Origin of the sequence: Streptomyces sp. NPDC051822 (assembly GCF_044452745.1) — a bacterium.
In the GTDB taxonomy this organism is placed as follows: Bacteria; Actinomycetota; Actinomycetes; order Streptomycetales; family Streptomycetaceae; genus Streptomyces.
This window is the reverse complement of record NZ_JBITBZ010000010.1, coordinates 281304-337638: the sequence shown is the minus strand read 5'-3', so window position 1 is coordinate 337638 and position 56335 is coordinate 281304. Positions and strand designations below refer to the sequence as shown.

Annotated in this window: 51 protein-coding genes and 8 pseudogenes (2 of these 59 only partly in view); 26 read left to right on the top strand and 33 right to left on the bottom strand. The window is 70.6% G+C overall.

All coding sequences use genetic code 11. The annotated features are described in order from the left end of the window. The 7 genes from ACIA8N_RS28295 to ACIA8N_RS28265 form a co-directional block, all read right to left on the bottom strand. Positions 1-20, bottom strand: the beginning of a protein-coding gene (locus ACIA8N_RS28295; RefSeq protein ID WP_365787372.1) for a hypothetical protein. The gene continues 229 nt to the left of window position 1, outside the view; only the first 20 of its 249 coding nucleotides appear in the window; its start codon is at positions 18-20; its stop codon lies off the left edge, out of view. A gap of 147 nt (positions 21-167) precedes the next feature. Next, on the bottom strand, positions 168-836 hold the full coding sequence (locus ACIA8N_RS28290) for a hypothetical protein (protein WP_365787370.1): 669 nt from the start codon (positions 834-836) through the stop codon (positions 168-170). Positions 837-950: 114 nt separating this feature from the next. Beyond that, positions 951-1214 carry a metal-sensitive transcriptional regulator gene (locus tag ACIA8N_RS28285; RefSeq protein WP_365787368.1) on the bottom strand — a complete coding sequence of 88 codons (264 nt, stop codon included), beginning with the start codon at positions 1212-1214 and terminating at the stop codon, positions 951-953. A 46-nt stretch (positions 1215-1260) separates the two neighbouring features. Next, entirely contained in the window at positions 1261-2187 is a 927-nt protein-coding gene (locus ACIA8N_RS28280; protein WP_365787366.1) for a sulfite exporter TauE/SafE family protein, read from the bottom strand. Then, on the bottom strand, positions 2184-2765 hold the full coding sequence (locus ACIA8N_RS28275) for a rhodanese-like domain-containing protein (RefSeq protein WP_365787364.1): 582 nt from the start codon (positions 2763-2765) through the stop codon (positions 2184-2186). The genes ACIA8N_RS28280 and ACIA8N_RS28275 overlap by 4 nt, the downstream gene beginning before the upstream one ends. A gap of 205 nt (positions 2766-2970) precedes the next feature. Then, the gene (locus ACIA8N_RS28270) at positions 2971-4359 is read right to left on the bottom strand and encodes an MBL fold metallo-hydrolase (protein ID WP_365787362.1); all 1389 of its coding nucleotides are present in this window, start codon (positions 4357-4359) and stop codon (positions 2971-2973) included. Between the two features lie 74 nt (positions 4360-4433). Then, the gene (locus ACIA8N_RS28265) at positions 4434-4757 is read right to left on the bottom strand and encodes a rhodanese-like domain-containing protein (RefSeq protein WP_365787360.1); all 324 of its coding nucleotides are present in this window, start codon (positions 4755-4757) and stop codon (positions 4434-4436) included. A 188-nt stretch (positions 4758-4945) separates the two neighbouring features. On the opposite strand from ACIA8N_RS28265, the gene ACIA8N_RS28260 reads away from it, so the two are divergent. Further along, the gene (locus ACIA8N_RS28260; protein WP_365787358.1) at positions 4946-6217 is read left to right on the top strand and encodes an MFS transporter; all 1272 of its coding nucleotides are present in this window, start codon (positions 4946-4948) and stop codon (positions 6215-6217) included. 127 nt (positions 6218-6344) lie between these two features. Then, positions 6345-6631, top strand: a pseudogene (locus ACIA8N_RS28255) (transposase); the annotation flags it as partial. Positions 6632-6683: 52 nt separating this feature from the next. Here ACIA8N_RS28255 and ACIA8N_RS28250 read toward each other — a convergent pair. Continuing rightward, positions 6684-7193 (bottom strand): amidohydrolase family protein, encoded by a 510-nt coding sequence (locus ACIA8N_RS28250; protein WP_365787400.1) that lies wholly within the window; start codon positions 7191-7193, stop codon positions 6684-6686. An 848-nt stretch (positions 7194-8041) separates the two neighbouring features. Here ACIA8N_RS28250 and ACIA8N_RS28245 point away from each other — a divergent pair. From ACIA8N_RS28245 to ACIA8N_RS28230, 4 genes are all read left to right on the top strand, one after another. Continuing rightward, positions 8042-9139 carry a UDP-glucuronic acid decarboxylase family protein gene (locus ACIA8N_RS28245; RefSeq protein ID WP_365787398.1) on the top strand — a complete coding sequence of 366 codons (1098 nt, stop codon included), beginning with the start codon at positions 8042-8044 and terminating at the stop codon, positions 9137-9139. Between the two features lie 236 nt (positions 9140-9375). Next, positions 9376-11130 (top strand): glycosyltransferase, encoded by a 1755-nt coding sequence (locus ACIA8N_RS28240; protein ID WP_365787356.1) that lies wholly within the window; start codon positions 9376-9378, stop codon positions 11128-11130. A gap of 33 nt (positions 11131-11163) precedes the next feature. Beyond that, complete coding sequence (gene galE, locus ACIA8N_RS28235) at positions 11164-12186, top strand: UDP-glucose 4-epimerase GalE (RefSeq protein ID WP_365787354.1); 1023 nt, start codon at positions 11164-11166, stop codon at positions 12184-12186. 58 nt (positions 12187-12244) lie between these two features. Continuing rightward, positions 12245-13681, top strand: a complete 1437-nt coding sequence (locus ACIA8N_RS28230) for a UDP-glucose/GDP-mannose dehydrogenase family protein (protein ID WP_365787352.1) — start codon at positions 12245-12247, stop codon at positions 13679-13681. 220 nt (positions 13682-13901) lie between these two features. Here ACIA8N_RS28230 and ACIA8N_RS28225 read toward each other — a convergent pair whose 3' ends face one another. Continuing rightward, complete coding sequence (locus ACIA8N_RS28225; RefSeq protein ID WP_365787350.1) at positions 13902-15392, bottom strand: right-handed parallel beta-helix repeat-containing protein; 1491 nt, start codon at positions 15390-15392, stop codon at positions 13902-13904. Between the two features lie 476 nt (positions 15393-15868). Continuing rightward, positions 15869-15955: pseudogene (locus ACIA8N_RS28220) on the bottom strand (PadR family transcriptional regulator); the annotation flags it as partial. A gap of 47 nt (positions 15956-16002) precedes the next feature. Here ACIA8N_RS28220 and ACIA8N_RS28215 point away from each other — a divergent pair. Then, positions 16003-16725, top strand: coding sequence for a VOC family protein (locus tag ACIA8N_RS28215; RefSeq protein ID WP_365787348.1), 723 nt, complete (start codon positions 16003-16005; stop codon positions 16723-16725). A 253-nt stretch (positions 16726-16978) separates the two neighbouring features. Here ACIA8N_RS28215 and ACIA8N_RS28210 read toward each other — a convergent pair whose 3' ends face one another. The 4 genes and pseudogenes from ACIA8N_RS28210 to ACIA8N_RS28195 all read right to left on the bottom strand — a co-directional run. Then, positions 16979-17368, bottom strand: coding sequence for a VOC family protein (locus ACIA8N_RS28210; protein ID WP_365787346.1), 390 nt, complete (start codon positions 17366-17368; stop codon positions 16979-16981). A 507-nt stretch (positions 17369-17875) separates the two neighbouring features. Then, positions 17876-18046, bottom strand: coding sequence for a hypothetical protein (locus ACIA8N_RS28205; RefSeq protein WP_365787344.1), 171 nt, complete (start codon positions 18044-18046; stop codon positions 17876-17878). A 339-nt stretch (positions 18047-18385) separates the two neighbouring features. Further along, complete coding sequence (locus ACIA8N_RS28200; protein WP_365787341.1) at positions 18386-19618, bottom strand: PP2C family protein-serine/threonine phosphatase; 1233 nt, start codon at positions 19616-19618, stop codon at positions 18386-18388. Between the two features lie 212 nt (positions 19619-19830). Next, positions 19831-20031 (bottom strand): annotated as a pseudogene (locus tag ACIA8N_RS28195) (cold-shock protein); the annotation flags it as partial. A gap of 284 nt (positions 20032-20315) precedes the next feature. On the opposite strand from ACIA8N_RS28195, the gene ACIA8N_RS28190 reads away from it, so the two are divergent. Continuing rightward, positions 20316-20501, top strand: a complete 186-nt coding sequence (locus ACIA8N_RS28190; RefSeq protein WP_365787339.1) for a CsbD family protein — start codon at positions 20316-20318, stop codon at positions 20499-20501. 746 nt (positions 20502-21247) lie between these two features. Here the strand turns inward: ACIA8N_RS28190 and ACIA8N_RS28185 are convergent. After that, a complete protein-coding gene (locus tag ACIA8N_RS28185; protein WP_365787337.1) occupies positions 21248-21793 on the bottom strand; it encodes a hypothetical protein in 546 nt (181 codons plus the stop codon). Between the two features lie 524 nt (positions 21794-22317). Here ACIA8N_RS28185 and ACIA8N_RS28180 point away from each other — a divergent pair. Further along, entirely contained in the window at positions 22318-22569 is a 252-nt protein-coding gene (locus tag ACIA8N_RS28180) for a hypothetical protein (protein WP_365787335.1), read from the top strand. Between the two features lie 380 nt (positions 22570-22949). Here the strand turns inward: ACIA8N_RS28180 and ACIA8N_RS28175 are convergent, their stop codons facing one another. Together ACIA8N_RS28175 and sigK are read right to left on the bottom strand one after the other, a co-directional pair. Then, entirely contained in the window at positions 22950-23702 is a 753-nt protein-coding gene (locus ACIA8N_RS28175; protein ID WP_365787333.1) for an anti-sigma factor, read from the bottom strand. Continuing rightward, positions 23699-24286 (bottom strand): ECF RNA polymerase sigma factor SigK, encoded by a 588-nt coding sequence (sigK, locus tag ACIA8N_RS28170; RefSeq protein ID WP_399416812.1) that lies wholly within the window; start codon positions 24284-24286, stop codon positions 23699-23701. The genes ACIA8N_RS28175 and sigK overlap by 4 nt, the downstream gene beginning before the upstream one ends. A gap of 367 nt (positions 24287-24653) precedes the next feature. Between sigK and ACIA8N_RS28165 the strand changes: the two genes are divergently transcribed. The 4 genes from ACIA8N_RS28165 (at position 24654) to ACIA8N_RS28150 (ending at position 29749) form a co-directional block, all read left to right on the top strand. Next, entirely contained in the window at positions 24654-24893 is a 240-nt protein-coding gene (locus ACIA8N_RS28165; protein WP_365787329.1) for a chaplin, read from the top strand. A 347-nt stretch (positions 24894-25240) separates the two neighbouring features. Next, entirely contained in the window at positions 25241-27346 is a 2106-nt protein-coding gene (locus tag ACIA8N_RS28160) for an MMPL family transporter (protein WP_365785532.1), read from the top strand. Between the two features lie 66 nt (positions 27347-27412). Then, positions 27413-29014, top strand: a complete 1602-nt coding sequence (locus tag ACIA8N_RS28155; protein ID WP_365785533.1) for a molybdopterin-dependent oxidoreductase — start codon at positions 27413-27415, stop codon at positions 29012-29014. Between the two features lie 84 nt (positions 29015-29098). Beyond that, positions 29099-29749, top strand: a complete 651-nt coding sequence (locus ACIA8N_RS28150; protein WP_365785535.1) for a fasciclin domain-containing protein — start codon at positions 29099-29101, stop codon at positions 29747-29749. 88 nt (positions 29750-29837) lie between these two features. On the opposite strand, the pseudogene ACIA8N_RS28145 reads toward ACIA8N_RS28150, so the two are convergent. From ACIA8N_RS28145 to ACIA8N_RS28120, 6 genes and pseudogenes are all read right to left on the bottom strand, one after another. Beyond that, a pseudogene (locus ACIA8N_RS28145) lies at positions 29838-30320 on the bottom strand (DUF4394 domain-containing protein); the annotation flags it as partial. Between the two features lie 187 nt (positions 30321-30507). Next, positions 30508-31176 (bottom strand): annotated as a pseudogene (locus ACIA8N_RS28140) (hypothetical protein); the annotation flags it as partial. Positions 31177-32326: 1150 nt separating this feature from the next. Beyond that, positions 32327-33364: a DUF5914 domain-containing protein gene (locus ACIA8N_RS28135; RefSeq protein WP_365785537.1), complete on the bottom strand. Its 1038-nt coding sequence runs from the start codon at positions 33362-33364 to the stop codon at positions 32327-32329. After that, a complete protein-coding gene (locus ACIA8N_RS28130) occupies positions 33361-34455 on the bottom strand; it encodes a phytoene/squalene synthase family protein (RefSeq protein ID WP_365785539.1) in 1095 nt (364 codons plus the stop codon). Before ACIA8N_RS28130 ends, ACIA8N_RS28135 begins: the two co-directional genes overlap by 4 nt. Beyond that, positions 34452-35972: a phytoene desaturase family protein gene (gene crtI, locus ACIA8N_RS28125; RefSeq protein ID WP_365785541.1), complete on the bottom strand. Its 1521-nt coding sequence runs from the start codon at positions 35970-35972 to the stop codon at positions 34452-34454. Before crtI ends, ACIA8N_RS28130 begins: the two co-directional genes overlap by 4 nt. Beyond that, positions 35969-37489, bottom strand: a complete 1521-nt coding sequence (locus ACIA8N_RS28120) for a polyprenyl synthetase family protein (protein WP_365785543.1) — start codon at positions 37487-37489, stop codon at positions 35969-35971. The genes crtI and ACIA8N_RS28120 overlap by 4 nt, the downstream gene beginning before the upstream one ends. Positions 37490-37708: 219 nt before the next feature. On the opposite strand from ACIA8N_RS28120, the gene ACIA8N_RS28115 reads away from it, so the two are divergent. The 8 genes from ACIA8N_RS28115 to ACIA8N_RS28080 all read left to right on the top strand — a co-directional run bounded on the left by ACIA8N_RS28115 (position 37709) and on the right by ACIA8N_RS28080 (position 45274). Then, positions 37709-38896 (top strand): lycopene cyclase family protein, encoded by a 1188-nt coding sequence (locus ACIA8N_RS28115; RefSeq protein ID WP_365785545.1) that lies wholly within the window; start codon positions 37709-37711, stop codon positions 38894-38896. Positions 38897-39026: 130 nt separating this feature from the next. After that, a complete protein-coding gene (locus ACIA8N_RS28110) occupies positions 39027-39746 on the top strand; it encodes a class I SAM-dependent methyltransferase (RefSeq protein ID WP_365785547.1) in 720 nt (239 codons plus the stop codon). After that, positions 39743-41299, top strand: a complete 1557-nt coding sequence (locus ACIA8N_RS28105; RefSeq protein ID WP_365785549.1) for an FAD-dependent oxidoreductase — start codon at positions 39743-39745, stop codon at positions 41297-41299. The genes ACIA8N_RS28110 and ACIA8N_RS28105 overlap by 4 nt, the downstream gene beginning before the upstream one ends. A gap of 525 nt (positions 41300-41824) precedes the next feature. After that, positions 41825-42016, top strand: a complete 192-nt coding sequence (locus ACIA8N_RS28100) for a hypothetical protein (RefSeq protein ID WP_365785551.1) — start codon at positions 41825-41827, stop codon at positions 42014-42016. A 574-nt stretch (positions 42017-42590) separates the two neighbouring features. Then, a complete protein-coding gene (locus ACIA8N_RS28095) occupies positions 42591-43943 on the top strand; it encodes a hypothetical protein (protein ID WP_365785553.1) in 1353 nt (450 codons plus the stop codon). Between the two features lie 18 nt (positions 43944-43961). After that, on the top strand, positions 43962-44333 hold the full coding sequence (locus ACIA8N_RS28090; RefSeq protein WP_365785618.1) for a GNAT family N-acetyltransferase: 372 nt from the start codon (positions 43962-43964) through the stop codon (positions 44331-44333). Between the two features lie 49 nt (positions 44334-44382). Then, positions 44383-44610 carry a hypothetical protein gene (locus ACIA8N_RS28085; protein ID WP_365785555.1) on the top strand — a complete coding sequence of 76 codons (228 nt, stop codon included), beginning with the start codon at positions 44383-44385 and terminating at the stop codon, positions 44608-44610. Between the two features lie 40 nt (positions 44611-44650). After that, positions 44651-45274 carry a DUF6000 family protein gene (locus tag ACIA8N_RS28080; protein WP_365785557.1) on the top strand — a complete coding sequence of 208 codons (624 nt, stop codon included), beginning with the start codon at positions 44651-44653 and terminating at the stop codon, positions 45272-45274. A gap of 938 nt (positions 45275-46212) precedes the next feature. Here the strand turns inward: ACIA8N_RS28080 and ACIA8N_RS28075 are convergent. Further along, positions 46213-46524 (bottom strand): hypothetical protein, encoded by a 312-nt coding sequence (locus ACIA8N_RS28075; RefSeq protein WP_365785559.1) that lies wholly within the window; start codon positions 46522-46524, stop codon positions 46213-46215. A 264-nt stretch (positions 46525-46788) separates the two neighbouring features. On the opposite strand from ACIA8N_RS28075, the gene ACIA8N_RS28070 reads away from it, so the two are divergent. Further along, positions 46789-47070: a DUF427 domain-containing protein gene (locus ACIA8N_RS28070; RefSeq protein ID WP_365785561.1), complete on the top strand. Its 282-nt coding sequence runs from the start codon at positions 46789-46791 to the stop codon at positions 47068-47070. Positions 47071-47174: 104 nt separating this feature from the next. On the opposite strand, the pseudogene ACIA8N_RS28065 reads toward ACIA8N_RS28070, so the two are convergent. Then, positions 47175-47487: pseudogene (locus ACIA8N_RS28065) on the bottom strand (glycosyl transferase); the annotation flags it as partial. A 76-nt stretch (positions 47488-47563) separates the two neighbouring features. Further along, positions 47564-48217 (bottom strand): CatB-related O-acetyltransferase, encoded by a 654-nt coding sequence (locus tag ACIA8N_RS28060; RefSeq protein ID WP_365785563.1) that lies wholly within the window; start codon positions 48215-48217, stop codon positions 47564-47566. A gap of 98 nt (positions 48218-48315) precedes the next feature. On the opposite strand from ACIA8N_RS28060, the gene ACIA8N_RS28055 reads away from it, so the two are divergent. Then, entirely contained in the window at positions 48316-48942 is a 627-nt protein-coding gene (locus ACIA8N_RS28055; protein WP_365785565.1) for a TetR/AcrR family transcriptional regulator, read from the top strand. A 278-nt stretch (positions 48943-49220) separates the two neighbouring features. Beyond that, positions 49221-49475 (top strand): hypothetical protein, encoded by a 255-nt coding sequence (locus ACIA8N_RS28050; protein WP_365785567.1) that lies wholly within the window; start codon positions 49221-49223, stop codon positions 49473-49475. Between the two features lie 854 nt (positions 49476-50329). On the opposite strand, the gene ACIA8N_RS28045 is transcribed toward ACIA8N_RS28050, so the two are convergent. Then, entirely contained in the window at positions 50330-50677 is a 348-nt protein-coding gene (locus tag ACIA8N_RS28045; RefSeq protein ID WP_365785569.1) for a VOC family protein, read from the bottom strand. 1175 nt (positions 50678-51852) lie between these two features. Here ACIA8N_RS28045 and ACIA8N_RS28040 point away from each other — a divergent pair. Further along, entirely contained in the window at positions 51853-53004 is a 1152-nt protein-coding gene (locus ACIA8N_RS28040; RefSeq protein WP_365785571.1) for a hypothetical protein, read from the top strand. Positions 53005-53127: 123 nt separating this feature from the next. Here the strand turns inward: ACIA8N_RS28040 and ACIA8N_RS28035 are convergent. From ACIA8N_RS28035 to ACIA8N_RS28010, 6 genes and pseudogenes are all read right to left on the bottom strand, one after another. After that, a pseudogene (locus tag ACIA8N_RS28035) lies at positions 53128-53292 on the bottom strand (MFS transporter); the annotation flags it as partial. A 159-nt stretch (positions 53293-53451) separates the two neighbouring features. Beyond that, positions 53452-54243 (bottom strand): ABC transporter permease, encoded by a 792-nt coding sequence (locus ACIA8N_RS28030; RefSeq protein ID WP_365785573.1) that lies wholly within the window; start codon positions 54241-54243, stop codon positions 53452-53454. After that, positions 54240-54431 (bottom strand): annotated as a pseudogene (locus tag ACIA8N_RS28025) (ABC transporter); the annotation flags it as partial. The gene ACIA8N_RS28030 and the pseudogene ACIA8N_RS28025, both read right to left, overlap by 4 nt. Positions 54432-54750: 319 nt before the next feature. Further along, positions 54751-55080: a DUF1048 domain-containing protein gene (locus ACIA8N_RS28020; protein WP_365785575.1), complete on the bottom strand. Its 330-nt coding sequence runs from the start codon at positions 55078-55080 to the stop codon at positions 54751-54753. 1 nt (position 55081) lies between these two features. After that, positions 55082-55438, bottom strand: coding sequence for a DUF1048 domain-containing protein (locus ACIA8N_RS28015; RefSeq protein ID WP_365785577.1), 357 nt, complete (start codon positions 55436-55438; stop codon positions 55082-55084). Continuing rightward, positions 55435-55761, bottom strand: coding sequence for a PadR family transcriptional regulator (locus ACIA8N_RS28010; RefSeq protein ID WP_365785579.1), 327 nt, complete (start codon positions 55759-55761; stop codon positions 55435-55437). Before ACIA8N_RS28010 ends, ACIA8N_RS28015 begins: the two co-directional genes overlap by 4 nt. Before the next feature lie 563 nt (positions 55762-56324). On the opposite strand from ACIA8N_RS28010, the gene ACIA8N_RS28005 reads away from it, so the two are divergent. Next, positions 56325-56335, top strand: the beginning of a protein-coding gene (locus tag ACIA8N_RS28005; RefSeq protein WP_365785581.1) for a hypothetical protein. The gene runs 499 nt beyond the window's last position; 11 of the gene's 510 nt are visible here — the first part of the coding sequence; the start codon lies at positions 56325-56327; the stop codon falls past the right edge of the window.

Below are 56335 nucleotides of genomic sequence, written 5' to 3'. Positions count from 1 at the left end.
CCGAAGAAAAGCAACGCCATGATCGCCTCCGAAGCGAGCCGGTTGCGGACAGTTGCGCACCGACCGTCCCGCGCCCTGATGCCGCCGGCAAGAGGCCCCGGCCGGCCGGCAGGACGCCGGAGGAAGGCGGGGGGGCACGATGTACGCACCACAGTGCGGGGGCGTTCTCAGGAGCGTCCGACCCATGCTTGGTGGTGGGACGCGACGTTCAGTCCCTCGCGTAGGCGACCGCGCAGGACACCGACGCATGTCCGGCCCTCCACGACCTGCAGGCCACTGTCGGACGGGGCCAGGAGGCACCGGTCGATCAGAACGGGCGGGCGCAGCCACGTCCCGTGCTCTTCCCAGTACCGCCCGACCTCTGAGGGACGGACCGTGACCCAGTACACCGGGTTCTTGGCAAACTCCTCGATGCAGCCGGCGTCGAACGCTCCCGTCGGTATCCCGTGAAAGTCCGCAGCCGGGATCATCTCGAGCCGCCACCTGATCTCCCGCAGGTCGATGCTGCCGTAGTCGTCCACGAAGGCGGGGTTGTCGCCGAAGTCGTAGAGGAACTGTTCGAGAACGTCGTCCGGCCACTGAAGCGGGGCCACCGCCGGGTCGGCACGGAAGCGGTCGTAGCCGTAGCTGAGGCCGCCGGCTCGGCGGCGGGCCATCAGCGGGCTGAGGTCTTCCAGCTTCATGCCGCCAGGTGTACCGCAGATTTCCGGCAGTGGTCCCACATGCATGCCCATCGCCTTCCCCGCCGTGATCACGGCACGTTCGCCGCCCAGATCGCCGGCTTCGCGGCCTCGGCGGCACCTAGTACCGCGAGCAGGCCGGCCGTTGCTGCTCATCGGCATCGGCCTGCTCAAGGTGTGCTGGTGCCCGACCTCCTGGCCGCACCCGTGGTCACCGGCAAGGCCGCGGGCGACGGGTGACGGCGATCCAGCCGTTGTCGATGTCGGGGGTCAGGCGAGGGCGAGGAAGAGTTTTTCCAGCTCTTCCTGCGTCATGGGAGGGGCGTCGGTGCCTTCGGCGAGGCACTGACGCATTCCGCTCGCCACGATCTTGAACCCGGCCCGGTCCAGGGCCCGGGACACAGCGGCCAGCTGGGTCACGACGTCCTTGCAGTCGCGGCCGGACTCGACCATCGTGATCACTGCGGCCAGCTGTCCCTGCGCCCGCCGCAGCCGGTTCAGGACGGGCCGTACCGATTCTTCGTCTACCTGCACGAGATCCTCCTTCACCCCCTGACAAGAATACCCCAAGGGGTATGAATCACGACTTTGCTGTGATGTGTCGCTCGTGTCCCTCCACCGATGTGGGTGGCCGGATACCGGAGGCGGCGGCATGCCGGCGTGGCGGGCGTTGGGCCCGCCACAGCCGGGCGGCGATCGCGGCGGCCAGTGCGACGGTGAGCCCTGCCCAGGTGGCCGGGTGGGTCCACAGGGCGGTGTCGAGTTGCTGCACGAGGACGAAGACGCCCATGACGACGACGAACCAGCCGAACGCCGTGCGCAGCGCGTCCGGGGGAATGCGGCCCGCGACCCGTCCGCCGACCAGGCTGCCGACCACCGCGGCGACCGTCACGGTCAGGGCGAGCCGCCAGTCGATCTCGACGCCCGACAGGTGCCCGGCGAGGCCGGCGAAGGACTTCATCGCGATGACGAGGAGCGACGTGCCGACCGCGATGCCCATAGGCAGGCCGCCGAGGAGGGCGAGGGCGGGGACGACGAGGAACCCGCCGCCGGAACCGACCAGGCCGGTCACGGCGCCGACGACCAGGCCCTCGACCGCGATGTGCTTCACCGGCAGGTCACGGTGGGCGGAGCGGGCCTTCTTCGCCCCGCCGCGCGGCTTGCGAAGCATCGCCGCGGCGGTGGCGAGCATCATCAGCGCGAACGCGACCAGCAGGATGGTGCCGGGGATGTACTCGGCGAGCCGGCCGCCGCCGTAGGCGCCGACCATGCTGAAGGCTCCGAAGAGCAGGCCGGTCCGCCAGCGCACCCGCCGGGCCCGCGCGTGCGGGATCAGGGCGGCGAGGCTGGTGACGCCGACCACGAACAGCGAGGTGGCGATGGCCTCCTTGGTGCCCTGCCCGGCGAGGTAGACCAGGATCGGGACGGTCAGGATCGAGCCGCCGCCGCCGAGGATGCCGAGGCTGACGCCGACGAGCAGGGAGGCCGCGACGACCAGGGCGGTCACGACGCGCTCCGCAGCTCCGTGATCACCGTGCGGATGTCGGTGCGCGGCCCGCGGTTGTACGGCAGCTTCGACAGCAGGACGCCCATGGCGCAGGAGTTGCTGAGCGCGGCGTAGGTCAGGCCGGCGCCGACGGCGGTGCCGATGAGGTGGGCACCGGGGATCAGGATGCCGGCCAGGCCGGTGGCCAGGACGATGGAGCCCGCCACCAGACGGACCTGGCGCTCCATGTCCCACCGCTCGGGGCCGCGCTTCACGGGCGCGCCGGCCGCCTCCCAGGCGACCATGCCGCCGTCCAGGACGCGGAGGTTGGGCAGTCCGGCCTGGGCGAGGGCCTGCTCCGCCTCGCGGGCGCGCTGGCCGGAGCGGCAGACGAGCACGACCTCCTCGTCCAGGTGCGAGAGCAGTTCCGCGCGGTGCTCGCGCAGGGTGTTCAGGGGGACGTTGTACGAGCCCGGGATGTGCGTCGTGCGGAACTCGCCGGGTGTGCGGACATCGAGCAGGCGGGGGGCGCGGCCCTCCTGGACGAGGCGGTGCAGGACGGCGGGGGTGATCGACTGGACGGTGCGCTCGGCGCTCATGCAAAACTCCGGAAGGTATATGCGGGGTGGTGGGTCATGACAGAGACCCAGGCGTCAGAGAAGGAGGGGGCTGTCGCGGGCGGGGCAGTGCGGCCCTGCCCGCGACAGGGGAGGGGTGGGGGCAGTGCGGCCCCCGGCTCCTCCACGGCCGGCGGTGCACGACGGGCAGAGCCCGGACCCGTGCCCGGCCGGCGATCCGGGGGGATCAGGCTCGGGCGGGTTCGGCCGCGAGGGCCCAGGCCGCGTAGCCGCCGAGGATGTCGGAGACGTCGCCGAAGTCGCGGTGGCGCAGCAGGCTGGCGGCGATGGAGGACCGGTGGCCGCCCGCGCAGTGCAGGACGAGGGGCCGGTCGGCAGGCAGTTCGCCGGTGCGGGCGGGCAGCTCGCTGAGCGGGATGTGCAGGGCCTCGGGGATGAAGCCGTTGGCCTCGCGCTCGCCGCAGGTGCGCACGTCCACCACGAGCGGGGGGTTCTCCCCGGCCAGCGCGGCCTTGAGGTGCGCGGCGGTGAGGCGGCTGGCGAAGGCGACCTCGTCGGCCAGCACCCGCAGCGCGTCCTCGGGGTTGCGGACGTAGCCCACGACCCGGTCGAAGCCGATGCGGGCGAGCCGGGTGACGACCTCCTCCTCGCGGTTCTGCGGGGCCATGACGACCAGCTCGTCGGTCGGGTCGAGGACAGTGCCCGCCTGTTCGGCGAAGCGCCCGTCGGCGGGCACGTTCACCGCGCCGGCCAGGTGCCCGGCCGCGAACTCCTGCGGGTCGCGGGCGTCGACGACGACCGCTCCGCCTGCGCGGAGGGCGGTGAACTCGCCGAGCGCGAGCGGCCGGGCCGCGGCGGTCGCGTCGTACAGGGTGCGGTCCTTGCGGTTGAGGTCGGCGTCGTAGGCGAAGTAGCCGGGCGCCGCCGACTGGCCGGCGGTGACCAGCGCCACGAAGTCCTCGCGGCCCATGGGCGCGCAGGCGTAGTTGGTGACGCGCTGCTCGCCGATCGTGGAGGACTTCTCCGTGGACAGGTTCTTGCCGCAGGCGGAGCCCGCTCCGTGGGCGGGGAAGACCCGGACCTCGTCGGGCAGGCCCATCAGCTTGTTCTGCACGCTGTCGTGCAGCATCGCGCCCAGCTCCTCGGCGGTCACGCCGACGGAGGCGAGCAGGTCGGGACGGCCGACGTCGCCGATGAAGAGGGCGTCGCCGGTCAGGACGCCGTACGGGACGGCGTCGCCCGCGTGCTCGTACACCAGGACGCTGATCGACTCCGGGGTGTGCCCGGGGGTCTCCATGACCTCCAGGACCACGTCGCCCAGGACGATCCGCTCACCCTCGGCGAGGTGACGGATCGGGTACTCGGTCTCGGCGCGCATGCCGTAGCCGATCCACGCGCCTGTCTCGTCGGCCATCTCCAGGTGCCCGGCGACGAAGTCCGCGTGGAAGTGGGTGTTGATCACGCCGACGACGGTGAAACCGTGCGCCCGGGCGTCGGCGAGGTACTCGGAGACGTCCCGGCGCGGGTCGACGACCACGGCCTGCCCGGTCTGCTCGTCGGCGATCATGTACGACGCCTGGGACAGGCAGTCGAGGTAGTACTGGGCGAAGAACACGGCGAACCTTTCGACGGAGAGAGCGAGCGCGGAGCGGAGCCCCGCGGAAGTGCGGCGGGAGAGCGGCCGGCCGTTCAGGCGACCCGGGCGTCCGTGCCGCGTACGACGGGGCGGCCGGCGCGGGCCCAGCCTGAGGTGCCGCCCGCGACCGAGACCGCCTGGAAGCCGGCGGCCTCCAGGTGCTCGGCGGCCCAGGCGCTGCGGTTGCCGCTCGCGCAGATGACGTAGACGGGCTGGTCTGCGGGCAGCGCGGCGAGGTGGACGCCGAGCTCGGAGAGAGGCGCGGTGCGGGCGCCCGGCACATGACCCGTCGCGTATTCGTCCGGCTCGCGGACGTCGATGGTGAAGGCGCCCTGAGCCAGCTCGGCCGCGAAGACGTCCAGATCCACTTCACGCATGGAAGATCACCCTTTCGAATACCCCCCGGGGTACTTACGCCATCGACTGTAGGCAGGGCCGCGAAGAGAAGTCAAATACCCCCTCGGGTATCCAACGCCACAGGGAGGAGCTTCGCGAGGGAGAAGGATCTAATACCCCCAGGGGTATGGTGGTCTGCGGATACGGGAACGGACGGAATGGTGAAGAGATGACACGAGCGAACACGAAGCCGCGGCCCGCGCCCGCCCCCGTGCGGCTGGGGCTCCGGGAGAACCGGGCGCAGTTCGTCCTGCTCGTCGTCGTCACGGCGGCGGTCGGCGCGCTCGTCGGCCTGGAGCGGACCACGGTCCCCCTGATCGGCACCGAGGTGTTCGGACTCGCGGGGAACCTGGCCGTCTTCTCGTTCATCATCGCCTTCGGCCTCGCCAAGGCCTTCACCAACCTCGCCGCCGGCGCGCTCACGGCCCGCTTCCGCCGCAGACAACTGCTCCTGGCGGGCTGGCTGATCGGCGCACCCGTGCCGTTCGTGCTCGCCTGGGCGCCGTCGTGGTGGTGGATCGTGGCCGCGAACGTCCTGCTCGGCGTCAACCAGGGGCTGACCTGGTCGATGACCGTCAACATGAAGATCGACCTCGTAGGCCCGGCCCGGCGGGGTCTGGCCACCGGCCTCAACGAGGCCGCCGGTTACGTCGCGGTCGGCGCCACGGCCCTGCTCACCGGCTACCTCGCCACCCAGTACGGACTGCGCCCCGCCCCCGAGCTCATCGGAGTGGTCTTCCTCGCCGCCGGCCTCGGCCTGTCCCTCCGGGCCAAGGACACCGCCGCCCACCTGGCCCTCGAACTGGCCCGCCACCCCGCACCCGAAGGCGGTCCGGCGGGCAGGCCGTCTTTCCGGGAGACCTTCGCCCGCACCTCATGGCTCGACCGCTCTCTGCGCGGCGCATCCCAAGCCGGCCTGGTCAACAACCTCAACGACGGCCTGACCTGGGGAGTCTTCCCCCTCCTCTTCGCCGACCACGGCCTCGGCATCGCCGCCATCGGCCTGATCAAGGGGCTCTACCCTCTGCTGTGGGGCATCGGCCAGATCCCGGCCGGGCACCTCGCCGACCGGATCGGCCGCAAACCGCTCGTCGTGTCCGGCATGCTCCTCCAGGCCGCGGCGCTCCTGTCGGCCCTCGCGCTGCTCGACCGCCCGCTCCTCGCCGGCGTCGTCTCCGCCGTCGGCCTGGGCCTCGGCACCGCGCTGGTCTACCCCGCCCTCATCGCCTCTGTCTCCGACCACACCCACCCGGCCTGGCGCGCCCACGCCCTCGGCGCGTACCGGTTCTGGCGGGACATCGGCTACGCGGCCGGCGCGCTGGTGGCGGGCGTCCTCGCCGACGCGCTGGGCCTGGACACCACCGTCCTCGCCGCCGCCGCCCTCACCGCCGCCTCGGGCATCCTCGCCGCCCGCTGGATGACCGACCGTCCCCGAACTTGACCGCGCCGCCGCCAGAGCCCCGTCGGGGCATCCCTGGCCGATGGCTGTAGATCGTTTAGTGCAACTCCCGATCAAGGAAGATGCACCGATGACCAGTGAGAACGTGGCTGAGGCCGTCGAGCTCTGAGAGAACGCGTGGGAGGAGTTCACTCCGTTCCTGCGGTTCGACACCGAGATCCGCCGCATCATCTGCACCACGAACGCGATCGAGTCCGTGAACGCAGGATCCGGCGGGCGGTCAAGGCCCGTGGGCATTTCCCGAACGAGCAGGCCGCGTCGAAGCGCGTCTACATGGCGATCATGTCCCTCGACCCGACCGGCAAGAGTCAGGCCCGCTGGACCCTACGCTGGAAGACCGCTCTGAACGCCTTCGACATCACCTTCGACGGCCGCCTCTCCGCAGCCCGTCAGTAACCTTGAACACCCCGGTTACACCGTTCGATTGACAGACCCTGCCCTGTCGGCTTTACCGGCGACGCCTGCCGGTGGTGTCACCCACGCCGCACAGATCGGCGGCTTCGGAGGTGGCCGCTCGGATGGCCTGGAGCGGCGTCATGCCGCCGATGCGGACGAGGAGTCCGAGTTCCTTGAGGTTCTGGCCGTGGGGGGCGATCAGGCCCGCGTCGGTTCCCATCCCGACACGGATTCCGGCTGTTACGGAACGGGCCACGGACTCCTGGGCGACCCGGTGCCAGTGCACGGCCTTCGCGTGTACGGCCGCCGGCACCGCGGAAGGGTCGGGGTCGGCCATGGTCTCCAGGAGGGTGGGCACGAGGAACTGGCCGCGCGCAACCATCTCCGCACGCAGCCCCAGCCATTCGGGCTGGTCGTGCGGGGAGGTGACCCCTCCGCTGGCTGCGAGCTTGACGCAGTCGGCGGCGGCGGCGAAAGGCTCGCGTACGCGAGTAGCGACGGCGCCGGCGTCGATACCGCTCGGAAGGCGGAAGTCGGCGTGCCCGGCGGTCTGGCTCAGCATGCTCACCGCGACAAGGAGCCGTGGCCCCGCGATGCGGCGCTCGGCAACCGCCCGCCGGAACCCGCGTCGAGACCGATGAGGTCGCGTGCTGTGGTAACCCCGTCAACCAGGACGCACCAGTGGCCTGCCCGAGGCGGGACCTTCGCTTTACGCCGTCCGCCCGCGCGTAGACGAGGTCGCGATCCGACAGTTCGCGGTCCTGGAAGCCGGCGCGTTCGTCGCTCTACTGCCACGGTCGCGGCCGACACGCCGACCGTGCCGCTGAGGAGCTGTTCCTGCGCTGGGACGAAGTCGCCGGACGACAGGCCGTGCAGGTAGAGCAGCGGCATCACCTTCGCGGTCTTCGGGGACTTGCGGCACCACTGCGGTGGACCTTCGAGGAGAACGGGCATCTCGCCGAGCGGGGCTACTCGGTCCGAGTCGCATTTCTGCATACGCCCCAGCGACACCTCAACCCTTGCCTGCCCACCAGCCGCACCCTGTCCGGACCGACATCGGACGGGCTCTTCGCGGCATGACGCTTGTGTGATTACCAGACGACTAGTCAGGCATACCGGCAGGCGTACTCGGCCCGGCCCGACCTCACACATGCGTGTGACACCGGCGATTACGCCGTTCGAAAGTGGGCTCAACCCCGGACCGGGTCGTACCTCTGCGTGCCCCCCTCGCATGACACCCCCGAACAGCCCAGCCGTCGCACCGCCTCCGCGAAAACACCTACATATGCCCATACCCTCGCCCTACGCATTCCCAGCGCCTTACTTGTCCGCTTGTACGGTCAGCTGCCCCGCGCCTGCCTGTGTGAGCGGAACGCGAGGCCAATTCGCTCCCCTTTACTGGAGAAAATCATGCGCGTTGCCGTAACCGGTGGCGGTGGTTTCCTTGGGTCACATCTGTGCGAGACGCTTCTGCGGCGCGGTGACTCAGTGGTGTGCCTGGACAATTTCTCGACAGGCGATGCTGCGAACATCGCACATCTCCTGTCCGACCCGGCGTTCGAGTTGCAGCACGCCGATGTGAGCGCGTCCGTGGAGGTCGTCGGCCGCGTGGACGCCGTTGCCCATCTGGCGTCACCCGCCTCCCCGCCCGACTACCTGCGGCAGCCGCTGGAAACGCTCGCGGTCGGCAGCCGCGGCACCGAGAACGCACTGCGTCTGGCTCTCCGCCATGACGCCCGCTTCATCCTCGCGTCGACGAGCGAGGTCTACGGCGACCCCCTGGTTCACCCGCAGGAGGAAACGTATTGGGGGAACGTCAACTCCATCGGTCCGCGTAGCGTCTACGACGAGGCGAAACGGTACGCCGAGGCTCTCTCCGCCGCGTACCGCCGCACGCACGGCCTTAATGTCGGCATCGCCCGGATCTTCAACACCTACGGGCCGCGGATGCGCCCGCACGACGGCCGTGTGGTGTCCAGCTTCATCACTCAGGCCCTGACCGGTGAGCCGCTCACCATCTACGGCGACGGCAAGCAGACGCGCAGCTTCTGTTACGTGGACGACCTCGTCCGCGGTCTCGTCGCACTCCTCGGCTCCTCCGCAATGGGACCGTTCAACCTCGGCAACCCGGTCGAGCGCACAGTCTCGGAGCTCGCGGAGACCGTGCTGACGATGACCGGTTCGCAGTCCGAGGTGAAGTACCACCCGCTGCCGGTCGACGACCCGGTCCGCCGCCGTCCCGTCATCGCCCTCGCCCGCGAGGTACTGGGGTGGGAGCCGGAGATCGACATCACCGAAGGCCTGCGCCGGACCGTGGCGTACTTCGCCTCCCGGCCGGACCAGCTCGCCGTGTCGGCCGCAGCGATCCGCGGCGGCCAGAGCGAGACCGTCCCGCCGACCGCCGTGCCGGTCGCGGCCACCCCGTCGCAGATGATCCCCGGTCCGGAGGCCGCGTCCCTCAGCGTGGGCGCTGCCACCATGGCCGAGCCGTCCGCCTCGAACGGCTGATCCCCGCGGCATCGCCGTACGGCGCCCTGCCGCGCCACGCCCCCGGCCCCTTCCCCCACTCCCCACGGCCCGCTGTCGCACCACCTGGAGAACTTGCCGCCATGACCTCGTTGGAGCAAGGTCCTGCCTTCGGGACCGGCACCGTCCAGGATCCCCCGGCGCCATCCCCGCCCCTCGGATCACCCGAGGAATGGGATGCGCTGGGGACGGAGATCCGAGCCCTGTCGAAAGGTGAGGTGGCCTCCATCGGTCCGGACGGCCCGGTGCTCGCCCGGCCGGCGCGTCGGCTCACCGCCCTCCCCTCCAGCTTCGTGCGGGCCTTTTCCCCCTCCGACCGCGTCCTTGTCGTGCTGCTGTCCCTGGGCTGGGCGGCCTGCCTGGTCTGGTTCTGGGTCTGGTGGCTCCAGCCGTCCCACCGCATCGGCTGGACGGGCCTGATCGTCAACAGCGCTCTCCTGCTGTACCTGACCTATCTGCCGGTGCACTTCCTCATCGCACTGCTCCGCATGCGGCGCTTCGACCCGGCTGTCGAGGTGCCGGAGCTGCGTACCGCCTTCGTTGTCACCCGCGCCCCGTCCGAGAGCTGGGACATCGTCCGCTCCACTCTGGAGGCGATGCTCGGTCAGCACTACCCGTACGCCTACGACGTGTGGCTGTGTGACGAGGACCCCACCGAGGAGATCATCGACTGGTGCCGGGTCCACGGCGTCGGCGTCTCCTGCCGGCGCGACCGTCCCGACTACCACAGGGCTGACTGGCCACGCCGCACCCGGTGCAAGGAGGGCAACCTCGCCTTCTTCTACGACCACTGGGGCTACGCCCACTACGACGTGGTGGCCCAGCTCGATTGCGACCACGTTCCGGGCCCTCGGTATCTCGCCGAGGTTGTCCGTCCCTTCGTCGACCCCGCGATCGGCTATGTCGCGGCGCCCAGCGTCTGCGATGCCAACGCCGGCGAGTCCTGGGCGGCCCGGGGCCGACTGCAGCGCGAGGCGATGTTCCACGGGCCCGTGCAGCTGGGTCACTCCGCCGGTCTCGCCCCGGTGTGCATCGGCTCGCACTACGCCGTCCGCACGCAGGCACTGCGGGACATCGGCGGTCTCGGCCCCGAGCTCGCCGAGGACTTCTCGACCACCTTCCTGCTCACCTCGGCGGGCTGGCAGGGTGCGTTCGCGATCGACGCGGAAGCGCGCGGCGAAGGCCCCCTCACCTTCGGCGCGATGATCACCCAGGAGTTCCAGTGGTCTCGCAGCCTGGCCGTGATGCTGCTGGGAATGCTGCCGCGCCACCTGAGCCGGATGCCTCTCAAGCTGAGGATCCGGTTCGGGGCGGCGCTGATGTACTACCCGCTTCTCGCGGCGGCCACCGTCACGGGCATCCTGCTGCCGCCGATCGCAGCGATCACTGGTGCCCCCTGGATCGATGTCAACTACTTCGGGTTCCTCGCGCACTTCTGGAGCATGTCCGTCTGGCTGATCCTGCTGACGCTCCTCTGCCGCCGCCGCGGTCTGCTGCGCCCCAAGGACTCCCCTGTCTTCAGCTGGGAGATCTGGCTCTTCGGACTGTCCCGCTGGCCGTACGTCGCCTGGGGCGTGCTGGCCGCGGTGACACAGAAGCTGCGGCCCCGTCAGATCACCTTCAAGGTGACCCCGAAGAAGCGCGACGGCCTGGAGCGGCTCCCGCTGCGCACCGTCGCCCCGTACCTGCTGATCACGACGTTCTTGTCCGGATCGGCCCTGGTCGGCCAGTTCACCGGCCCCGCCGTCGGCTACGTCTTCCTCTGCATCCTGGGTTCCGCCTCGTACACCGCCGTGACGCTCGCGATCAGCGGGCTGCACGTCAAGGAGACGGCTCGCGCGACCGGGACCCCCGCCTTCCGTGCCCTGCGCACAGCTGCGGTCCCCCTCGTCGCGGGCCTGCTGTCCCTGCTTCCACTGACACTCGCCGTCGCCGTCTTCCCCACCTACCTCACCGGCTTCTACGCCTGGTGACGGCCGTACGGCCGTGAGAGAAAGAAGGTTCCCGTGTCCCAGACGGTCCTGGTCACCGGCGGCGCCGGTTTCATCGGCAGCCACACCTGCGTCGAGCTCCTCCGCGCCGGCCACGAGGTGGTCGTGCTCGACGACCACTCCAACAGCTGCCCCGAATCCCTCGACCGCGTCGCGAAGATCGCGGGCCGCCCGATCGCCGCGGCCCATGTCGGAGACGTGCGTGACCGGCGGTCACTGGACACCGCCTTCACCAGCCACCCGATCGACGCGGTGATCCACTTCGCCGCGAAGAAGGCCGTCGGCGAATCGGTGCGGATCCCCCTCACGTACTACGACATCAACGTCGGCGGCACCACGGCCCTCGTCGCAGCGATGCACGACCACGGCGTCCACCGGCTGGTGTTCTCGTCGTCCTGCTCGGTCTACGGGGACGCGACGACCGTCCCCCTGACCGAAGATTCCCAGGTCGCGCCGACCAACCCGTACGCCACCACCAAGTGGACCTGCGAGCAGATCCTCGCGGACCTGTGCCGGCACGTTCCCGAACTGCGCGTACTGGCGCTGCGGTACTTCAACCCGGCCGGCGCCCACCCCACCGGACTGCTCGGCGAGGACCCGCGCGGCGTGCCGAACAACATCATGCCGCTCCTCAGCCAGATCGCCGTGGGCCGACGTGACGAGCTCAGCGTCTTCGGCGCCGACTACCCCACGCCCGACGGCACCGGGGTACGGGACTACATCCACGTCGTCGACGTGGCCGAGGGGCACCGCGTCGCCCTCGACCACATCGACGACGAGCCCGGCATGCGGGTCTTCAACCTCGGTACCGGACGCGGCGCGTCCGTCCTGGAGCTCGTGCGCGCCTTCGAAGAGGCCTCCGGCAGGCCGATTCCGTACCGCGTCACCGAGCGCAGGCCCGGCGACGTCGCACGACTCGTCGCCGATCCGGCGAAGGTCTCCGCGGCCTGGGGCTGGAACGCCCGACGCGACGTGGCCTCGATGTGCCGCGACGCGTGGAACTTCCAGCAGCAAAACCCGCGTGGCTACACCTCCTGAGACGCCGGTCCCGCAGAACCCGTCTCCTCGCCTCCCTCCCCCGACAGGAGAACACCACATGCGGTTGACCGTCATCGGTACGGGATACCTCGGAGCCGTGCACGCCGCGTGCATGGCCGGCATCGGACACGACGTCCTCGGTGTAGACGTCGACACCGAGAAGATCAAGGCCCTCTCTGAAGGGCGGACACCTTTCTACGAGCCAGGTCTCGACGACGTACTGACCTCGGCACTCGCCTCCGGACGCCTGCGCTTCACCACCAGCCTGCGCGAGGCCGCGGCGCACGGCGAGGTCCACTTCATCTGTGTGGGCACCCCCCAGCAGCCCGGCTCCCAGGCCGCCGACCTGCGGTACGTGGACGCCGTCGTCGACGGGCTCGTCCCATACCTGCCCGTGTCGTGTCTGATCGTCGGCAAGTCCACCGTCCCGGTGGGCACGACCGCGCGCCTGACCGCCCGCATCGAGCGACTTGCGCCGGAGGGGGTACGGGCGGAAGTGGCCTGGAACCCCGAGTTCCTCCGCGAGGGCTTCGCGGTCGAGGACACCCTGCGCCCCGACCGGCTCGTCGCAGGCGTGACCAGCCGGGAGGCCGACGAGACACTGCGCCAGGTGTACGCCGTGATGCTGGAAGCGGGAGTCCCCTACATCAGCACCGATCCGAACACGGCCGAGCTGGTGAAGGTCGCGGCCAACTCCTTCCTGGCCACGAAGATCTCCTTCATCAACGCGATGGCCGAGGTCTGCGACGCCGCCGGCGCGGACGTGGCCACCCTCGCCGACGCACTCGGCCACGACACACGGATCGGCCGGCGGTTTCTGAACGCCGGTCTCGGCTTCGGCGGCGGCTGTCTGCCCAAAGACATCCGGGCGTTCGTCGCTCGCGCACAGGAACTCGGCGTCGGCCCGGCGGTGAACTTCCTCGACGAGGTCGACGAGATCAACCAGCACCAGCGGACGCGGACCGTCGCACTCGCCCGGCATCTGGTCGGCGGTGACCTGACCGGCCGCCGGGTAACCGTCCTGGGCGCCACATTCAAGCCGAACAGTGACGACGTGCGCGACTCGCCGGCCCTGGCCGTCGCGGCGGCACTGCACAGGCAGGGAGCCGACATCCGGGTGCACGACCCGGAGGGCGCCGCGAACGCGCGGCGCGCCCACCCGGAGCTGCGCTGCGGCTCGGACCTGCTGGAGGCCTGCCAAGGCGCTGAGATCGTCCTCCACCTCACCGAGTGGGGCGAGTACCGGGAGGTGGACCCGGTCAAGCTGGCCCGCGTGGTCCGCGAGCCGGTCCTCATCGACGGACGCAACGCGCTCCCGCACGACGAGTGGCGGGCCGCCGGATGGACCGTCAAGGCGCTGGGCCGCCCCGCGCACTCAGACCGTCCGTCGGATGCCCGGACCAAAAATCCTCTACAGGCCACGATCGCGTCTCCGGCCGCCGAGCCGATCCGTGCCCTGGCCATGCCCACGGCGCTGCCGACCGGCAGGCCGTAGTCCCCCACCCGCACTCACCGGATCCGCCCTTCGTCCATGGCCCTCGGCCGGGGCGGAGGGCGGAGCCAGTCCGCGTCACGTACCTCAGCCGGTCCCGCACGGCGAACCCGCTCGTCGACGGTTGCCGCAACACCTCTCGTGCGCCCACGGCCGTCGACGCATCGGCGGGCAGGTGCTCGGAGCGCGGTGCGCCCCGAGCACCTGCCCGCGTCCTGTGCTCTCAGCGTCCGGTTCGGCCCGGGGGGCGCGTCTGCGCGGCGCCGGCCTTCAGCGCCTGAGGGACGCGGCTGCCGAAGTAGTCGACAGGACCCACGTCGACACCCATCGCCTGCGGCCCAAGGCCCATAGGACCTTCGCCCTGGCAATGCGGCGCCAGATTCTGGGCCCCGGCCCCGTCCGTGGTCGGGGCGATCAGACCGGGCAGGCACGGGTCCTCGCTGAGGCCGGTCGGCTCGTCCCCGAGCATTTCCTGACGGGACGCGGCTCGCCAGTCGTCCAGCGCCGTGAAACGCCGACTGCCCCATCCCAGGGACCAGGCGCCCTTGCTGTAGTAGACGTTGCCCTGAACCTTGAGCGTGCTGGGGCCGTACGCCGACTGGGCCTCGATCAGAGGACCGCCGTCGGTGGCGAGAATGTTGTTGTGGACACGCACGCCCCGCATGCCGTCGCGCAGCCTCAAAGCCGGGGGCCGGGCCTCTGCGGCTTCGACCGAGGCCAGCCCTTCGGTCCTCATCACAACCGTGTTGTGGTAGATATCCAGGTTCTTCAGGCGGGAACCGTACGCGACGATGCCCCCGTACTCGGGCAGCTTCCGCGCGTCGTCCCAGCTCATGTTGAAGCGGACGATGTTGTTCTTGTGGGCTCCGGTCGCCTGGCCGGAGTAGATGAGGAACCCCGGACCGTCGTTGTCGTACGCGAGGTTGTACTGCATGACGGAGGCGGACACGTTGTTGTCGAGGCCGAATCCGCCACCGTCGACCCGCGAGCCGGTGCGATTGCGGTACGCCGTGTTGTTCTCAAGGATCACCTGGGTGGAGTCGTACACCCAGATGCCCTCGGGACCCTCGTCCGCGGCGGCCGAGGACCTCGCACCGTTGTCGTGGGCCACCGAGCGCATGACCTTCGCATCCCGGACGCTGCCGAGCGTGATGCCGCTGCCGGTGTTGCGTTCGTCGTTCTCCGGGTCGCCACTGTTCGCGTATGCCTTGACCCGCTCGATCCGTAGCCCCGCGTGCGCGTAGACCGGGCGGTCGACATCGAACTCGGGTCCGTAGAAGACGAGTCCGCCTTCGAGGTTGTGGTGCACGGAGACGTTGGCGATCCGCACGTCGCCGAAGCCCGCTACGGCACCCTTCTCCGCACCGAGGCTGATCCCGTTCTGGAAGCCGCTCGCCTCCACGTCCGTGATGCGGACGTGATCGAGGCGACGGCCGCCCAGGCTGTTACGGAAGGCAATCCCCACCCCTTCTCTCAGCGCCTTTCGATCGCCGACCAGCGAGACGTTCCTGATCTCGACGCCGGAGGTGTTGCGCACGGTGATGCCGGACGTACCCCGTGGCGCGATCGTGGCCCGGCCGACGCCGTACGACTCGATCACGACGGGCTTCGTCCGGCTGCCCGCCTCGTCCTTGTCCAGGGTCACGCTGCCACGGAACCGCTCACCACCCTTGAGCCGCAGCCGGTCGCCGGGCTGGAAGCGCACGTTGCTCACGTGGCCGAGAGTCCGCCAGGGCTTCGCTGGGGACAGACCATCGTTCTCGTCATCACCGTCGGGGCTCACATAGAAGGTGTAAGGACCACCGGTGGCAGGACGGGCCGGCCGGTAGACCCCCGGCACGTCGCATCCTGTCAACAGCAGCAGTACCGCGACCGAGACTCCAGCGGCTGCCTTCGCCGCACGGCTTCGCTTCACCGTGTTCAAGCACTCCCCTTGGGACGTTCCCGTGCCACATCAGGCGTATAACGCAACACACTGCCAGAAACAGTGCACACGAAACGCCGACAAGAAGGTGGCATCCGAGTCACACGCACTTCTCCACCCATGCCGGTAAGCCACTGGCGACCTCAAGGTAGCGGGTGAGCATCCGTCGTCGGCGAGGTGTGTGGCCTTCCCCTCACTGCCGGGTGGAGGCTCCGGCAGGTGTTGCCCGTCTTACCTTCTTCGTGGGCTCGAACCGGTCATTCGCAGTACTCCAGGTCGTTGCGCACCTGGTAGCCGTGCGCGCGGCCACGCTGGCGGACAGAACTTAGGACGAGGAGACGGATCGCGGGCATGCAAAGAACCCTTCCCCTTCTAATCAAGTTTGACTAGCGTAGCGGGTATGGCCGAAAAGACGATCCCCTTGCTCCCGTGTCAGACCATCCAGCCTGTCATCGACTTCTACACGGCTCTCGGTTTCGAGGTGACCTTCCTGCAGAAGAGCCCCAATCCGTTCGCGGTTGTCGAGCGAGGCGATATCGGGCTGCAGTTCTTCGGCATGATGAAGTACGAGCCCAGCGAGTCGTACAGCACGTGCTATGTCCTCACCGATGACGTGGACGGGCTGTACGAGGCGTTCCGGGCCGGGCTCAAGGCCGCGTATGGGAAGATCCCGAGCCGGGGCATTCCGCGGATCGGGCCGCTCAAGGACATGTCCTACGGGGTGCGGCAGTTCCTGATGACCGACCCCGGGGGCAACTGCATCCGGGTCGGGCAGCCCACCAGCGAGGACCTGCACCACCGGCCTGCCCCCAAGGAGACCTTCGCGCGAGCGCTGCACAACGCCACGCTCTTCGCCGACTCCAAAGAGGACCCAGCAGGGGCGGCGAAGATCATCGACCGGGTGCTCGGTCTCGAGGGCGAGCGGCCGACACCCGCGCAACTCGTACGCCTCCTCGTCCTGCGCGGCGACGTGGCCGGGCGGCTCGGTGACGAGACGACGGCGGTGTCCGCGCTGGAGAAGGCCGCCGCGGTCCAACTCACCGATGAGGAAAGGAAGTCGGTCAGCGGCGACCTGGAGAGACTGAAGGACCTGGCGGGTTCGGAGCCGAAGCTTGAGGTGTGAATCTGAGCTGGATCGTTGGCCCGTCGTTCGGAGAGGTCCATGGCGTGCCGAACCGCATCTGACAGTCCGGCCACCTCGCGCCTGAGGGCTGGCCCCTATCCGCGGCCTCTACGCCCTCGCTGTTTCCTTTGGCGCTGATGGGCGCCTGCCGGGGCGGGGCATGCACAGCAGGGCGCCGGCCGGGATCACATGGGGCACAGGTAGCGGTTGAGGGCCGCACTCCGCGCTGGAGTGCGGCCCTCGGTGCATGTTGTTACGGGGTCCAGCCGCCGTACGGCACAGTGATGAGTTCCATGACGTGGCCCGCCGGGTCCATGAAGTACACGCCGCGGCCGCCGTCGTTGTAGTTGGTCGCGCCGGGCTGCTTCCGGTGGGGGTCGGCGTAGTGCTCGATGCCGCGCTGTCCGATCTGCGCGTACGCCGCGTCGAACTGCTCCTCGGAGATCAAGAAGGCGTAGTGCTGGGGGGTGATGCTGTCCGCGGGGATCGTAGCGAAGTCCAGCGTGACGCCATTGCTCAGGTCGACCGCGATGAACGGACCCCACGCGGCGGTGATCTCAAGGCTGAGCAGGTTCGCGAGGAATTCTGCGGACTTCCGGTTGTCCCGGGCGTGGACGATCGTGTGGTTCAACTCGACTGACAAGGAATGCCTCCGAAGGCATCTCCCGACACCTCCATGCCTCACCCAGCCGGTGACCGACACGCGATGTCGTCGTAGATCGTAGTCGCGGTCGTCCTGAGGCCCGGGGCGGTGCTGTTCGGAAATCTCCAGCCCCAGCTCAGAGCGGGTTCTTCCGCAAATCAGGGGTGCAACACGGCTCTGTTGCCCCTTTGCTGTTGCACGGGGGTGTCGCAGTCGCCGCGGGCCGGATGGATGAAGGCCGGCTCAGTGGGCGTACCCGGGCAGTCGGGCTGTCGGTTGTGCGTTGAGCGGACCATCCGGCCCGTGCACGGGCCATTTCTGCGAGGCACTTCGTGGGCGTTCCAAGAAGCACAAGCCGCGCCGCTCGTGCGGTGGGAGCTGCCGGTCACGGGCGAGTCGGCCACGGAGTGCTTCGGCACCGCGTTCCACTCCACCTCGGGCATGCAGCACCTGGACGTGCGGCAGTCCACCAACGGCATCCTGATATGGGACACGAGAGGGGCACAGCTACCGGCTGAGAACCCCAGCGAGGTCCACGAATAGCACCATGCCGAAGATGCCGACAGCTACCAGCCCGGCCACCAACAGGGTCACGATCAAAGCGATTGCCATCGTGATCCGCGTGCGTCTCACGGCCGACCTGTATTCGCTGTCGTCGTCCCAATCCTGATCACGCATGGCGCCCCCCTCGGCAGGCACCATACAAGAGGCCTGTGGAGCGGCTTTGAGCGGCCTGGCCCAGCCCACCCCCATTCCCTCCGCAGCCGTTCTTCACTGCCGGGCCGTCAGCACCAGGCCGAGCCGTCGTGGCTCGCGGTCACCTCCAGGCCGTACTCCATGGCGTTCGCCCGGGGCTCCCCCTCAATGTCAAGAAGCCTGGGAACCACACCGCCAGATGGGCGGTGACAGTACCGTACGGCTTGGAGAAGCACAGGCCGTCATCCCGCCTGTCACCGTCCGGCCGCCATCCAACCACGTGCTCTGCGGCGTTCGCTTTCGCGGCCGGTACGGCCGGGCCTACGGCTTCGGGCGGTCGGCCGAGGCTTGGTGGGTGTCCGCGCCGGAGCTGACGTGCCGCTGGGTCTCCTGCGGACCGTGCCAGTCCAGGCACATCACGGTGGCATCGTCCTCGAGTCGGCCGCCGGCCGCGTCCCGTACCGCTGAAGTCATTGCCAGAGCGGTCTCGCGGGGGTGCAGGTTCCGGGTGCGTTCCAGAAGGCCGAGGAGATCGACTTGCTCTCCGTGGCGCTCGAGCATGCCGTCGGTGAACATGAGCAGTCGGTCGCCGGGGCGCAGGTCGACGTCCTGGGCGCGGTAGGGGTGGGGCATGGGCACGGACAGTCCGAAGGGATGGTCCACCTCGCAGGTGATCGCCTTCGCGGCCCCTTGGCGCAGTCGCAGGGGCCAGGGGTGACCGGCGTTGACGAGCTGGGCCCGCCCGGTGTGGAGGTTGATGCGCAACAGCTGCCCCGTGGCGTGGCCCTGACCGTGGTCGGTCAGGGCCTGGTCCGCCAGATGAGCCTGCTCCACCAGGCCGGCCCCCGCGCGACGGGCGCCCCGCAAGGCGCCGACCAGCACGGTGGCGGCCAGGGCCGCGTCGATGTCGTGCCCCATGGGGTCGGTCACCGAGACGTGTAGGGTGTCGCGGTCCAGGATGTAGTCGAAGGTGTCGCCGCTGAGGTCTTCGGAGGGCTCCAGGCTCCCGCACAGGGTGAACTGGGCCGCCTCGCACGACAGGGACGGGGGAAGCAGCTGGTACTGGATCTCCGCGGCCAGGGTGGGCGGTCTGGAACGCTTGCCCCAGGTGTAGAGATCAGTGAAGCGGCCGTTGGCGATCACGACGTAGGCCAGGACGTGCGCGGCCTCCCCGACCGCGGTGAGGGTGTCCTCGCCGGGTCCGGCCGGCAGAAGGAGTTCCAGGAGCCCGATCGCGTCCCCCCGGTTGGTGACCGGCGCGATCACGCGGTGCCCGCGATGGGTCGCCTCCTGGTACAGCCGCTGGGTACGGATCACATGTTCGTACACACTGCCGAGCAAGGAAATCCGTTCCGCTTCCTGGCCGCTCTCCCCCACAGCGGTGCTGGACAGCCGGGCCACCGCCTTCCCCGTCAGGTCCACGATGAGGAAGGAGACCTCCACGGCCTCGAACCGCCGCTGCAGATCCCGCGCGACGACGTCGACGGCCTCCACCGGCGCGGCCGTCTCCGCCGCGGTCAGAAGCCGGGGAAGCTCACTCTGCCCATCGCTCACCGCACGGTCCCTTCGACAAGCCCCTCCCCCGCCGACGCGGCGATCCGCCAGGGTGGGCGCTACCAACCAGGCTCTTCACCTACACATCATCCACCCGCAGAGAGTCGGCCACAGGTCTGGCGGCGCACCGGGGTCACTCAAGCCGAGGCACGCAGAGCAGCGGCGCCTTGAGTCCGGTGCCCCGGTTCCGCCGACGGGAGGCTGACGGACCAGCTAGGAGTGATGTTCTCCGCCAGGGGACCCTTCTGGCCCTGGGCGACGTCGAACGTCACCATCTGCCCCTCCTGGAGCTCACGGAAGCCCGTCGAGTTGATCACCGAGTAGCGGGCGAAGACGTCCGGGCCACCGCCGTCCTGGGCGATCAAGCCGAAGCCCTTCACCGCGTTGAACCACTCCACAGTTCCCGTAGCCATGTCTCATGCCTTCCAGTCGATGAACGCCTCCCACACGGCGCGGAGACCACCGAGGCGCTGGGACGTGCCCGAGGACCAGGGCCATGGGCCCGAGGAACAACACCACGACGAGGACCCAGCCGAGCCGCACAGTCGCCATCCGCCCTACCCGGGAAACGACACCGCCCTTCACCGCCTGGAAGACACCTGCGGGGTGCCAGGACGCAGAATGGAATCCGGTAGACGCCACAGTGCGTGCGGTGTCGGTACGAGACCAGGTGGAACGGACGAAGAGGAGCACGGATATGAGCAGTGCCGCAGACAAGTTCAAAGGCAAGATCAAGGAGGTCGCCGGAAAGATCACCGGTGACCGGAGGCTCGAGTCGGAAGGCAGGACCGACCAGGCGAAATCCAAGGTCAGTGAAACCGTGCGAGATGTCCGTGAGCGCGCCCGTGGTATCAGGGACTCGCTCAGGCGAGGCCACCCCTGACACGCGCCCCAATGGCCCCTCGGTCACGGAGTTCGGCCGGCCTGGCGAGCTCATCGACACCGCGAGGCTCTGTGCCGGCGGCGATTTCCATCTCCGCACCCGGGTCTTGCCACCGGACGGAAAGGAGAACGGCCAGAACGAGCGGGATTGCCATGCGCGGGACACCCCGCCTGCCGTTCCGACCGGATCAAGGTGGAACGACCCCGACATGTGCCCGGTCACCGGCTGGAGAAACCCAGCCCGGTGACCTCGTGAGGGCCAACGGCGTCACACCTCGTATGCGGCATAACGTCACGGGCATCGCCCCCGCATTTCCATGACGCGTAGCCCCAAAGGCAGGCAACGTGCAGCCGCGTCCATTGGCTCGCTGAGCGAATAGGTGGCCGATTCACAGGCAGGGTGAAGTCGGCCCCTCTAACCGTCGGCAGGCAGGCCGAGACCGCCGTTCCCACTGCCGCTCATACATGATCGGCCGGGCACTCCTAGCCGGGACCTCCACCGCTGGACAGGTCACCTGCACCGGGTGACGCCCGCAAAAGCCTCCGGGCGGACCATCGCAGGGATAGATCTGCTCGCTGTCCCGGTTCGGGACGTGCAGATGGACGGTGTGGTCCCGCGAAGGCTCGTCCTGGTAGAGATCCCGGGAATACACCATCAATTTGAGGCACGCGTACTTCTGCGAGGTCTCCTCCAGTCCCGCTTCGGGAACCGCAGACCATACGTCCAGATCCCACCGAAAAGCGTTCTCAATGTGTGATCACGAGTTTGAAAACGATGATCAGCAGGCCGAGCAGCAGATTTACCGAGGCGGTGACGGCCATCAGCCGCCGGGAGGCGCCGACGCGGCGTGCCGCCGCGATGGACCAGCCCACCTGACCGGCCACCGCGATACAGAGAGCCAGCCACACGGCACCGCTCACGTCCATGCCCAGGAGCGGACTGACGGCCACCGCAGCGGCCGGCGGGACGGCGGCCTTGACGATCGGCCACTCTTCGCGGCACACACCCAGCACGATCCGACGGTCCAGTGTCTCCCGCGCGAGGCGTGCCCCGAACAGTTGGGCGTGCACGTGCGCAATCCAGAAGACCACGCTGGTGAGCAACAGCAGCAGCACCAGCTCGGTGCGGGGGAAGGACCCCAGGGAGCCGGCGCCGATCACCACGGAGGAGGCGAGCATGGATCCGTAGACGCCGCCTGTGTAGTCCGCGTGGGCGCGCCGCGCAGCACGGCGCTCGGCTCGGCGTGTCCCGCGCGGCGCGCTCGGGCCGGTACTGGTACTGGTTCTGGACACCCCTGACTCCCTTCGGGCGCAGTGCCTCACCTCAGGCCGGAGCGTCGACGCCAGGCCTTTCGCAACGCGGCCCTCGACGCGATCGGCAGCTGTGGTGACCGACAGAGCCCGGCCGACCACGTGGCCCGGTGCGGCCGGTGGCGTCGGGCCGGCAGGTCGGTGCGTACCCCGGCGCTTCCTCGCTCTCAGCATCCCAGCCCCGGTGTCCCGGTGCGCGGCGCACCGGGAACCATGACCCCTCCCGCCCCGAACCTCAGGACCACAGCTCCGGCTGCCGGGCGGCGGTGCCGGCGGGTGCCGGCTGTTCGCTCATCGAGGGCTTCAGAGGGCAGAGCCGGCGTTTCTCACCACGGGATCGCCGGACGGCTTGGCCGGGTGGAGTGCGAGTCCGCGCGGTTCTGCTGGGGGGCTGGCAGGCCCGTCCGCGCACCTACGACGCAGGGGCCCCGCGTCAGCGGCCGCGGGGCCTGCACGGGCGGGGAGCGCCGCTCGCGGGGTCCTCCTTGGCCGACTGCCAGCGCGCGTTGGCCAGCTCGAAGGTGACCATCGGCGGGGTCGACTACGAGGTCGTGAAGCGGGAAGCGGTCGACGTCGGCGACGACGGGGCGGTGCCGTTCGCGTATCTGCGCGCCGAGGCATCGGGCATCGTCCTGGCCGCGCTCCCCGACATGGTGGTGGCCGGCTACTACGACGAGGACCGCAAGAACACCGTGGAGGCCGCCGCCGAGGCCGTGGCCGCCTGCGCGCGTGCCCTGCGCGACGACCTGTCGCTGTAGCGCGCGACGCGATCCGACCGACCACACGACCGAGGAAGACAACGGAGGCAGACGTGGCAGAGCGCACGAGGACGAGCCGGGGCGCGAACGCGGCACCGCGCAAGGCGAGGACGCACGCCGGCGGGACGCCGCACGAAGCCCCAGCCCAGCACGATCTGTGAGGACACGGCTCGCGGGAACCAACACTTTTGCTCCGCCCTCGTCAGGGCCGTCAGGACCTTGCCCCGTCGTTGCGGACGCTGTTCACGGCTGTCGAAACGGACCGGGCGTCGAGCATGCGGGGGTGTACGCGGCCGGCCTCGGTGGTGGTGATCGTGCGGGGGTCGTCAGGCGTCGGGGTCGTCGTCGCCGGTGACGTCGGGGTTGCGCCGGTACTCATGTCAGGCGGGCAGGCTCATCAGGAGCAGGGGCGCAGTGGTGGGTTGTGCGGATCCTTGGGCGGGTTCGAGCGTGAGGCCGACCGCGGTGGCGTCGGAGGGGCTGCCGTGGATGAGGACGGTGCCGTCCGTGTGGATGAAGCCGGCGGGGCGCATCGTGCCCTGGTGGTCCAGCCAGAGTTGGTACGTCTTGCCCGGCGCCGGGGTGGGCAGGCCGGTGGCGGCGAAGACGGCCCTGTTCTGACGGTCGGAGGTGATGACGCTGGTCAGGGCGCCGTTGGTGGCCCGTCCATGGACGGTTTGGGCGTCCGGGGCCGCCAGCACGGTGCTGACGGCGTCGAGTTGTCGCTGGGCCTGACGGGCCTGCTGCTGGGAGTCGGCGTTTTCCTGGTACTGCCAGGTGGCGAGGCCCGCGAACGTGGCGGCTGCGGCCAGGCTGGCGGCCAGTGCCAGGGGTACGGCCTTGCGTCGGAGCCCTTCCCTGAAGCCCACCGCGGCCGTGGGGACGGGCACGCGCGGCGGCAGTTGGCGTACGCCGTCGACGGCGGACATCGTCCGCTGCTTCATGGAGGTCGGCGGGGGCTGGGCCGCGGCGGCGGCCAGCCGTGCCGCAGTCGCCTCGAACTCGGCGACTTCCTCGCGGCACTCCTCGCAGTGCCGGAGGTGGCCGCTGAACGTCTCCCGTTCCTCCGGGTCGAGGGCGTTGAGGGCGTAGGCGGCGGCGAGGGCGTGCGTGTCCGAGTGGTGCTGGCTCACGTGGTCACCCCCATGCAGTCGCGAAGCCGGATCAGCCCGTCGCGCATGCGTGTCTTGATGGTGGGGAGCGGTGTGCGCAGGGATTCCGCGACCTCACGGTAGGTCAGTGCCCCGTAGTAGGCCAGGGTTACCGCCTGTCGCTGCAGTTCGGTCAGACCGCGCAGGCAGCGGCGGACCTGTTCGCTCTCCAGCCGGGTCTGCACCTGTTCCGCGACCTCGTCGTACGCGGTGGAGTGCTCGCGAGCGGCGTGGGCCTGGTCGCGGTCGGCGGCGGCCTGGGCGGAGCGGACGCGGTCCACGGCACGCCGGTGGGCGATCGTCCCGGCCCAGGTCGTCACGCTGCCGGCTTCGGGTCGGTAGCGGGCGGCCTGCCGCCACAGGTCGATCATCACCTCCTGGGCGACTTCCTCGGCCTGGGCCCGGTCGCGGACGACCTTGACCGTGATCCCGAACACCAGGGGTGCGAGAGCGTCGTAGAGGGCGGAGAAGGCCTGCTTGTCTCCGCGGGCGACCTCCTGGACGACGTCGGTGAGGTCGCGGTGCCCGGTCCGGTCCGGGGCACCGAAGGGCAGTGGCTGTTTCACCGGCCGGACACCGGTGGTGGCGACCAGACGAAGTGGCCGGGATCGGCCGGCCGGGAGCTGCGTGTCCATCGCATGTGCGTCCTTGGTCGGTAGGGGCCGGCCGGCACACCGGCAGTCGGGCCAACAGAACACAGGATGTGGTCTCTGCCCAGTCTTCGTAGCGGATGCATGTGCGGATGGGCGGGCGTTTCGTCACCGAAGGTGCACTCTGATCGCTCGTACGAGTGAACGGGGTGCTCCTGACCCAACCGGTGGCGAGGTGACAGCGAAGAAGGCGATGAGGACCGGGGAGTGTGCGCCGGTTTCCTCGCCGGCCGTGCGGGACCTCCGCACGGTGGGCACGAGCCCTTTCTTGGGAGACAGCGCGATGGTTCGTATCAGCAAGAGTCTGGCGGTAGTGATGGCGGCCGGTGCCGTGGTGGTCGGTGGAGCCTCGTTGGCCGCGGCCGACGCGGGGGCGCAGGGCGTCGCCGCGCACTCGCCCGGAGTCGGTTCCGGCAACCTGATCCAGGTTCCGCTCCACGTCCCGGTCAACGCGTGCGGAAACACGGTCAGCGTCATCGGCCTGCTGAACCCGACGTTCGGCAACACCTGCGTCAACGCCTGAACCGGAAACCGCTGACGGGCTCCGGTCCGCCCCCTGTTCGGGGTGACGCGGGCCGGTGACCCGCCCCGGGCCGCGGGCGGGGGCGCATTCGGCGCGTCCCGCACGCAGAGCCGCGGCCCGGGGCGGGTCGACCGCGGGCGGCTGTCGGCGGCCGCCCGCGGTACCGGAAAAGCCAGGGCTTACAAGGACGTCCGTACGACGTGCTCGGACGGCCTCAAGTCCCCGCCGGGCAACGTCGTCTCCCGGGCGAAAGGGCGCTACCGGTGGGCTGAACGGGGCGTCACCGAGGACGAAGCCGACCCGCGCCTGAATCCGGGCCGGACCGCCGGACTGAAGAGGGAACATCCATGCGTTGGCTCAACCGGCCAGGCGCCCTGGTCACACTTCTCCTGTGCCTGGCACTCGCGGGCATCGCCGGCCCCTGCACGGCGCGCCTCGGTGAGGTGACACGGACGGGGCAGGCGGCCGAGCTGCCGCCCGGCGCGGAGTCGGCCCGGGCGGCCGAGCTGCTCGGCGCCGACGGCACTGGCGAGGCCCTGCCCTTGGCCGTCGTGTGGACCGGCTCCGCGGCGGACGACCGGCTCACCGCTGCCCAGCGAACCGCTGCGCGCCGGGTCGTCGCGGGCATCACCGGATCGCGTTCGGACGCGGAGCCTGTCCTGGCAGAGGACGGGAAGGCCCTGACCGCTGTCGTCGCCGCCGGACCAGACCACCTGTCCGAGCAGCTCGGGGACATCAGGAAGGCGGCGGGCGGGGTACCGGGCACCGACGTCCATCTGGCTGGCCCGGCTGCCGCTCAGGCCGACTTGGACGACGCCTTCGCCCATACCGACGGCACCTTGCTGGCGGTGACGCTGACCGGCGTACTGCTGATCCTGCTGCTCGTCTACCGCAGTGTGTTCATGCCGTTGCTGGTGATCGCAGGAGCGCTGCTTGCCCTGGCCTCGGCATCCGCCCTGCTGTACGCCCTCGCCCGGGCGGGTTGGCTCGTGCTCGACGGCCAGGTCCAGGGCATCGTGTTCGTCCTCGTCATCGGCGCGAGCACCGACTACGCACTCCTCCTGGCGGCCCGCTACAAGGAGGAACTCGCCCGGCCCGGCGGCGACACGCAGGGGGCTGTGGTCGCGGCCTGCAGGGCGACGGCGGCGCCCGTGCTGGCCAGCGCCGCGACCGTGGCCTGCGCCATGATGACGCTCACCCTGAGCACCCTGCCGTCCCACCAGGCCCTGGGGCCGGCGGTGGCCATCGCCATGGCCTGCTGCGCGGCGGTGTCCCTGACCTTCCTGCCGGCCCTCCTCCTGCTGTGCGGGCCCCGCGTGTTCTGGCCGCGGCAGGGACACTTCGCGGTCAGGGAGGGATGGGTACGGCTGGCGCGCGCGACCGAGCGCCGGCCGCGCCGCCTCTGGTGTGGCTGCCTCGTCTTGCTCCTCGCGGGCGCGGCTTTCGCCCCGCTGCTCTCACAAGGCGGTGTCCCCCTGCACCGGGCCCTTCCCGCCGGTTCGCCCTCGGCGATCGGGCAGACCGTCCTGGCCCGGCACTTCCCGGCCGGCACCGCCAGTCCCCTCGTGATCGTCACCCCGCCGGCGCGGACAGCCGATGTCCGTACCGTCACCGCCATCACGGCAGGGGTCGCCGCCGTCAAGGTCGTCAGGGCACCCGCTGGTTCGCCCCCGGCGGCCGGACGGGATCAGGTTCTCGCGACGCTCGCCGCCGTGGCGGACAGCGAGGAGGCCAGCCGTGTCGTCGAACGCCTGCGCGTGTCTCTCGGCGGCACCGGAGCTCTGGTCGGTGGCCAAGCCGCGTATCTGCACGACGTCCACAGCACGGCGCTACGAGACCAGCGGCTGATCATGCCCGTGGTGTTCGCCGTGGTCCTGGTGATCCTCATCGCCCTGCTGCGCTGTCTGTTGCTGCCGCTGCTGCTCGTCGCGGCCGCGGGAGTGAGCCTGCTGACGGCTTTCGGGGTCTCCGCGCTCGCGTTCGGCCTCGTCGACGGTTCAGCGGCCACCGAACCGGCCGTGGTGCTGTTCTCCTTCATCTTCCTCGTCGCCCTCGGCGTGGACTACAACATCTTCCTCGTCCACCGAGTCCGGCACGAAGCACGCGAGACAGGCACCGCGTTCGGCGTGCGGCAGGGGCTGGTCAGCACGGGCGGCGTGATCAGCGCGGCCGGACTCATCCTGGCCGCCACCTTCGCCGCCTTGACCGTGATGCCGCTGCTCTACCTCGCCCAGATCGGATGCGTCGTCGCCGTCGGCGTCCTGATCGACACGCTTCTGGTGCGCCTCTTCCTCGTTCCCGCCCTCATCCTCGACCTCGGACACCGGACCTGGTGGCCCGCCGCTGTGCCCGAAGTCCCTTGGAGCTCGCAGCCTTTCGCCGACGAGCCCGAGCCCGACGGTGGCACCGCTGACGAGGTCGCTGCTCAGATGGCCCCGACGTGCGAGAGCTGAATCCGTCGCAACCGCTGCCGCAAGTCTTTCGGGTGACAGACCAATCCGCCGATCGGGTGCCGCCGAATGCCCCCTGTGAGCACCTTCCGCAACACCCTCACCCGCTCCTTGCTCGGGGCGGTGGCCGGCCTGTCGGCCGGATTCACCGCGCTCGCCGTGGCCGAGTTGACCTCCGCCCTGATCAGGCCGGAGGCGGGGCCGGTGACGGTGGTGGGCGGCGCGGTCATCGACCGGACACCCGCGCCGGTCAAGGACTTCGCGATCCGGACGTTCGGCGAGAACGACAAGGTCGCCCTGCAACTCGGCATCCTGGTCCTGCTCGCCCTGTTCGCGATGGCCCTGGGCGTTCTGGCGCTCCGGCACAGGCGGCTGGGAGCGGCCGGAGTCCTGGTCTTCGGGATCGTCGGGACGGCCGCCGCCCTGAGCCGGCCGGACACGGCGGGCGTCGCGGACGCGCTGCCGTCCATGGCCGGTGCGGTGGCGGGCGCGGCCGTGCTGTACCTCCTGGCGGGCAATGCCGCCCCGGGCGGCTCCCCCACCGGTGGCGAGGGCACCGGTGGGGAGGGCACCGGTGGCGGTTGGAGCCGGCGGGGGTTCCTGGCCACCGCTGCCGTGACCGTCGCCGGTGCCACCGGAGCGGGGGCGCTGGGACGGGTGCTGTCCCGGCAGCGCGGGCAGGGAGCGGTCACCTCCCGCAACAACCTCGTCCTGCCCTCACCGGCATCGCCGGCACCCCCGGTTCCGGCCGGAGCACAGCTCAAGGTGCGCGGGATCAGCGCGTTCACCACCCCGAACCGTGACTTCTACCGCGTCGACACCGCCCTCGTGGTACCCAAGGTCGACGCCGATACGTGGCGGCTGCGGATCCACGGCAAGGGCGTCGCGCGCCCCCGCACGTACACGCTCGACGACCTCCTCGCCCGCCCGCTGATCGAGCGGGACGTCACGCTGACCTGCGTCTCGAACGAGGTCGGCGGGCCGTACGTCGGCCACGCCCGCTGGCTCGGCGTACGCCTGGCGGACCTGCTCGCCGAGTGCGGCGTGCAGCCTCCCTCACGGGGCGGGAGGGCCGATCAGCTGGTGGCGCGTTCGGTGGACGGCATGACGCTGGGGTCGCCCGTCGAGGACGTCATGGACGGGCGGGACGCGATGCTCGCCGTGGGAATGAACGGCGGACCCCTGCCGTTCGATCACGGCTCCCCCGTCCGCATGCTCGTCCCCGGCCTCTACGGATACGTCTCCGCCTGCAAGTGGATCGAGGACATCGAGCTCACCACGTTCGACGCCTACGACGCCTACTGGGTGAAGCGGAAGTGGGCCCGCAGGGCCCCGATCAAGACCCAGTCCCGTATCGACACCCCCAAGCCCTTCGCCCGGCCCGCCGCCGGCACCGTCACGGTCGCCGGCGTCGCCTGGGCCCAGCGCCGGGGCATCGCCCGCGTCCAGGTTCGCGTCGACGACGGCCCCTGGCAGGACGCCGACCTCGCGGCCCAGGACACCGTCGACACCTGGCGCCAGTGGTCGTACCGCTGGCAGGCGACCCCCGGCGGGCACACCCTCACCGTCCGTGCCACCGACGGCGCCGGCCAGGTCCAGACCGAACGGCGCACGCGGACCGTACCCGACGGCGCGAGCGGCTGGCACAGCGCCTTCGTCACCGTCACCTAGACCACCGGCCCCCCACCGCGGGCCCGGAGAGACCACACCGCAATCCCGATACAGAGCAGACAACTCTTCATAGGAGCAACAAAGATGAACACCCTGCGCCTTCGCCGTGGAGCCATCGCCGTGGCCGCCGCTGCCGTCCTCCCCTTCTCGCTCGCCGCCTGTTCGGACTCCGACAGCAACACCGACGCGGCCGCGCCGACCACGGCCCCCGCAGACCCGACCACGGCGAGCGAGGCCCCCAGCGAGGACACGACGGCCATGGACCAGCCCTTCGGCCCGGCCTGTGCCGGCGTTCCCAAGGACGGCGCCGGTTCGTTCGACGGCATGGCCAAGGACCCGGTCGCCACCGCCGCCTCCAACAACCCGGCCCTGTCCACCCTGGTCACCGCGGTGAAGAAGGCCGGCCTGGTCGACACCCTCAACAACGCCGAGAACATCACGGTCTTCGCGCCGACCAACGACGCCTTCGCCAAGATCCCGAAGGCCGACCTCGACAAGGTCCTCGCCGACAAGGACACGCTGACGAAGATCCTCACCTACCACGTCGTCGGCCAGAAGCTCGCCCCGAAGCAGCTGGAGAGCGGCTCCTTCGAGACCCTCCAGAAGGGCATGATCACCACGGCCGGGTCCGGCGAGGCATACACGGTCAACGACACCTCCAAGGTGGTCTGCGGCAACGTCAAGACCGCCAACGCCAACGTCTACATCGTCGACACCGTCCTCATGCCCAAGTAACCGCGAGCGCATCCTGGCACTCTCCCTGACACCCAGCGGCCGGTGGTCCGCATCCCTCACCGCGAGGGACGCGGAGCACCGGCTTTGCTCACATCTGGTTGACGGGCAGGGCCAGGTCGGTGACCTGGTGCCTCTTCGGGAAGGCGCCCTTGTCGGTGGCCTTCCCGGAGAGGAGGTCGACGCTGTACAGGCGGTAGCCGCCGCCCCCGTCGATGGCCGCGAAGCCGTGGTTCCTCCCCGTGTCCGGCCGGGTGTAGATGTCGAAATCGGCGTCCGGGCCCGCGTTCACGCCGAGGCTGCCCGTGGGGGCGAGGGTGCCGGCGTTGGCCGGGGACTGCAGAGAGATCCGGTCGGCCATGGTGTCGAGATCGAACAGGGTCGTCGCGGTCGCGGCGCTCAGGTCGTTGTCGGTATAGGCGGCGGCGGTGACTCCTGTCGCGGTCGACGGCGGGGTGGTCGGATTGGTCAGCGTGCCGTCCACGGTCGTCGACAGCGGCGCGGAGACGTCGTCGATGTTGTGACGGAGGTTCTGCCCGGTGTCGGAGACGACCCGCAGCCGGTTCGCGGCCGGAAGTTCCAGGCCGCGACAGCACTGCTACGCCGGACCGCACGCCCGCCGTGAACGGCAGGACCACCTCGAAGCCCGCAGCAGCCGACGCGCTGACGGCCTCGGCGGAGAGTCGCCCAGGCCGTCGGGACGAGCGGATGGCTGCTACTCCAAGGCGGAGGCGGCGCCTTCTCGGAGGCTAGTTCATGGTCATGGAGCCGCCGTTGTGGCCTTCGATCGTGCCGCAGCTGGCCGGCGCGGTGGCCTCCTGGGGCAGCTTCGGGTCGAGTTCGCTCTTGCCCTTGCCGAAGTCGTACTTGCCGTTGCCGTTCGGGTCTATTCCGTGCTGGACGACGTGCAGGTACGTGATGTTGTCGGCGACCGCCTGGGAGACGGCGATCGTGCGTGAGTAGGACAGGCTGCCGTTCTTGTCCGCGACCGGCATCCGGTCGACGGCGAGGCCGCTGGCCTTGGTCGTGTCGCCCTTGGTGGTCAGGGAGATGTTGATGTCTCCGTAGGCGGGCAGTCCCTCGGTGGTGGTGACGATGCCGTCGCCGTTCTTGTCCGCACTGGCGTCGGGGCAGGTGAAGTCGTGTCCGGTGGTGGATCCGTGGATGTGCTGGGCGTGGGGCTGGCCCGGGACGAGTCCCTGGGCGTCGATCTTCACGGTGAGCTGGCGGCCCTGCAGAGTGAGCTGCGCGGTTCCGCGGGCACCTGAGTCGTTGAGCTGCCGCAGGTCGACCTTGTAGTTCCGGGAGTGCTGCGTCTGCGACCCTCCGTCGTTCCCGCCGTGGGCGAGAGCCGGGGCGGCCACGGCGAGTGTGAGGGCGGCGGGCAGGGCCACGAGGGTGGTGAGACGGGTTGAGCGCTTGGCTGGCATCGCGATGCATCCCCTTCCGGGGAGGTTCACCGGCACGGGACCGGATCGCGGTCGGACATTCGTCCCTTTCACCGTCTATTCGGCGCGACCGGGGCAGAGGATTGCCCTCCGGGTGCATCGCCCGTACGGTCGAGCGTGGGCGCGCTCATCAACCGCTCAGTGCAGACGCACGGCGGGAGTCGACGCCTCTGCAGCACCGGTGCCGACGTAGATACGTCAGGCCGATGACACGGCCGCGGAACCGGACCAACGTGCCAGTCCTCTTCGCGGCGTCGTAGCCACGGGTCTTCGGCGATGTAGGCGGAATGAGCTGACGGATCAGCTGTGAGCCGGGCACGATCACGTACGGCTGCCCGTCGGCGTCCACAACCGGCAACGCCGGAAGCGACTGCTCGGCCTGCATCCGGGCCGCGTCGATCGCATCGTCGTTCCGTGGTCACGAACGGGTATGGCTTGGGTCCGGGGCCCGCGCGGCGGAGCTGACCGACGCCGACCAGGGCCGGGATGTCTCCATCCTGGCCATCCCCTCCGGGGCGGCGGGGAAGCCGACCGGCCTGTTCGCTGCGGTCCCGACGAGACGGTGGTCGTCGACACCTCGAACTACTACCCGCACCTCAGCGGGCAGATCGAGGCCGTGGACAACGGCGAGGTGCCCGTTCGGGTTTCCCGGAGCTGGTGGAGATCAGATCCGTTACCCCTTCTCGGGGGAGCAGTCGGTGCACCACCGCTGTCCTTCACCGAGAACGTGGTCAGCACGGACGGCGCACGACGCGCTCCTCAGCCCGGGGGCCTCAGGCCCCACCCGCTCACAAACGATCCACATCTCTGACCCCTTCTGCCGCATCAGACAGCAGGGCACGCACGTTGACGTCGTGCATGTGGACTCCCCGCAGGGGAAGATCCCGCCTCGGCGGCGCCCCCGTATCCGGTGACCCCCCGATGCATCGCTGGACACGGTGAAGGAGGTGGTCGACGAGCCGGCGAACCGGCTGACGGCCCGTCACGGGTGGCCGCGCGACCACCCGGCTGCCTCGGACCCGGCGCAAGCGGGCCCCTACCCGCTCACGGGCCCCGCCGAAGGCCTCCGGGCCGGCTCGGCATCGACCGCGCCACGTCGAACTCCGGCACGGGCCCGCGCGGTTACCCGGTGTCAGCCCGGGAACCTGCCCGTCGAACGCAGCTGCCAGCGGCGCTCGGCGTATGCCAGGTCGTCCCTCCACAGCCGGGCCGCCGCGGTGCGCATCACCGGGCGCAGGAGCGGGGCGGCCCGGCGTACGAACGCGAAGCCCGGCCGGTCGGAGGCGGCCACCACGGCCTCGGTCACCGCCGTGCGCGGACGGCCCCGCTCGTCCGGCCCGAGCGGGGTCGCGTGGGTCTCCACCACGGAGCCCGTCCCTTCCCCCTCGATGATGCGCATGACGACCGTGCGCGGCTCGGGCGCGGTGAAGACCGCCCGTACCGGCACCACTAGCCTCCCGGCCACCTTGAAGGAGACGTCGACGGTGAAGCCGTCGTCGGAGCCGTCGGAGCCGTCGGAGCCCTCGGGGGGCTCGTCGGGCGAGCCGACCACCGTCAGGTCGACGAACGAGTACGGGTGGAACCACGCCCCGTGCCACGGATCCAGGCGATTGGCCACGACGTCCTCGGGTTCGCAGACCCCGGTGCCCTCGTACACGGCCGTCACCCCCCGCGCGGGAACCGGACGGACCGGTACGACGGGGGCGTCCAGGGGCGTCTCCCCACCGGTCTCGTCGAGCCGCACCCAGACGAGGACGCCGTCGTCGAAGACGGGCAACGGCTCCCAGCCCGCGGTCGGGGTCCCGTCGAGGGCGAGTCCGTGCCAGTGGCACACCAGTGTCCCGCACCGGACGGGGCTCTCCGCCAGGGGCGCCCCGAGGTGCGGGCAGACACCGGGCCCGGCGACCAGTCGCCCGTCGGCGCCGCGCCAGACGACGACCTCGCCACCCGCGACAGTCCGGGCCAGGGGGCGGTCGGGGCGCACCGAGGCGGAGGCCCCCACGACGTACCAGTTTCCGGACCGCCTGGCCTGCGCCCGCTTCAACGCCTCTGCGATGAGGCCGGGTTTGGCGTCGCGCCAGGTGGGCTGCTGCCGGTCCCACGGGACGGGTCCGCGGCGCAACGAGAGGGGCAGACGGGAGCGCCGTACGGACGGCGGTTCGGCGTTCACGCGACCTCCTCGGAGACCGGTCGGACGGGGGCGGGGGCGGTCGACGGCGCCGGGTTGACGGGCGGAGCCGGAGTGGAGGGAGGGGCCGGAGTGGCGGACGGAGCCGGAGTGACAAGCGGTGCAGAGCGCGCCGGTGCCCGGAGCGTCGCGGACCGGCCCCGGTGCCGCAGCCGGGCCGCCAGTACCCGGGCCAGCCCGTCCGCCGCGACAGCCGCCCGCTCCCGGCGCGGCACCATGGATCGGCGGTGCAGCACGGCGTAGCCGTCCCGGGCGACGGCGTCGAGGATGCCCCCGTACAGGATGTACGCGGTGCGGATGCAGGGGCGGGACACGGGATCCAGCATGGCAAGGCCGGGTTCCGCCTCGCGGTAGACGCGGCGGGTGAGTGCCTCGAACTCCCGCAGGGCGGCCGTGACACGCGTGTCCTGACGGCCCGTGTCCCGGCACCGGCGCAACAGCTCCCGGTCGACACCGTGCCCGGCCAGCAGATCGGCCGGCAGGTACACCCGATCACGGTCGAGGTCCTCACCGACGTCCCGCAGGAAGTTGGTCAGTTGGAAGGCCACCCCGAGGGCCGCCGCGTGCGGCTCGGCCTCCTCGCGCGGCACCACCGTCCCGAGGACCGGCAGCATCTGCAGGCCGATCACGGCGGCCGATCCGTGCATGTAGCCGCGCAGGTCGGCATAGGTGGCGTAGTCCGTGACCTCCAGATCCGCCCTCATGGCGGTCATGAAGTCCTGGAAGTGGCTGTGCTGGATCGCGTGGCGGCGCGCGGTGTCGGCGAGGGCCAGCACCACCGGTTCGTCGCCGGTCCCCTGCCTCAGTCCGCTGTCCAGACGTTGCTGGAGGGCCGCCAGACGCGCTCCGCGGCGGCCGTCGTCGTCGCCGGGATCCAGTGAGTCGACGATGTCGTCGGCCCACCGGGCGAAGCCGTACAGCGCGTGCACGGCGGGCCTGCGATCGGCCGGCAGCAGGCGGGTGGCCAGGAAGTACGTCTTCCCGTGCGCCGCGTTCAGCTCACGGCACCGGCGGTACGCCGCCCGCAGCGCCGGGTCGGTGATGCCGGCGGCGTCGAGTTCGCGTGCGGTCATCGCGCCGCCCCCTCGGTCCGGACGGAAGGCCGCCGGGCGCCACCGGTGATCCGGGCCGCCGCCAGCTTCCCCGACACCAGGGCGGTCGGCACGCCGACGCCCGGGGTGGTGCCGCAGCCGGCCAGGACGGCGTTCTGCGTGCCCCGTACCAGGTTGCGGGGCCGGAACGGGCCCGTCTGCAGGAAGGTGTGGGCCGCCGAGAAGGGGGTGCCCGCCGCATGGCCCTGGCCCAGCCAGTCGGCCGGGGTGACGAGGCACTCGTCCTCGACGGCGGCCTCGATGCCGTCGAGACCGCGTCGTTCCAGCTCGCGCAGGAGCTCCGACCGGTAGCGCGGACCGAGCTCGCCCCAGACGGCCGCGCCGGGTCCGATGTCGGTGTTGGGGCAGGGAGCGAGGATGTAGTGCAGATGGCGTCCCGGTGGGGCGAGAGTGGGGTCGGTGGCCGTGGGCCGGGTGATGAGCAGGGACGGATCGCTCATCAGCCGCCCCTGCCGGGTGAGTTCGTCGAACGTGCCCCGCCAGGCGGCGCCGAACGAGATCGTGTGATGGGCCAGCTGCGGCCAGGTGCGGTCCGTGCCCACGTGCAGGACGACGGCGGAGGGGGAGTGCCGCAGCCGCACCGGCCGGCGGGGCCGGCGGCCGAGGAGCCGGTAGGTGACGGGCAGGTCCGGGGTGAGGACGACCGCGTCGCAGGGGACGCGGTCCCGGGCGGTGACGACGGCGGTGACGCGCTCGCCCGACCGTTCCAGCCGGGTCACCCGCTCGCCGAACCGCAGCTCGGCGCCCGCGTCGGCGGCGGCGTCCGCCATGGCCCGCGGCAGGGCGTGCATGCCGCCACGCGGGAAGTACACCCCGGCGACCGTGTCCATGTAGGCGATGACCGCGTAGGCGGCGAGCGCACGCTCCGGTGGCACACCCGCGTACAGGGCCTGGAAGGAGAAGACCCGCTGCAACCGCTCGTCCTTGAGGAAACCGCCGATTCGCCGGTCGAGGCGGCCGAAGCCGCCGAGCGCCGCGAGCCGGGCGAGGTCCCCGGTCAGCAGGTCGAGGGGTGAGTCGAAGTTCGCGTCGATGAAGCGGCGCATCTGGACCCGGTAGAGCCGCTCCAGCCAGGCGCGCAGCCGCCGGTAGCCCACCGCCTCACGGGCCCCGGCGAACCGTTCCACCTCCGCGGCCATCGCCTCGCCCTCGGTGTGCACGTCCAGCGTGCTGCCGTCCGCGAACGACGCCCGGTAGGCCGGGTGGAGCGGGATCAGGTCGACCCGCTCGCGCAGGCTGTCGCCGACCGCCGCGAAGGCCTCGTCGGCGAGGTCGGGCATGGTCAGCACGGTCGGACCGGTGTCGATCCGGTAGCCGCTCAGATCCAGGCGGCCCGCCCGGCCGCCGGGCAGGACGTCTTGTTCGACGACGGTGACCCGGCGCCCGGAGCCCAGCAGATGAAGGGCCGCCGACAGACCGGCCAGACCCGCCCCGACGACCACCACATGGTCCGTACGGCCGGACAGCGTGCGCGTCATCGACGGGCCTCCCGCGCTCCGGAGCCCACCGGAGCGAGATCCGGCGCCGGGTGTGAGCGGGCGGGCGGGTGTGAGCGGGCGGGCGGGTCGTCCGCGGCACGGGAGACCGTCGCCGCGGTCAGCAGCTCGCGCAGGCGGCCCCCGGCGTCCGCGTCGCGCAGGCGGCCCCCGGCGTCCGCGTCGCGCAGGTGGCCCTCGGCGTCCGCGTCGCGCGGGCGGCCCTCGGCGTCCGCGTCGAGCAGGGCGCCGTCGAGGCGACGCAGTCCCTGCGCCGACAGGCGCTCGATCTTCGACTCGACCGCCGCCCGGGTACCCGTACGCACCAGGACGTCCCGCACCTCCTCGAGCCCGGCCGGAGACAGACCCTCGTCGCCGAGCGCCCGGTCGAGCACCGTCAGAGCGGTCCGATCGCCCGCGGCCTCCGCGCGCGCCACCGCCAGGGCGACCAGATAGGTCGGCTTCCCCTCGCGGATGTCCCCACCGAGGCTCTTGCCGGTGCGCCGGGGGTCACCGAAGACGTCGTCGAGGTCGTCGCGCAGTTGGAAGGCCATCCCCACACAGCGCCCCGCCGAACACAGCGCCCGCAGGGTGCGGCCGTCCGCGCCCGCCACCGCCGCGCCCAGGGCGAGGGGGCGTGCCACCGAGTACAACGCGCTCTTGAGACACGCGGCGCGCAGCGCGCGCGGCCGCGCCCGCGACCCGGTCAGCTGCCCCTGGAGGTCGAGGAACTGCCCCGCCACCATCTCCGTGCGCATGTCGCCCCACAGCCGGCGCACCACGGCCTCCGCCCGCGGATCGAGCGCCGTCCCGGCCACGACGTCGTCCGCCCACACGAGCGCCAGGTCCCCGGCCAGGATCGCGGCGGCCTCCCCGAAGCGGGCGACGCGGGCCGGGGACGCCACACCGCTGTACCGTGCGCGCACGTCGGCGTGGAGCGCCGGACGGCCGCGACGCAGCGTCGAGCCGTCCATCACGTCGTCATGGACCAGCGCGCAGGTCTGGAGCAGTTCGAGCGCGGCCCCGACGCGCAGGGCCGCCGTGAAAGTCGGATCACCGGCCCCGCCGCAGGCGCGCATCGACCACCAGACGAGCTGCGACCGGATGCGCTTGCCGCCCTCCTGGGTGAAGCGGGTGACCCGTTCGGCCAGTTCGCGGGCGAAGAGGGCGTCCAGATCCCCGGCCCGGACGAGCCGGTCGGCGAGCACCCCCTCCAGTACGCGCCCGACCGCGGCCGGCACGTCCGCGTCGACGGCATCCGACCCGACCGCGTCGGACCCGACCGCGTCGGACCCGACCGCGTCGGACCCGACGGCCTCGGGCTCGACCGCCTCGGGCTCGACGGCCTCGGGCTCGACCGCCGCAAGGGCGGGGCCTCCCGCCGGGCCCGTGCCGTGCGCCTCGGCGGCGACCACTCGGCCCGGCCGCCTTCGCTGCGGCGGGGACCCCGAAGGGGCGACCGGGCGGGAGAGGGGCGACGGCGTGGCCGCGGGGTGGTCCTTCGCCTGGGTGGGGCGCATCCCGGTTCCTCTCATCGTGGTGTCGCTCTCCTTGCCGGTCTTCAGTCCCTTCCCGTGATACGGATGCGGTGCGGAACGGGTACACGAAATATGCGGTAATGCGGCCATGTGGGCGTACCCGTGAGGTGGTCGGCCTCCGACGACCGCATCCGAGTCCACGCCGGGGCGGGAACCCCCTGTGGGTGGTGTGCAGCGAGAAGAAGGACGGAGGGAGCAGCCGTGCTGAAGGCGGACGTGGCGGTCATCGGGGCGGGAGCCGCCGGACTGTCCCTGGCCCATCGGCTGAACGGCCCCGTGCCAGGTGCCCTGACTCCGTCCGTGATCCTCGTCGACGCCCCGCCCGGCCCGCTCCGGCCGGCTCCGCGCACCTGGTGCTTCTGGGAGTCCGGCCGCGGCCGCTTCGACGCCGCGGTGCGATCGGAATGGCGTCACCTGCGGGTACGACCGCCCGACGGCCGCGCGATCGAGGGGGACATCGCGCCGCTGCGGTACAAGATGATCCGCTCCGACGACTTCGAGTCCCTGGTCGCCCGGGACCTCGCACACAGCGCCAACGTCCGGCGTCTGGAGGCGGCCGTGGACACCGTGGAGGAGATCCCCTCGGGCGCCCGCCTACTGATGACCCGGCCCGACGGCCGCCCCCGCGTCCTGGAGGCCCGCTGGGTGTTCGACTCGCGCCCCCTGGGCAGCCTCCCGGCCGCCCGCACCACCCTGCTGCAACACTTCCACGGCTGGTTCGTGCGCACCGCCCGGCCCGCCTTCGACCACGGGACCGTGGAACTGATGGACTTCCGCACCCCTCAGCCCGCCGACGGGCTCTCCTTCGGTTACGTCCTGCCCACCGGCCCGTGCGAAGCCCTCGTGGAGTACACGGAGTTCTCCCCGCGCCTCCTGACGGCGAGCGGCTACGAGGCGGCCGTACGGCACTACGCCGGCGACGTACTGCGCCTCGGCGACCTGGAGGTCGCCGCCACCGAGACCGGAGTGATCCCCATGACGGACGCTCCCATGCCCCGACGGGTCGGCGCGTCCGTGTTCCGGATCGGTGCCGCGGGCGGTGCGACCCGTCCGTCCACCGGATACGCCTTCGCCGGTCTCCAGCGCCAGACACGAGCGGTCGCCGCCGCACTGCGGCAGGGGCGCGGACCGGTCCCGCCGGCCGCCCACTCCTGGCGGGCCCGCACCATGGACTCGGTGCTCCTGCGCGCTCTCGACAGCGGCCGCGTCGACGGCCCCGCCCTGTTCTCCCGGCTGTTCGCCCACGTCCCGGCGGGCCGGCTGCTGCGCTTCCTCGACGGGCGCACGAGCCTGTTCGAGGACCTCTCCGTCGGCCTGCACACCCCGGTCGTCCCCATGCTGCGCACCGCCGTCGAACTCCCCGGACTGTCACGCCGCCCCTTCGACTGACCCCGCCTGTTCCCACTGCCCCCTCGTCCGACCGGCCTGTTCCCACCGCCCCTCGTCCGACCGGCCTGTTTCCGCCGCCCTTTCAACCGCCCCGCCCGTTCCCACCGATCACCGATCCCCTGGAGAGCGCATGACCCTGCTGCGCGACGAGAACCTCGCCGCCGCGTTCGACCACGCGTCCCGCAGTTACGACGCCCTGGTGGCCGCCAACCCCGGCTATCACGCCCATCTGCGGCGCTCGGTGCGCCGACTCGGCCTGCCAGGGCAGGGGGCCGGGCTGCGTGTGCTGGACCTCGGCTGCGGCACCGGCGCCTCTACGGCCGCGATCCGGTCCGTCCTCCCGGCCGCCTCCGTCACGGCCGTCGACGCCTCGGCCGGCATGCTCGAGCGGGCCGCCGCCAAGCCGTGGGCGGTCGGAGTGCGGCTCGTCCACGCGCCGGCCGAGGGACTGGCGGAGGCGGGGGTCGAAGGGCCGTTCGACGCGGTGTTCGCCGCCTACCTCTTCCGTAACGTCTCCGATGCCGACGCCGTCCTCGGTACGGTCCGCGCCGTCCTGCGCCCGGGTGGACGGCTCGGGGTGCACGAGTACAGCCTCAGCGGCCGCCGCGCCGATCGGGCGGTGTGGACGCTGGTGTGCCGAGGCGTCGTCCAGCCCGCCGCGACCCTGCTGGGGGACGGGCCGCTCTACCGTCACCTGTGGCACAGCGTCGTCGGCTTCGACACGGCCGACCGGTTCGCAGACCGGATCCGGAAGGCCGGCTTCGACCACGTCCGGGTTCTGCCCCTGCCGGGCTGGCAGACGGGCATCACCCACACCTTCGTGGCCTCGCACGGGAAGGACGTCCGATGACCGGCCCGGTGTCCCGCCCGCCCGCCGCACGCCGGGGCCGGGACCGCCGGGCCCGCGTGCTGCCGGCCCGCCCGGGAGCCGACCGCGCCGACGGCCGGCCCTCGGCCGCCGTCGTCGGCGGAGGGATCGCCGGACTCGCCGCCGCCACCGCGCTGGCCGAACGGGGCGTGGCGGTGACGCTGTACGAGCGCGAGCCCTACCTCGGCGGCCGGGTGGGCGGTCGGCCGACCCGCCTGCGCGACGGCAGCACCGTGACGATGAGCCGTGGCTTCCACGCGTTCTTCCGGCAGTACTACAACCTGCGGGGCCTGCTGCGCCGTACCGACCCCGCCCTGGCCCGGCTGGCCGGACTGCCCGACTATCCGCTGCTGCACGCGGACGGGTCGCGCGACAGCTTCCGGCACGTGCCGCGCACCCCGCCGTGGAGCGCGCTGGGCTTCGTCGCGCTCAGCCCCTCCTTCGCAATGCGGGACCTGCGCGCCATGGACCCGGTCGCGGCCCTGCCGCTGCTCGACGTCCGCGTCCCCGACATCTACCACCGCCTCGACGACATCAGCGCCTACGACTTCCTCGAGACCGTCCGCTTCCCCGAGCGCGCCCGCCACCTGGCGTTCGAGGTGTTCTCCCGGAGCTTCTTCGCCGACCCGCGACAGCTGTCGGCGGCCGAGATGGCGCTGATGTTCCACATCTACTTCCTCGGCTCGGCCGAGGGCCTGCTGTTCGACGTGCCCCGCTCGCCCTTCCCGACGGCGCTGTGGGACCCCCTGGGCGGATACCTGAGCCGGCACGGCGCCGAACTGCGCACCGGCAGCGCGGTCGAGCACGTCGCACCTACCCGAGGCGGCGGATTCGAGGTCGCCGGGGACCGCGGCGAACGCCGGTACGACGCCGTGGTCCTCGCCCTGGATGCCGCCGGCCTGCGGTCCCTGGTCGCGCGCTCGGAGCGGCTCGGCGACCCCGCATGGCGGGAGCGCGTCGCGCGCCTGCGCACGGCCCCGCCCTTCCTGGTCACCCGGCTGTGGCTGGACCGGCCCGTCGCCCCCGACCGCCCCGGCTTCCTCGGCACCAGTGGCTTCGGTGGCCTGGACAACATCAGCGTGCTGGACCGTTGGGAGGACGAGGCGGCGCACTGGGTGGCGCGTACCGCGGGATCCGTCGTGGAGCTCCACGCCTACGCCGTCGACCCGCACGAGCCCCGCGCCGTCGTCCAGAAACGCCTTGTCGAGCAGCTCCACCGCGTCTATCCGGAGACCGGGGCAGCCGAGGTCGTCGACGTCCGCCACGAATGGCGGGAGGACTGCCCGCTGTTTCCCGTGGGTGGCTACGCCGACCGTCCCACCGTCCGCACCTCCGATCCCGGCTTGGTGGTGGCCGGCGACGTCGTGCGCACCGACCTGCCCGTCGCACTGATGGAACGGGCGGCGACGACCGGGTTCCTGGCCGCGAACGCCCTCCTCGAGCGATGGGGCGTACGAGGGCAGACCCTGTGGACGGTGCCGGACCGCGGTCGTGACGCCGTACTGCGGCGGGCGGCCGCGTGGGCAGGGCGCTGAGGAGGCGGAGGCCGACCCGCGGAAGGACGTACCGCGTCCGTGGCCGGACACCCACACCTCACCACAGAGGATCCTGTGTCACGTCTGCGGCCGGGGCAAGGACCAGCACATTCCCGTTCCGAACCCGGCTGCCGGGGGCGCGGACGTGGTATTGAGCCGCTCATTCGGCCCGGGCGTCGTCGACGACGTGCTGAAGCCGGCGTTCCTCGGCGTCACCCATTCGGGCGGTAGCTTTGCCGTCGATGAACCGTCGGCTGTGGCATGCCGTCGCACAGAGCATGCGCGGAGATGAGCTGCACAGCAGCGAACCGGGCTGCGGCCGTCTACGGGCGGCGCCCGGTGAGGGACGTGGACCGGCACCCTGACACCACACGCTCATGCGGCCGCCGGCTCGGACGAGTCCGTGTGCAGCTCGCGGCGACGCTCCTGGTTGTCCGCTTCTCCGGCTTCCTTCGGGCGCGAAGATCGCACCCGTCCCGACGCCGGCGTCCAGTCCTTTTTCTGACCGAAAGGCCTTCGGTGCGCGTGCGTACCACCGCGCTCGCTTCCGCCGCACTCCCCCTCTGCCGCGGCTACGCCCGCCAAGTCCTGCTCAACACCAGCACCGCCGAGAACCCCGACCTCAGGCTGAAGAAGCCCGGCGGCCTCGACAGCGACAGCTCCGCCGGCAGCATCACCTCCTGCGACTGGAACACCGCCGCCGACGCCACCACCTAAACCTGCTCACACCAGCCGGTTCCACTTCGACACAGACGCAAGAAGCGGGGGCTGGGTCGCCCTCGCCGCCAACGCGGCAGCGTGTGCCAATCCGTTAGACCCGACGCCAGCGACGGTGCTGAAGCCGAGGAAGGCGAGCGCCCGCAGGGCGAGCACGAGCCCGTGAGCACGCCTGCCTTCGACCTGCCTGTTGGTTACGGGGGCCGGGGTGTAGTGGCCGGCGGTCATCGCGCACGGGCCGGCGGCGTAGCGTTGATGGCGTCGATCTCACTCTGGTCAGCGGACAGCCCCCAGCGGAGCTTGGTGGCGGTCCACTCGGCGAGGTAGCGGCAGCTGGCGTTCGGAGCCGGCGGCATCCCAGGTGGCCGGGTCCCGGTCGGCCTTCTGACGGTTCGTTCGCGCGGTCACTGCGACGGGACCGGTGCCCGCGTCCTGGTCATTGGCGTACGCCTCAGGCCGCTTCGCGTCCCAGGCCAAGACGCCGACTGGCGAGGAGCGTCATTGCAACCGTGCTGTATTCGAAACTGCCAGTGGCATCGGCGGATGTCAGAGGTCGGCGCTATGGTGCGTGGCCGTGGACTCTGCTGATCTTGACTACCGGGCCCGGACGCGGTCCGGCTGTATCCCGCCGGAACTGGTCTCCCGGCTCCTCCACCACGGCCATGCAGCCGTGGTGGAGGAGTGGGCCGGACGTGGGGAGTGGTTCTGCGCGCTTGTGTGGGCGCGGCTGCTGGGCGAGCGGGGTCGGCAGGCAGACGCACTGGAGGTGCTCGCCCCGTACACCGCTACGGGCTGGTGGACGGCCGTCGTAGCGACCGCCGAGCTGCTGGAGGGCTGGGGCCGGAGCGAGGAAGCGATCGAGACCGTCCGGGCCCGGATGGCTGTGGGGCACCCGATGGCGTTGGAGGCCTACACGCGGCTGCTTGCCCGGCACGGCCGCGCCGAGGAGGCGTTCACCATGCTGCTGCCGCACGCGGATGACTGGGCGCTCGCCACCGCCCTGGTCGACGTGGCCGCCGTCGCCGGCCGGGACGAGGAGGCCGCCGCGTTGCTCGCCGCCCGGATACGGGCCGACCACCGCTGCGACGGTCCGTGGTGCTGCGGCCTCGACCCCGACACCGCGATCGGCCTCCTCGCGATGATCCGCGAGCGCCAGGGCAACATCGACGAGGCCATCGCCCTTCTCAGGCACCGGCAGATCACCTCGGTCAATAGCCGCGACCAGCTCGCCGACCTGTTGGCCCGCCACGGCCGGATCGAGGAACTGCGCGCCTACGCGGCAACCGACGGACATGAGGAGGTCGTACAGCGGCTGGCGGAGCTGCTGGAGGAGTGTGGTGACGTTGAGGGCGCGATCGCTGCATACGGGCAGACCGACGGACCCGCGGCCCGGAATCCGAACTCGGCTTACGCGCTCGCGCAGCTCCTGGTCCGGCACGGCCGGGGCGACGAGGCGATCGCCGTGATGCGCGCCCAGGCCGACGCCCACCGCGGCGACGACTGGATTCTCCACGCCCTGTCCGAGCTGTGTCTCGACCAGGGTCGCCCCTCCGACGGCCTGGTCCACCTCGACGCCCTCGCCGCCCAGTGCGAGGGCGAGGTTGAATGGGACCTGTTCTGGATGCGGTTGCCGCTGATCGCCGCCTGCAGCGGGGTCGAGGAGGCGGTTGAACGGGCCCGAGCCCACCCCGAGGGCACCACTTCGTACGCGACGGAACACATCGCTCGGCTTCTCGCCGACGCCGGGCGCACCGAGGAATCCATCACAGTCCTTCAGCAAGATAACCGCAGGAACAGCCACGACCTGGCCGGCTACCTCATCGACCTCGGCCGTATCGACGAAGCCCTGGCCGTCCTTCAGCAGCCCCACACCCAAACGCCCGCTATACCGACGACACACCTGTGGCGGGAAGACCCCCCGTTCTGAGGCGGAAGCTGGTGCTCTATTGGCGGAGCAACTGCCACCGGGCCATCCGGAGCTTCGGCACCTGGAGAAAGCGGCTGGCGACGAGGACGCTGGGGAGGCAGCGCTGGACGAGATCACTTCGCTGCCTTCGTCGTCCGCGAGCAAGGACAAGTAGGTGCTGCTGCCGGCTATCGGGCTTGGCCGAGCCGGACCGCTCACATCGGCGTACTGACCGCGCCAGCGGTGCGTGGGCAGCGACCGGCGAGGGTGACAGACTCAGCGACGGTCGCACATGCCCTCACCGCCAGGCTGCTGCCGCAATGGCGTGCGCGGCCTCGTGCCTCCCGGCGCGTTGCGGCCTTGTCGGGGTTTGAGGAACTGGGCTTCCAGCTGAGCATCGAGATCATCTAGTCGGTGAAGACGGCACCCCGAGGTCGACCGGCTGGGGCCGACCGTCTGCATGGGTGCGCTTGATGAGGCTGTGCAGCTTGGTGTTGGCGGCATCGAGGCTGACTTGGAGTCCTTCGACGTCACCGAGCCAGCCCTTGGCGCGGGCCCCACGGACGCGCTCGCGGAGTTTCTGGATGATCTCGATGAGCCGGGATCGCTGACGTGGGTCGATCTGGAGGATGGGGCAGCGAATGCAGGCTTCTCTGATCTGGCGATCGCTGCTCGAGGCTCTGGGTAACCCGCTGGCAGCTGGGTCCCCGCCGGGCAAAGATGCAGCCATGCGCTATGCCGACACCGACCCCGAGCTCATGGACCTGATCCGACGATTCGTCACGCCCGGCCGACGGTACCTGCGGCTGGGTGGCAGCTCGCTGCGGTTGAGCGGGCCTGAGCGCGACTTGTTCATGTGGGAGCTGGTCAAGGCTGCCGGGGAGATCACGCCCGCTGAGCTCGGCGTCCTTTTCGAAGGCGGTTGGCGAGAGCGTAGGACTGCCTCCTGGCTGGTTGCCGTAGCCGGCAGGACCGAGTTCCGCAGCCGCATCGGCGAACTCCTGCTGGCCGGCGAAGGCCCCGGCGGCGGGGGCTACTGCATCACTCTTGCCATCTTCGGCACCAGCGCCGACGCCGATCTGGTCTGCAGATACCTTGATCGCTGCTTGCCTCAACCCGACCGCGTCTACGACCAGATCGTCGCTCTCAGCACACTGCTTCACCTCGATGCCGCCCTCGGGACCGAGCGAGCATCCCCATACCTTGCCGCCGGTGGCCTGTGGCAGCACTGGACCGATGCCACGCCGAACCTGTTGCGGGATCCGCGGAAGTACCGGCAGGTCGTGGACCAGCTCTGTTCCTTCGCCAGCGAGTGCGCTGAACTCTTTGCCAGAATGGAACCCAGGCACTGAGCCCCCCGACTTGACCACTGGACGCCGACCGCAGTCAGGGCACGCCACTGCACCCCGGTTCGCACCGGGCGGTGGCGCGATCACCTGGCGGTGATCGCGCCACCCCCCGCAGCGGTTGTTGCCCGTGGGCAGGAGCGGCTCCAGACGTCGCCACTCCGCATCTGTCAGATCCCCCCGACCAGTCACGCAAGAGCCAACGAACCCGTGGGCGACATGGGTACGGTCAGCACCTGCGATGCCACCACGCCAACTCCGGGTCTTCCATCGGCTCGTGATGCGTTCGCCCGAGGAGTACCGCGTCCAGGCGCTCGACTTGCACCCGAAGTTCGCCGGCGGCCCTTGGCGGAAGCATGAACAGACCGTCTTGCAGCATGTCCCGGGCCCAACCCTCGCCGCAGCAGGGGCAGGTGAACTCCGCCTCCCATTGCCTCCACCGGCGCCTCGTGCCGTGGACGCGCACGGACCACACGCTCAGTGCCACCGCCACGATGCCCGGAACCAATCGCTCCCGTTCGAGCACACGGACAGCGGCATTCGCCGCTCCCGACAGACCTGGGACATCGCGATACCGCACCCAGGGTCTACCCCAGCCGCGTTCCCGCGGCCGAAGTGAAGCTGGTGTTCTACGAGGCACGGCCCCTTCGGATGCAAGTCATGAACGGCATCCTCCCACAACCCAAGATCGGCCGGACAGCTCCTAAGGCGCGTCGTGCGGCCCTGCAGCTCGTGGACGACAGCAGATTCGACCCCTACACGCTGGCGTGTCGGCCGACTCCCGGCGTCAGGAGCCCCCCAGCCCCGTCTACTGCACCGAGCTGGCCCTCGACGAACTGCCAGCGGCCCTGGCCGCAGCCGACCGCGTCAAGGACACAACCGTCCGCGACAGCCTGCCGGAGCGCTTCGCCACCCCCGCTGACCCACCGGACACCAACCCGCGCTCAGCGACGCCGATCGCCCGGCGCGAGCATGTCGGTGACCTCCGCGATCGCCTCCGCAGAGGAGGAGCACAGCAAGTCCCACAAGCGGGTCCGTGACCGGGTCGAGCACGAATCGAAGCCGTCAGCGTTGAAGACCCGGTCCACGCTGGCGACGGCCCGGCGGTACTGCTCCCAGCAGAGCATCTGGCGCAGCCCGCGCACGCCGGTCAGGGGCGGGCTGCCGCCGACCCGTACCGAGATCGACCGGGCCGCCGCCGAAACGCCGCCCGGCGGGCCGGGTTCCGGGGGCGCGAGAGCGGTTCGACTGTCCAAGCGCCGACGACCGCCCGGCTCAGCTGCTGTCATCACCCGCGGATCGGGGCCGGTCGGCTCGGGCAGTTCGGTGCACCCCAGGCCAGGGGTCGGCGCCGTTCGTCAGTCAGGCCGGCCCAAGGCGGAGCTGTCGCACGTCCCACACAAGCGTGTGCATGAGCTGAGGGAGATCATCTCGGTGCCAGCCTCGGGTCCCTTCATCTTCGGGACCGAATTTGGTGTATCTGCGGGACGTTGCCGCCCCGCGTGGCTGACCATGGGGCCATGCGAGCGATCTGGAACAACATGACAATCGCCGAGAGCGAAGACACTGTCGTTGTCGAAGGGAACCACTACTTCCCCCGGTCAGCGCTGCGCGAAGACGTGCTACGCGCTTCGGACACGCATACGACCTGTTCATGGAAGGGGCTTGCCTCCTATTACGCCCTGGAAGGAGACGGTGTTCGTAGTGAAGACGCCATCTGGTACTACCCCGACCCCGAGAGGGGGGCGGAGATGGTCCGTGACCGGGTCGCCTTCTGGAAAGACGTCCAGGTTGTGGATTGAGCAGTTACTGAACGGCCCGGGAGCGGTTCGGCCGTCCAGGCGCCCGGCGACGGCCCCCTCGGCGGCCGTCATCACCCTCCGGAGCACGGGCGGCCGGCCTGGCCGTAGAGGGACAGGTCGGCCGGATCGTCCTCGTAGGCCGTGCGCAGTTGCGGGAGCGCCTGGACGGCGTCGTCGAGGAAGAGTCCGCCGCAGCGATGGGGTCGGCAGCCAGTCGTTGTTCGCGACGGGCAACGTGGAGGTGCAGGGCACCCATTCCGCACCGGCGGACTTGATCCGGTCGGCCACGAACGAGTCGTTGGCGTAGGTGACCCGGTCCCCGCGGGCCACCAGCTCACGGATGAGCGGGAGGCTGGGCAGGGCATGGCTGACGATGGGGACACCGACCATCGCGAGATGGGCGCGGCGACCGGACACAGGCAATCACTCGTTTGTGGCGCGGGACACGTGCGGGCGGTGCGGGCGGTGCGGGCGGTGCGGCGATGACGCGGTGTCAGGGCTGGTCGATCCGCGCGGCGGCCTCCTCCATATCGGCGACGGTCCCGGACATGATCGTCCGTACGTGCCTGGTGATGTGCTGCACGGGCCAGTCCCACCACGCCACGGCGAGGAGCCGGGCGACGTCCGCGGCGTCGTAGCGGGTGCGGATGAGCCGGGTGGGGTTGCCACCGACGATGCCGTAGTCGGGGACGTCGCCGGTGACCACGGCGCCGGCGGCGATGATCGCGCCGTGGCCGATGCGTACACCGGGCATGACCGTGGCGCCGTGGCCGAACCACACGTCGTTGCCGACGACCGTGTCGCCCCGGCCGGGCAGGTCGGTGATCAGGTCGAAGTGCTCCGCCCAGGAGCCCCCCATGGTGGGGAACGGGAAGGTGGAGGGGCCGTCCATGCGGTGGTTGGCGCCGTTCATGATGAACCGGGTGCCCGTCCCCAGCGCGCAGTACTTGCCGATGACGAGCCGCTCGGGTCCGTAGTGGTAGAGGACGTTGCGGGTTTCGAACGCGGTCGGGTCGTCCGGATCGTCGTAGTAGGAGAAGTCACCGATCTCGATCAGCGGCGACTTCACCAGTGGTTTGAGCAGAACCACGCGCGGGTGCTCGGGCATCGGGTGGAGAACAGTGGGGTCAGCGGGAACAGGCGGCATCGCGGAGGCGTTCCTCTCTGGCGGACCTAGGGCGACAGTTGTCGCGTTAAGATGCTGGCACAGCCCCGCCACGTTGATCAACCGGATACGGATCGCCGATGACAGACCCGCTGGATACGACGTCGGACCGCCGTCCGGGCGGTCGCACCGCCCGCATCCGCGCCCAGGTTCTCGATGCGGTGCGCGCCGAACTCGCTGAACGCGGCCACGAAGGACTCACGATGGAGGGAGTCGCCACGCGGGCCGGAGTGCACCGCGCCACCGTCTACCGGCGTTGGCGCGACGTCGGCGGCCTGATCGTCGACGTCATCGACGCCGCCGGCGAGATCGACTGGCAGCCGCCGGACACCGGCTCGCTGCGCGGCGACCTGACGGCCCTCAACGAGGAGATCCAGGAATCCCTCGTCGTACAGCCGTCGTTCGCCGTCGCCCTGATGGCCGCCTCGTTCCACTCGGAGCAGGCCGCGCGGGCCCAGACGCAGTTGTGGGCGGACCGGTACGCCCAGTGCGAGGTCCTCGTCGAGCGCGCCGTCGACCGTGGCGAGCTCCCCGCAGAGCACACGGACGCGCGGAGCCTGCTGATCGCCGCCACGGCGCCGCTCTACCACCAGCTGGTGCTCCTGCGCGCAGACCCTGACCCGCACCTCCCGAAACGGGCCGCCGAGGCGGCGGTCCTGGCAGCTGCCGCGGGCGCCTTCTCCGTCCGTCGGGCGCGGCCTCTCTAGCGTGCGGCCATGGAGCCCGTACCCACGCCCGATCGGCTGCAGCAGGCGGTTCACCGGCTCGTATCCCAGGCGGTCACGAACGGCGAGAAGGTTCTGCAGCACACCGAGCCCGCACTCGCGCACGCTCGAAACACGTAACGCCGCAGCGGCTGTTCACCGATGGCGTGCCCCTGTTCACCGAGGCATACCTGCACGGGCCGAAGGCCCGGTTGCGCGACGACGTCGAAACCGGGCCAGCTATCGACAGTGCGTCGCCTTCGTCGGGCAGAAGGGCGTCGGTGGGTACGCCCCAGCACGATCGTCACGGTCTTTCCCGGCGGCACGGGCCGGCGGGACATCACCCCATCGACGCGCGGGGCAACGGGCTCCAGGTGGAGATCACCGGACTCACCTTCTCTCCCGACGGCCTGGGGATGGCCTTCATCGCCCCCGACGGCGCTCCGGACATCTGGACCGCGGCCGACAACGCCTACGCCGTCGTCACCCAGGAGAACGTCGACGAGCCGGGAAGCATGCTGGACGGGCTCGACTGAATCGACGACAGCCGGAGCCTCTACCTGGGCTTCCGCCCAGTGGAAGGCAAGACCCCGTCCCGGCTCATACGGGCGACCGTCGGCAGCTCCTACCGCAGTGTTGTCTGCGCGCCGGAACACGACCAGGACGGAAAGGCGGATGTCGCCTGGGCCGGCCGTCTCGCATTCGTGCGTGGCGGTGTCTGGCACGTCTGGGACCCACGCAGGGGGCGGCGACCGGCGTCGGCGACATGACCGGCGACGCCGTGCCCGACGTCCTCGCCCGGGACACCGCCGGTGTCCGGTGCGGTACGAGGGGAACCGCACGGGCGGCCTGAAGAGCCGCGTGAAGATCAGCTGGGGCTGGAACGGCCTCTCCATGTTCTGATCCCTTCCCCCCGGGATTCAGCATGCGCGCCGTCCCTACTCCCCCGGTGGCGGGGCGCCGTCGTCAGCCGCGGGAACGCACTCACGCTCGACCTCGCCGCACCCGCGACCCGCCGCGCGATCCGCTCCGCGTCGATCGCCGGCTCCCGGAGCATCCCGCGACCGGGGTCGTGACCCCGGTGACGTACGCCTCCCTCAAGAACCGCGCCCATCTGCGGCGTCGGGTCATCCGCCGCACCATCCTGGACAGGTCCGACCGGCCCGCAACCGCAAGAAGCCCGGCTCCCTCGGCGGTCGGCCGCCCAAGTGCGACGCCGGGGATCACAAGGCCCGGCACGGAGTCGAGTGCGGCATCAACCGCCTCACAAGGCACCGTGGGTGGATACGCAGGACGACCGACGCTCGTCCCGCTGGAGGCAACCGTCCTCCTCGCGGCCAACAACAAGTGGCTGTGATCAGCACCCTTCAACCAGGGCGCGGGACGGCCGTCAGCGGTGACCCAGCACGTTGACCACCCGTCCGCTGGGATCACGGACGAAGAACCGCCGCACGCCCCATTCCTCGTCCTGCAAGGGGTGAATGATCTCCGCGCCGCTCGCCCGCATGACCGCATACGCCGCGTCCACGTCGTCCACCTCGACACTCATGTCGGGCGCGACAGGCGCAGTCTTGTCGCCGGTCATGACGCTGATCTGCGCTGCCGGACTGGACGGGGATGCGAGCGTCATGATCCAACCGTGGTTCATGACCTCCTCGAAGCCCAGGAGGCCATAGAACTCCCGGCTCTCCTGCGCTGCCTGCGACTGGATGTTGGGCACCACACGGCGAACGGCCATCGATGACTCCGCGCAAGGAAGAAGGTGGCTCTGTCCCCAGGGATACTACTGTTCGGTAGTACTCCACGCAGACCGCGTCCCGGCTCCCTGCGCATGACCGGTCCCGGAGATCAGGGCGAGTCCCAAGGGAAGTTGCGTGAAGTCCGCCGCATGACCGGTGGCATCGTGGGGGCAGTACTCCAGTGACTGAGCTCCGTGTGTCCTTCCGACAACGGTGCGGGCTGGTCCCGTCTGGTCCGGTGGACAGGGCTCAAGGTCGGAACTCGTGCAGGTGCAGTCCGCGTTCGCCGCTTGCCGCCAGGCCGCGGCCGTCGGGCAGCCTGGGGACATGAGTACCACGGAGGTACGACACGGTTCCGACGCCTGGCGCCCCGCCGGGTCCGACCCCGCTCAGCCCGCCGGGGGTGGCCGGCCTGCGCAAGCGTAGGTCTTGGAGAACGTGGAGGCGGCACAGCTCGAGGGCGGCGACCAGGGTGGTGGCGAGGGGGAGCAGGGCGCGCACGTCCGGCCTGTCGTTCAGGGGTGAACTGTGGGGCGACGTTCCGAAAGGCCCGCGGGTGGCCGAGAGCTCAAGATCGCGTAGTCGCCGCGCCGCCTCAGGCCCGGCTTCGCCTTAGACGGGGGCGCTTCGGCCGGGCCCGGAGGGCGCCGCCTTCCGGATGACGGCGGTGACGCCGGCCACCGCCTCGGGCATGTGCACGAGCCGGCTTCCTTCGACCACCGCTCGACGACATTCGGCTCGGCGAGTACACCATGGAGCGGGCCGCTCGATCTCGTGCAGCACCGTGTCGCTCACCGGCTGCCCGGGCCTCGCCGCCGACAGGTCAGGGTGTTCGCCGCCCACACCGCGAGCGCGTGCCGGCGCAGCGGGGCGATCGCCGTCGCCGCCGCCCAGTCCCACGGACATCGGCAACCGCACAGCCGACTTGGTCTTGGCCTGAGGGCTGGGGGCTGGGGCCCATGGTGCAACGTTCCGTCACGCGGGGATCGCAGGCAAGCCTGTCGGCCGTGGCACGACGGTGCAGCCGCCCCGTACGGAGGCGAGGACCGTTCGCCGGAGGGTCCCGCCGACGGCCAGGAAGCGTGGCCGGCCGGGCCCGTGCGGCCTGGTGGACATTGCCGCTCGGGCTGCGGACCATACTGGTCGAGCCCTGATCACCCACCTGGACGGTTCCATGGCCAAGAGCAGCTCTTCATCGACCAATGTCCCCGACACCGTGTGGCTCGGACGCGGGCGTCACCTCGGGCCCGAGGCCGAGCGGGACGTCCGGCGCAACCTTCTCGCCCTCAAGGCGGCCGGGGTGATCGATGACTTCCTGGACCTCGACCCGATCGAGGCGGCCCGCTCCACCGATCTGTTCCCTCGGGACGAGTCCGCCGATGCCGGCCCGTCCGCCCGCCGGCTCTTCGAGGCACGCTGGCGGGTGGCCGACGACGTCACGGTGCGTGCTCAACTGACCACGTACCACCCGGAGTCCCGCCGCGTCGAGAGTGACGGCGTCACGTGGGTGCTCGCCGCGGAGGCGGAGCGCGCGTGGGAAGCGAGCTGGCCCTCACCCGCCACCGTGTTCTGGCCCGACAGCGACCAGGTCGCCTGGGATCACGAGATGGTGCCAGGCGTACGTCTGCGGAGGGCGAACCACCTGCCGAAGGACGACGGCGAGTTGCGGCGCCTGCTGCGGGGCTGTACCCGGCAGAGCTGGTTCATCCATGTCGTGGTGCACGAGGCGATGACGCCGGACGCGCGGGGGCGGCGGCCGGTCACGGCGTTCCTGCCACCGAGCCTGCGGCACCAGGTGGTCGAGCACCGGGCCACGCCGGAGCAGGCGCTGATCGCCGACTTCGCGATGAAGCGTGAGCTGGGCGTGGGGCTACCGCGCGGCGGGGCCGTCGTCCTGTCCTCGACGCCACAGGTACCGGGCTATGACGCGGAGCGCTTCACCGTACGCGATGTCTTCCTGGACGGTACGGAGCCGACCGAGCTCCTGCAGGCGATCACGGAGTTCGCCTCGCTGCCGCGACCGCTGCCGGACGACGCCGAACAGGTCCTGACACGACTGCGCCACAGCTGGCACCTGCTCACCCCGGACGAGGAGCTCGCCCACGCACGGGCCATGGTCACCAGGTACGCCAAGGCGCTCGAGGCCATGACGGCATCCTGTGACCTCTACCGTGAAGCGGCCGAGTCGGCGCTCGCTGCGCTCGCCGAGACGAGCGGCGGAAGCGACGCGCCCCGGACGCCCACGCCGCCCGCGGCCGATCAGGGGACCTCACCGCTGAAAACCCTCACGAAGACGCTCGGCCTCTTCCGTAATCCGAATCGATAGAGGATCGGACGGGAGAGCCCGCGCTGTCCGCAGGGTCGTCACGCGAGTTCTCCCCTGACGCCGCCCCGTACCCGCTGCCGAGATCGACCACGCGTAGCGGGCAGCGTGAGACAGCGCAGGCATTCACGAGCCTGCTCGCGCCCGGCGGCGGCGACCGCTGAGCCGCGTTCCCTGATTCTGTTCGGTGGCGACCGCTCCGGCGGAGAGGAGTGTCGCGGCGGCGAGGCTGCCCCAGAGGGCGGCCGGGCCGTGGGATGCGAGGGCGGTGATGACCACCGGGGAGACGGCGCAGCGTCCGCCGGCCAAGGATGCGTACGGCCTGGGTCAGCACCCCCTGAACAGTTGCGATTCACCGCGAGCGACGGTGGCGGAGCCAGGGAGCGGCGAAGCCAGCGCCCTCGCCGCACGGCGAGCGCCGCGGGCGGCGGTGCGTGCGGCCGTTGGCGGTTACTTCGGGTCGCGGTTGTAGACCGCCTTCGACCAGCGGTAGCCGAGCGCGGTGAGCGCCACGCACCAGGCGAGGGCGAGCCAGCCGTTGTGGCCGATCTCGGTGCCGAGGAGCAGGCCGCGCAGGGTCTCGATGGCCGGCGTGAAGGGCTGGTACTCGGCGATCGGCTGGAACCAGCCCGGCATCGCGTCGATCGGGACGAAGGTGCTGGAGACGAGCGGCAGGAAGACCAGCGGCATGGCCATGTTGCTGGCCGCCTCGGCGTTCGGGCTGACCATGCCCATGCCGACCGCGATCCAGGTGAGCGCGAGCGCGAACAGCGCGAGCAGCCCGAACGCCGCCATCCACTCCAGGGCCGTGGCGTCGGTCGGCCGGAAGCCGATGGCCACGGCGACGGCGCCGACGAGGACCAGGCTGGCGAGCACCTGCAGCACGCTGCCGAGGACGTGCCCGATGAGCACCGAGCCGCGGTAGACCGCCATCGTGCGGAAGCGGGCGATGAGGCCCTCGGCCATGTCCATGGAGACGGCGATCGCGGCCCCGATCACGGTGCCGCCGATCGTCATCATCAGGAGGCCGGGAACGATGTAGGCGATGTAGGCGGAGCGGTCGGCTCCGCCGCCACCGATGCCCGCGCTCATCACGTCGCCGAAGACGTAGACGAAGAGCAGGAGCAGCATGATCGGCGTGAGGAGAAGGTTCAGCGTCATCGACAGGTAGCGCCTGGCGTGCAGCAGGTTCCGGCGCAGCATCGTGCTCGAGTCGCGCACGGCGAGGGTGAGGGCGCTCATCGGACGTTCTCCTTGGTCTGGCTGTTGCCGGTGAGGGCGAAGAACACGTCGTCGAGGTCGGGGGTGTGGACGGTGAGTTCGTCGGCTTCGACGCCGAGGGAGTCGAGCCGGTCGAGGACGGAGCGCAGTTCGCGCTGGGTGCCGTCGCTGGGGAACTGGAGGGTGAGGGCGTCGTCGTCCCGGGCGACCTAAAGACGCAGAGGGAGCAGTGTCCGTTTCGGAACCCGGATCGAGTGACTCTCCGCACCGCGCTTCAGTCGTGCGTCAGTTGTGCGTCCGTCGTACGCCCTGGGGAATGGTGTCGAGCGGCCCGCCCGCCAGAGACCTGCCCGCCGGGGGCGCGGTCAGGACTGAGGCAGGTATCGCCGGCGGCCTCGGCGGCCAGGATCTGCGGCGGCGTCCGGTGGTCGGTCGGCTCGCGCGTGTTCGCGCCGCGCCGCGGCGAACGAACCGCGCGTGCGGGCTACTGCGCCCACTGACATGAGGCGACGATACGACTTCTCGCGGCTACCGATTCTCGCTGCCACCGAGATTCTTGCTGATGGACTCCTGGTAGACGTCCGCATAGGTGCGCGAGTCCTTGACCAGGTCGTCGCAGAATGCGGCGACATCGTTGCCGATGAGTTCCAAGACCCCCTTGCCCGAGGCGACACCCTCCTCGAAGAAGTCGACGATCCCGGGGAGCAGGGGTCCGTCAGGCAGGTCGACCGGTCCGACCTTGAACAGGTACTTCTGCATCTCCTTGTAGACGATCTGGTAGTCCGGCGGGAGCGACTTGATTCGAGCCATGTGCGCCCGCCACTGCTTCTTGCCCTCGATGATGTCCTGGATGCCCACGTCAGTCTCCCAGCCGGCTCAGTTTCCTTGCGACGTTCCTGTTCAACTGCTCGCGCCATCGGTCGCGATAGGTTCGGGCCCCTTCACCACCGGCCAGCGCCGTGCTGAAGCCGCGGATGTCGTCGCCCAGGACCTCGCGGACGCTCTGTCCGTCCGCCGCCGTTTCCTCGAGCAGTCCCAGGGCGGCGTCGAGAATCGGCATCAGGTTGCGGCCGGTGAAGTTCCCGTGAGGAAGAAGGTGGCCCTTGATCTGTTCCCACGCCGCCTGGTAGTCGTCCGGCAGAGCCTTGGCCCGGGCTTCGAACGCCTTCCAGTCCCTGGTGAGGTCACTTCCTGTGATGGTCTCCCAGAAGCTCATCTGCCGCCCTCCCTGAGTTTGTCGATGCGTGATGAGACGTACTGCCATTTCGTCCAGAACTTCGCGAGTTCCTCGCGTCCGGCGTCGTTCAGCGCGTAGAACTTGCGCGGCGGACCGACCCCGGACGGCCGCTTCGTCACCTGGACGAGCTTGTTCCTCTCCAGTCGCAGCAAGATGGTGTACACCGTCCCCTCGACGACGTCGACGAAGCCGAGTTCGTTCAGTCGACGGGTGATGGCGTACCCGTACGTCTCCTCGTTGCCGATGATCTCGAGCACGCACCCTTCGAGCGTGCCCTTCAGCATCTCCGTCAGGTCGTCCATCCGGAGCCCTCCTCGGTATAGCGGTACTGCGTAGCACCGAGTACCACTATACGGTACCACCGAGTACCGGCAAGTGTCAGTGCGGCGGGCTCGCCTGTGCCGGATGGAGCGGTGGCGCGGCCACCGTCCCGCTCAAGGAACTCGGGTGGCCGTTCCGCAGCCTCTGCCCCGGACAGTCGAGCGCGGCAGCGCCTGGAACCGGATCGCGGCCTGCCGGGTATCAGCGCCGAAGAGGCAGAAGAACGGTACGCACCTGCTCTCCAGGCATGGAACACGGCCTTCGAGGAGCCGTATCGACTGGACGAGACAGGTCGTGAGCGTGTCCCGCAGGTACCCACTGCGGCGTACGACCTCAGCTGGGCGTGCGCTCGGGGGGGGCGTCTTGGCCGACGGCTCGCCATGACTGGACGGTGGATGGCACCGCGTCCTGCACGTGCGTCTGCAGCTGCGCGGCGGCTCGTCCGATCGGTCGGATCTTCCGGTTGTAGTGCCAGGTGCGGCAGAGCTGAGGTCATGAATGCGTCACCGGACCATCCATGAGCGCCAACCTCAGGAGCCGCACGATGCGCCCCAT

Bases quoted from the DNA above. Each gene is read 5' to 3' on its own strand.
- ACIA8N_RS28190 (WP_365787339.1), top strand. From the start codon at position 20,316: ATGAGCAGTGCCGCAGACAAGTTCAAAGGCAAGATCAAGGAGGTCGCC.
- ACIA8N_RS28150 (WP_365785535.1), top strand. From the start codon at position 29,099: ATGAACACCCTGCGCCTTCGCCGTGGAGCCATCGCCGTGGCCGCCGCT.
- ACIA8N_RS28040 (WP_365785571.1), top strand. From the start codon at position 51,853: ATGGCCAAGAGCAGCTCTTCATCGACCAATGTCCCCGACACCGTGTGG.
- ACIA8N_RS28010 (WP_365785579.1), bottom strand. From the start codon at position 55,761: ATGGACGACCTGACGGAGATGCTGAAGGGCACGCTCGAAGGGTGCGTG.
- ACIA8N_RS28060 (WP_365785563.1), bottom strand. From the start codon at position 48,217: ATGCCGCCTGTTCCCGCTGACCCCACTGTTCTCCACCCGATGCCCGAG.
- ACIA8N_RS28045 (WP_365785569.1), bottom strand. From the start codon at position 50,677: ATGGCCGTTCGCCGTGTGGTGCCCAACATCCAGTCGCAGGCAGCGCAG.
- ACIA8N_RS28085 (WP_365785555.1), top strand. From the start codon at position 44,383: ATGGGTGCGCTTGATGAGGCTGTGCAGCTTGGTGTTGGCGGCATCGAG.
- ACIA8N_RS28130 (WP_365785539.1), bottom strand. From the start codon at position 34,455: ATGACCGCACGCGAACTCGACGCCGCCGGCATCACCGACCCGGCGCTG.
- ACIA8N_RS28120 (WP_365785543.1), bottom strand. From the start codon at position 37,489: ATGCGCCCCACCCAGGCGAAGGACCACCCCGCGGCCACGCCGTCGCCC.
- ACIA8N_RS28245 (WP_365787398.1), top strand. From the start codon at position 8,042: ATGCGCGTTGCCGTAACCGGTGGCGGTGGTTTCCTTGGGTCACATCTG.
- ACIA8N_RS28110 (WP_365785547.1), top strand. From the start codon at position 39,027: ATGACCCTGCTGCGCGACGAGAACCTCGCCGCCGCGTTCGACCACGCG.
- ACIA8N_RS28030 (WP_365785573.1), bottom strand. From the start codon at position 54,243: ATGAGCGCCCTCACCCTCGCCGTGCGCGACTCGAGCACGATGCTGCGC.
- ACIA8N_RS28070 (WP_365785561.1), top strand. From the start codon at position 46,789: ATGCGAGCGATCTGGAACAACATGACAATCGCCGAGAGCGAAGACACT.
- ACIA8N_RS28155 (WP_365785533.1), top strand. From the start codon at position 27,413: ATGCCCCCTGTGAGCACCTTCCGCAACACCCTCACCCGCTCCTTGCTC.
- ACIA8N_RS28290 (WP_365787370.1), bottom strand. From the start codon at position 836: ATGAGCAGCAACGGCCGGCCTGCTCGCGGTACTAGGTGCCGCCGAGGC.
- ACIA8N_RS28105 (WP_365785549.1), top strand. From the start codon at position 39,743: ATGACCGGCCCGGTGTCCCGCCCGCCCGCCGCACGCCGGGGCCGGGAC.
- crtI (WP_365785541.1), bottom strand. From the start codon at position 35,972: ATGACGCGCACGCTGTCCGGCCGTACGGACCATGTGGTGGTCGTCGGG.
- ACIA8N_RS28260 (WP_365787358.1), top strand. From the start codon at position 4,946: ATGACACGAGCGAACACGAAGCCGCGGCCCGCGCCCGCCCCCGTGCGG.
- ACIA8N_RS28230 (WP_365787352.1), top strand. From the start codon at position 12,245: ATGCGGTTGACCGTCATCGGTACGGGATACCTCGGAGCCGTGCACGCC.
- ACIA8N_RS28250 (WP_365787400.1), bottom strand. From the start codon at position 7,193: ATGCTGAGCCAGACCGCCGGGCACGCCGACTTCCGCCTTCCGAGCGGT.
- ACIA8N_RS28165 (WP_365787329.1), top strand. From the start codon at position 24,654: ATGGTTCGTATCAGCAAGAGTCTGGCGGTAGTGATGGCGGCCGGTGCC.
- ACIA8N_RS28205 (WP_365787344.1), bottom strand. From the start codon at position 18,046: ATGCGTGATCAGGATTGGGACGACGACAGCGAATACAGGTCGGCCGTG.
- ACIA8N_RS28160 (WP_365785532.1), top strand. From the start codon at position 25,241: ATGCGTTGGCTCAACCGGCCAGGCGCCCTGGTCACACTTCTCCTGTGC.
- ACIA8N_RS28265 (WP_365787360.1), bottom strand. From the start codon at position 4,757: ATGCGTGAAGTGGATCTGGACGTCTTCGCGGCCGAGCTGGCTCAGGGC.
- ACIA8N_RS28015 (WP_365785577.1), bottom strand. From the start codon at position 55,438: ATGAGCTTCTGGGAGACCATCACAGGAAGTGACCTCACCAGGGACTGG.
- ACIA8N_RS28055 (WP_365785565.1), top strand. From the start codon at position 48,316: ATGACAGACCCGCTGGATACGACGTCGGACCGCCGTCCGGGCGGTCGC.
- ACIA8N_RS28215 (WP_365787348.1), top strand. From the start codon at position 16,003: ATGGCCGAAAAGACGATCCCCTTGCTCCCGTGTCAGACCATCCAGCCT.
- ACIA8N_RS28275 (WP_365787364.1), bottom strand. From the start codon at position 2,765: ATGAGCGCCGAGCGCACCGTCCAGTCGATCACCCCCGCCGTCCTGCAC.
- ACIA8N_RS28080 (WP_365785557.1), top strand. From the start codon at position 44,651: ATGCGCTATGCCGACACCGACCCCGAGCTCATGGACCTGATCCGACGA.